At 40.5% G+C, this 57,671-nt stretch carries 47 protein-coding genes (2 of these 47 cut by a window edge); 25 read left to right on the top strand and 22 right to left on the bottom strand.

All coding sequences use genetic code 11. From position 1 onward, the window contains the following. The 7 genes from K8F54_RS08965 to fdhF form a co-directional block, all read left to right on the top strand. Positions 1 to 235: the 3' portion of a molybdenum cofactor biosynthesis protein MoaE gene (locus K8F54_RS08965; protein ID WP_290789762.1), read on the top strand. 209 nt of this gene lie to the left of the window's left edge; only the last 235 of its 444 coding nucleotides appear in the window; its start codon lies off the left edge, out of view; it ends in the stop codon at positions 233 to 235. A gap of 45 nt (positions 236 to 280) precedes the next feature. Then, positions 281 to 1,195 carry a bifunctional molybdenum cofactor biosynthesis protein MoaC/MoaB gene (gene moaCB / locus K8F54_RS08960; RefSeq protein WP_290789759.1) on the top strand — a complete coding sequence of 305 codons (915 nt, stop codon included), beginning with the start codon at positions 281 to 283 and terminating at the stop codon, positions 1,193 to 1,195. Further along, positions 1,192 to 2,199, top strand: coding sequence for a GTP 3',8-cyclase MoaA (gene moaA / locus K8F54_RS08955; protein ID WP_290789756.1), 1,008 nt, complete (start codon positions 1,192 to 1,194; stop codon positions 2,197 to 2,199). Before moaCB ends, moaA begins: the two co-directional genes overlap by 4 nt. Positions 2,200 to 2,256: 57 nt before the next feature. After that, positions 2,257 to 3,924, top strand: coding sequence for a formate--tetrahydrofolate ligase (locus tag K8F54_RS08950; RefSeq protein WP_290789753.1), 1,668 nt, complete (start codon positions 2,257 to 2,259; stop codon positions 3,922 to 3,924). A 63-nt stretch (positions 3,925 to 3,987) separates the two neighbouring features. Beyond that, positions 3,988 to 4,824, top strand: coding sequence for a formate dehydrogenase accessory sulfurtransferase FdhD (gene fdhD, locus K8F54_RS08945; protein ID WP_290789750.1), 837 nt, complete (start codon positions 3,988 to 3,990; stop codon positions 4,822 to 4,824). 9 nt (positions 4,825 to 4,833) lie between these two features. Beyond that, positions 4,834 to 6,486 (top strand): NADH-ubiquinone oxidoreductase-F iron-sulfur binding region domain-containing protein, encoded by a 1,653-nt coding sequence (locus K8F54_RS08940; protein WP_290789747.1) that lies wholly within the window; start codon positions 4,834 to 4,836, stop codon positions 6,484 to 6,486. 8 nt (positions 6,487 to 6,494) lie between these two features. Beyond that, complete coding sequence (gene fdhF, locus K8F54_RS08935; RefSeq protein ID WP_290789745.1) at positions 6,495 to 9,224, top strand: formate dehydrogenase subunit alpha; 2,730 nt, start codon at positions 6,495 to 6,497, stop codon at positions 9,222 to 9,224. Between the two features lie 155 nt (positions 9,225 to 9,379). Here fdhF and K8F54_RS08930 read toward each other — a convergent pair whose 3' ends face one another. Together K8F54_RS08930 and K8F54_RS08925 are read right to left on the bottom strand one after the other, a co-directional pair. Beyond that, entirely contained in the window at positions 9,380 to 9,964 is a 585-nt protein-coding gene (locus K8F54_RS08930) for a diheme cytochrome c-553 (RefSeq protein WP_290789742.1), read from the bottom strand. Positions 9,965 to 10,148: 184 nt separating this feature from the next. After that, entirely contained in the window at positions 10,149 to 11,087 is a 939-nt protein-coding gene (locus K8F54_RS08925) for an NAD-dependent epimerase/dehydratase family protein (protein ID WP_290789738.1), read from the bottom strand. 115 nt (positions 11,088 to 11,202) lie between these two features. Here K8F54_RS08925 and K8F54_RS08920 point away from each other — a divergent pair, with 115 nt between their 5' ends. Beyond that, the gene (locus K8F54_RS08920; protein WP_290789735.1) at positions 11,203 to 11,799 is read left to right on the top strand and encodes a hypothetical protein; all 597 of its coding nucleotides are present in this window, start codon (positions 11,203 to 11,205) and stop codon (positions 11,797 to 11,799) included. Between the two features lie 87 nt (positions 11,800 to 11,886). Then, on the top strand, positions 11,887 to 13,953 hold the full coding sequence (locus K8F54_RS08915) for a M13 family metallopeptidase (RefSeq protein WP_290789732.1): 2,067 nt from the start codon (positions 11,887 to 11,889) through the stop codon (positions 13,951 to 13,953). Between the two features lie 49 nt (positions 13,954 to 14,002). On the opposite strand, the gene K8F54_RS08910 is transcribed toward K8F54_RS08915, so the two are convergent. Both K8F54_RS08910 and K8F54_RS08905 read right to left on the bottom strand, forming a co-directional pair. Next, a complete protein-coding gene (locus K8F54_RS08910) occupies positions 14,003 to 14,809 on the bottom strand; it encodes an NAD(P)H-binding protein (RefSeq protein WP_290789730.1) in 807 nt (268 codons plus the stop codon). Next, positions 14,802 to 17,165, bottom strand: coding sequence for a M28 family peptidase (locus K8F54_RS08905; protein ID WP_290789727.1), 2,364 nt, complete (start codon positions 17,163 to 17,165; stop codon positions 14,802 to 14,804). Before K8F54_RS08905 ends, K8F54_RS08910 begins: the two co-directional genes overlap by 8 nt. A 119-nt stretch (positions 17,166 to 17,284) precedes the next feature. On the opposite strand from K8F54_RS08905, the gene K8F54_RS08900 reads away from it, so the two are divergent. Further along, the gene (locus K8F54_RS08900) at positions 17,285 to 17,746 is read left to right on the top strand and encodes a CBS domain-containing protein (protein ID WP_290789724.1); all 462 of its coding nucleotides are present in this window, start codon (positions 17,285 to 17,287) and stop codon (positions 17,744 to 17,746) included. Between the two features lie 8 nt (positions 17,747 to 17,754). Here the strand turns inward: K8F54_RS08900 and K8F54_RS08895 are convergent, their stop codons facing one another. Continuing rightward, positions 17,755 to 18,111: a hypothetical protein gene (locus tag K8F54_RS08895; protein WP_290789722.1), complete on the bottom strand. Its 357-nt coding sequence runs from the start codon at positions 18,109 to 18,111 to the stop codon at positions 17,755 to 17,757. A gap of 8 nt (positions 18,112 to 18,119) precedes the next feature. Beyond that, complete coding sequence (locus tag K8F54_RS08890; protein WP_290789719.1) at positions 18,120 to 19,046, bottom strand: DUF6268 family outer membrane beta-barrel protein; 927 nt, start codon at positions 19,044 to 19,046, stop codon at positions 18,120 to 18,122. Between the two features lie 147 nt (positions 19,047 to 19,193). Between K8F54_RS08890 and ileS the strand changes: the two genes are divergently transcribed. The 3 genes from ileS to K8F54_RS08875 all read left to right on the top strand — a co-directional run bounded on the left by ileS (position 19,194) and on the right by K8F54_RS08875 (position 23,815). Continuing rightward, the gene (gene ileS, locus K8F54_RS08885) at positions 19,194 to 22,595 is read left to right on the top strand and encodes an isoleucine--tRNA ligase (RefSeq protein ID WP_290789716.1); all 3,402 of its coding nucleotides are present in this window, start codon (positions 19,194 to 19,196) and stop codon (positions 22,593 to 22,595) included. A 5-nt stretch (positions 22,596 to 22,600) separates the two neighbouring features. After that, positions 22,601 to 22,984 (top strand): TraR/DksA C4-type zinc finger protein, encoded by a 384-nt coding sequence (locus K8F54_RS08880; protein WP_290789713.1) that lies wholly within the window; start codon positions 22,601 to 22,603, stop codon positions 22,982 to 22,984. Between the two features lie 219 nt (positions 22,985 to 23,203). Continuing rightward, positions 23,204 to 23,815, top strand: a complete 612-nt coding sequence (locus tag K8F54_RS08875) for a lipoprotein signal peptidase (RefSeq protein WP_290789710.1) — start codon at positions 23,204 to 23,206, stop codon at positions 23,813 to 23,815. Here the strand turns inward: K8F54_RS08875 and K8F54_RS08870 are convergent. The 8 genes from K8F54_RS08870 to K8F54_RS08840 form a co-directional block, all read right to left on the bottom strand. Beyond that, complete coding sequence (locus K8F54_RS08870; RefSeq protein WP_290789707.1) at positions 23,812 to 24,960, bottom strand: PAS domain-containing sensor histidine kinase; 1,149 nt, start codon at positions 24,958 to 24,960, stop codon at positions 23,812 to 23,814. The genes K8F54_RS08875 and K8F54_RS08870 overlap by 4 nt on opposite strands. Before the next feature lie 82 nt (positions 24,961 to 25,042). Continuing rightward, complete coding sequence (locus tag K8F54_RS13950; protein ID WP_363299556.1) at positions 25,043 to 25,453, bottom strand: DUF2752 domain-containing protein; 411 nt, start codon at positions 25,451 to 25,453, stop codon at positions 25,043 to 25,045. Further along, complete coding sequence (locus tag K8F54_RS08865) at positions 25,428 to 25,715, bottom strand: CD225/dispanin family protein (protein WP_290789704.1); 288 nt, start codon at positions 25,713 to 25,715, stop codon at positions 25,428 to 25,430. Before K8F54_RS08865 ends, K8F54_RS13950 begins: the two co-directional genes overlap by 26 nt. 39 nt (positions 25,716 to 25,754) lie before the next feature. Further along, complete coding sequence (locus K8F54_RS08860; protein ID WP_290789701.1) at positions 25,755 to 26,315, bottom strand: 5-formyltetrahydrofolate cyclo-ligase; 561 nt, start codon at positions 26,313 to 26,315, stop codon at positions 25,755 to 25,757. Continuing rightward, entirely contained in the window at positions 26,316 to 27,317 is a 1,002-nt protein-coding gene (locus K8F54_RS08855) for a succinylglutamate desuccinylase/aspartoacylase family protein (RefSeq protein ID WP_290789698.1), read from the bottom strand. 3 nt (positions 27,318 to 27,320) lie between these two features. After that, positions 27,321 to 28,193 (bottom strand): 30S ribosomal protein S6--L-glutamate ligase, encoded by an 873-nt coding sequence (gene rimK, locus K8F54_RS08850; RefSeq protein WP_290789695.1) that lies wholly within the window; start codon positions 28,191 to 28,193, stop codon positions 27,321 to 27,323. Beyond that, positions 28,183 to 28,614, bottom strand: a complete 432-nt coding sequence (locus K8F54_RS08845) for a RimK/LysX family protein (RefSeq protein ID WP_290789692.1) — start codon at positions 28,612 to 28,614, stop codon at positions 28,183 to 28,185. Before K8F54_RS08845 ends, rimK begins: the two co-directional genes overlap by 11 nt. Positions 28,615 to 28,693: 79 nt before the next feature. Further along, positions 28,694 to 29,563, bottom strand: coding sequence for a RimK family alpha-L-glutamate ligase (locus tag K8F54_RS08840; RefSeq protein ID WP_290789689.1), 870 nt, complete (start codon positions 29,561 to 29,563; stop codon positions 28,694 to 28,696). 143 nt (positions 29,564 to 29,706) lie between these two features. Between K8F54_RS08840 and uvrC the strand changes: the two genes are divergently transcribed. The 9 genes from uvrC to K8F54_RS08795 all read left to right on the top strand — a co-directional run bounded on the left by uvrC (position 29,707) and on the right by K8F54_RS08795 (position 42,591). Continuing rightward, on the top strand, positions 29,707 to 31,503 hold the full coding sequence (gene uvrC, locus K8F54_RS08835) for an excinuclease ABC subunit UvrC (protein WP_290789686.1): 1,797 nt from the start codon (positions 29,707 to 29,709) through the stop codon (positions 31,501 to 31,503). Then, the gene (locus tag K8F54_RS08830; protein WP_290789683.1) at positions 31,500 to 33,734 is read left to right on the top strand and encodes a patatin-like phospholipase family protein; all 2,235 of its coding nucleotides are present in this window, start codon (positions 31,500 to 31,502) and stop codon (positions 33,732 to 33,734) included. The genes uvrC and K8F54_RS08830 overlap by 4 nt, the downstream gene beginning before the upstream one ends. A gap of 59 nt (positions 33,735 to 33,793) precedes the next feature. Next, positions 33,794 to 34,951 (top strand): homogentisate 1,2-dioxygenase, encoded by a 1,158-nt coding sequence (locus tag K8F54_RS08825; RefSeq protein WP_290789680.1) that lies wholly within the window; start codon positions 33,794 to 33,796, stop codon positions 34,949 to 34,951. Positions 34,952 to 35,039: 88 nt separating this feature from the next. Next, a complete protein-coding gene (hppD, locus tag K8F54_RS08820) occupies positions 35,040 to 36,200 on the top strand; it encodes a 4-hydroxyphenylpyruvate dioxygenase (RefSeq protein ID WP_290789677.1) in 1,161 nt (386 codons plus the stop codon). Between the two features lie 97 nt (positions 36,201 to 36,297). After that, on the top strand, positions 36,298 to 37,068 hold the full coding sequence (locus tag K8F54_RS08815; protein ID WP_290789674.1) for a DUF3108 domain-containing protein: 771 nt from the start codon (positions 36,298 to 36,300) through the stop codon (positions 37,066 to 37,068). 1 nt (position 37,069) lies between these two features. Further along, complete coding sequence (locus tag K8F54_RS08810; RefSeq protein WP_290789671.1) at positions 37,070 to 38,002, top strand: tryptophan 2,3-dioxygenase family protein; 933 nt, start codon at positions 37,070 to 37,072, stop codon at positions 38,000 to 38,002. Between the two features lie 21 nt (positions 38,003 to 38,023). Then, the gene (locus K8F54_RS08805; protein ID WP_290789668.1) at positions 38,024 to 39,244 is read left to right on the top strand and encodes a peptidoglycan DD-metalloendopeptidase family protein; all 1,221 of its coding nucleotides are present in this window, start codon (positions 38,024 to 38,026) and stop codon (positions 39,242 to 39,244) included. A gap of 185 nt (positions 39,245 to 39,429) precedes the next feature. Next, a complete protein-coding gene (locus K8F54_RS08800; RefSeq protein ID WP_290789665.1) occupies positions 39,430 to 42,042 on the top strand; it encodes a TonB-dependent receptor in 2,613 nt (870 codons plus the stop codon). A 105-nt stretch (positions 42,043 to 42,147) separates the two neighbouring features. After that, a complete protein-coding gene (locus K8F54_RS08795; protein ID WP_290789662.1) occupies positions 42,148 to 42,591 on the top strand; it encodes a hypothetical protein in 444 nt (147 codons plus the stop codon). 63 nt (positions 42,592 to 42,654) lie between these two features. Here K8F54_RS08795 and K8F54_RS08790 read toward each other — a convergent pair whose 3' ends face one another. After that, on the bottom strand, positions 42,655 to 43,713 hold the full coding sequence (locus K8F54_RS08790) for an endonuclease/exonuclease/phosphatase family protein (protein WP_290789659.1): 1,059 nt from the start codon (positions 43,711 to 43,713) through the stop codon (positions 42,655 to 42,657). A gap of 335 nt (positions 43,714 to 44,048) precedes the next feature. Here K8F54_RS08790 and K8F54_RS08785 point away from each other — a divergent pair, with 335 nt between their 5' ends. Beyond that, positions 44,049 to 46,916, top strand: a complete 2,868-nt coding sequence (locus tag K8F54_RS08785; protein WP_290789656.1) for a carboxypeptidase-like regulatory domain-containing protein — start codon at positions 44,049 to 44,051, stop codon at positions 46,914 to 46,916. A 15-nt stretch (positions 46,917 to 46,931) separates the two neighbouring features. Beyond that, entirely contained in the window at positions 46,932 to 48,374 is a 1,443-nt protein-coding gene (locus K8F54_RS08780) for a DUF5689 domain-containing protein (protein ID WP_290789654.1), read from the top strand. A gap of 62 nt (positions 48,375 to 48,436) precedes the next feature. On the opposite strand, the gene K8F54_RS08775 is transcribed toward K8F54_RS08780, so the two are convergent. From K8F54_RS08775 to K8F54_RS08760, 4 genes are all read right to left on the bottom strand, one after another. After that, a complete protein-coding gene (locus K8F54_RS08775; RefSeq protein WP_290789651.1) occupies positions 48,437 to 50,326 on the bottom strand; it encodes an OmpA family protein in 1,890 nt (629 codons plus the stop codon). Between the two features lie 24 nt (positions 50,327 to 50,350). Continuing rightward, complete coding sequence (locus K8F54_RS08770) at positions 50,351 to 51,265, bottom strand: type IX secretion system membrane protein PorP/SprF (RefSeq protein WP_290789648.1); 915 nt, start codon at positions 51,263 to 51,265, stop codon at positions 50,351 to 50,353. Positions 51,266 to 51,326: 61 nt separating this feature from the next. Next, positions 51,327 to 53,621 carry a gliding motility-associated C-terminal domain-containing protein gene (locus tag K8F54_RS08765; RefSeq protein ID WP_290789645.1) on the bottom strand — a complete coding sequence of 765 codons (2,295 nt, stop codon included), beginning with the start codon at positions 53,619 to 53,621 and terminating at the stop codon, positions 51,327 to 51,329. 115 nt (positions 53,622 to 53,736) lie between these two features. Further along, positions 53,737 to 54,705, bottom strand: a complete 969-nt coding sequence (locus K8F54_RS08760) for an endonuclease/exonuclease/phosphatase family protein (protein ID WP_290789642.1) — start codon at positions 54,703 to 54,705, stop codon at positions 53,737 to 53,739. A gap of 78 nt (positions 54,706 to 54,783) precedes the next feature. Between K8F54_RS08760 and hflX the strand changes: the two genes are divergently transcribed. Beyond that, entirely contained in the window at positions 54,784 to 55,989 is a 1,206-nt protein-coding gene (hflX, locus tag K8F54_RS08755; protein WP_290789639.1) for a GTPase HflX, read from the top strand. Positions 55,990 to 56,105: 116 nt separating this feature from the next. Here hflX and K8F54_RS08750 read toward each other — a convergent pair whose 3' ends face one another. From K8F54_RS08750 to K8F54_RS08740, 3 genes are all read right to left on the bottom strand, one after another. Next, positions 56,106 to 57,026: a DUF3078 domain-containing protein gene (locus K8F54_RS08750; RefSeq protein WP_290789636.1), complete on the bottom strand. Its 921-nt coding sequence runs from the start codon at positions 57,024 to 57,026 to the stop codon at positions 56,106 to 56,108. 104 nt (positions 57,027 to 57,130) lie between these two features. Beyond that, positions 57,131 to 57,637: a DUF2480 family protein gene (locus K8F54_RS08745; protein ID WP_290789999.1), complete on the bottom strand. Its 507-nt coding sequence runs from the start codon at positions 57,635 to 57,637 to the stop codon at positions 57,131 to 57,133. Continuing rightward, on the bottom strand, positions 57,637 to 57,671 hold the end of the coding sequence (locus K8F54_RS08740; RefSeq protein WP_290789633.1) for an SUF system Fe-S cluster assembly protein. 295 nt of this gene lie beyond the right edge of the window; 35 of the gene's 330 nt are visible here — the last part of the coding sequence; its start codon lies off the right edge, out of view — the gene reads right to left on this strand; the stop codon is at positions 57,637 to 57,639. Before K8F54_RS08740 ends, K8F54_RS08745 begins: the two co-directional genes overlap by 1 nt.

Below are 57,671 nucleotides of genomic sequence, written 5' to 3'. Positions count from 1 at the left end.
TGAGATCCGTGAGGCCGCCTTTGCTAAATTCGATCTTAGCTGTATGCATATTTATCACAGTTTGGGGGGGGTGAAAGCAGGTGAGATATGTATGTTCATTTTTGTATCCGCCACCAGAAGAAAAGAAGTGTTTCAAGCCATCGAATATCTGGTTAATGAAATAAAAGAGAAAGTTCCCATCTTCGGAAAAGAAATTTTTGAAGATACCTCTCATCAATGGAAAGTAAACTCTTGAGATTGATTGGGCAATGGTAAAACGAAATGAAATATTCAATAGAAAATGATAGACATAACACATAAGTCAAATACGCTTAGAGAAGCGACGGCCCAAGCTATTGTCAAAGTTAGCCAGCCCGAAACGATTTCAGCCATTAAGAACAAGACCGTTCCCAAAGGAGATGTCTTTGCCATGAGCAAGGCTGCGGGCTTGCTGGGCGTAAAGAAAACACCCGACTTGCTTCCAGACTGTCATCCGCTGCCTATTGAATATACAGGAATCGATTTTGAAATAAATGATCTGGAGATCACCATATTGTGTACGATCAAGACCATATATAAAACGGGTGTTGAGGTTGAAGCGATGCATGGGGCAAGTGTGGTGGCTTTGAATATGTATGATATGTTGAAGCCTATTGACAAAGGTGTCGAAATTCACCATATCAAATTAATGCACAAAAAAGGAGGAAAATCCGATTTTAAAGACCGTTTCAGAAAAGATATTACTGCGGCAGTTATTGTTTGTTCGGACACTATCGCAGACGGGCAAAAAGAAGATAAGGCCGGATTGGCAATTAAGAAGAAACTGGAGGAATGTGAGGTGGTCGTTTCCGATTATGTGGTGATTCCGGACGAGAAAGAAGTCATTCAACAAAAAGCCCAACAATACAAGGATAGCGGTATAGACCTTATCATCTTTACAGGAGGCACCGGACTTTCTATGAGAGATGTGACTCCGGAGGCATTAATACCGCTGATAGACAGACGGATTTCGGGTATAGAAGAAACTGTGCGTAGTTACGGTCAAAATCGAACTCCATACGCCATGCTTTCGAGAAGTGTAGCGGGCACTTATGGAAATAGCCTGTTACTGGCCTTGCCTGGATCAACCATCGGCGCTAGCGAATCTATGGATGCTATTTTTCCACCCTTATTACATATTTTTAGAATTTTTAAAGGAGCGAGACACGATTCATGAACAGAACAAAAAATATATTGACCGATACTTTTGGAAGAGAACACACCTATTTGCGTATATCTCTTACCGAGCGATGTAACTTGCGTTGTACTTATTGCAGACCTGCTGATGGCATACCTCTCTTACCGAAATCCCACCTCATGAACTTTGAGGAGATCTATACAATTGCCAAGACTTTTGTAAATCACGGAGTGACCAAGATACGTCTTACCGGCGGGGAACCATTGGTGCGAAAAGATGCCCATCTTATTTTAGAAAAATTAGCTACTTTGCCCGTCGAACTGGCTATTACCACGAATGCTGTTACGGTAGATCGATTTGTTGATTCATTCAAGAAATATGGAATCGAAACTATAAATGTAAGTCTTGACTCCCTTGACCCCGAAAAATTTAAACAGATTACACGTCGCGATTATTTCAGGAAAGTTTATGCCAATATCATGCTCTTAATCGATTATGGGTTTAAAGTTAAATTAAACACAGTGTTGATGAAGGGATTTAATGAAGACGAAATAGTTAATTTTATCAAATTCACGAAAGGACACCCTGTTACGGTACGGTTTATTGAATTCATGCCCTTCGATGGCAATAAATGGAATCTGGAAAAAATGGTTTCTTACAAAGACGTGATGACAAGTGTCAACAATGGTTTTTCTGAAAACAGGGTCATACGGCTTCAAGATGCACCTAATGACACTTCAAAGAATTATAAGATCGAAGGGTATCTGGGTTCCTTTGCTATTATAAGCTCGGTTACCAATCCGTTCTGCGATACCTGCAACAGGTTGCGGTTAACAGCCGATGGCCATTTGAAAAATTGTCTATTTTCTGCAGCCGAATCGGATCTGCTTACCACCTTGCGTGATGGTAAATCAATAGAACCGGTTATTCGGAAGGCCGTTCAATTAAAACTCAAAATGAGAGGCGGTATGAATACTTTGGAGAAGCTGAAAAACCCTGAATTACATGAAAAGAATAGAAGTATGATCACGATTGGCGGTTAAGTCTTTTATTATTTAAATTAATATGTTTAATATTAGACGCTGAAAAACCAAGTAAATATGACCGATCAAGACATTGCAAACCAAGTCGAGCTGAAACACATTAGCAAGATTGCTGAAAAATTGGGGTTAAATTCAGAGAATCTGGACTTGTATGGAAAATACAAATTAAAGCTCCCTCATTCGATTATTGATTTAGATAAAGTTCAGAAAGCGAACCTCGTTCTAGTCACTGCTATTTCACCAACACCTGCAGGCGAGGGCAAAACTACCATGTCAATCGGGCTATCTGAAGGGTTGAACCAACTAGGGAAACGTGCTGTAGTTGTGCTTAGAGAACCTTCGCTGGGACCCGTTTTTGGGATTAAAGGGGGGGCCACCGGAGGAGGCTATTCACAAGTGCTTCCAATGGAAGATATTAACCTGCATTTTACCGGAGACTTTTCGGCAATTGAAAAGGCACATAATCTTCTTTCAGCTATTATCGATAATAACATTCAAAGTAAAACAAATTCCTTAGGAATTGATGCCCGAACGGTAAAATGGAAACGTGTGATGGATATGAACGACCGGGCATTACGAAATATTATAGTTGGTCTAGGGGGAACTACGTCTGGTGTACCTAGAGAAACTGGCTTCGACATTACCGCAGCCTCCGAAATCATGGCTATTTTATGCCTATCCGACGATTTAGAAGATCTGAAGCACCGTCTGGGTAGTATTTTTATAGGCTACAATTTTAATAAAGAACCTATATATGCACGCGACCTTAAGGTTGAAGGGGCTATGGCTGCTTTACTTAAAGAAGCCATCAAACCTAATCTGGTTCAAACAATTGAAGGGAATCCGGCAATCATTCACGGTGGCCCCTTTGCGAACATCGCACAAGGAACCAACTCTGTACTTGCTACCCGAATGGGGATGTCTTTATCAGATTATACCGTGACCGAAGCTGGTTTTGGCGCCGACCTAGGAGCAGAAAAATTCCTGAATATTAAATGTCAAAGTGCTAAAATATCACCTAAGGCTGTTGTTATAACCACAACCATTAGGGCTCTTAAATATCACGGAGGAGCCAATTTAAACGACCTAACAACGCCGGATGTGGCGGCATTAAGAAAAGGCCTTCCCAATTTGGAAAAACATCTTGAAAACATTCAGCAATTTAATTTAACGCCCATTATTGCTATAAATCGTTTTTTAACCGATGGTGACGAAGAGATAGCACTTATTGAGGAGTTCGCCAAGCTCAAAAATGTTCGGGTGGCTCTAGCCGAAGTTTGGGCCAAAGGAGGTAAAGGAGCTTTAGAATTGGCGCAACACGTTATTGATGTGGTCGAATCTGCCACTACATCATTTACTCCTACTTACTCCTGGGATATGGATGTTAAATCGAAAATTGAAGCAATTGCTACCAAGATCTACGGTGCTGGCAAAGTAGAGTATTCGGCCTTGGCAAAAAAGAATTTACGCACCATCGCTGAACTGGGACTAGAAAACCTCCCAGTATGTATTGCCAAAACACAAAAATCACTCTCGGACAATCCAAATTTAATAGGTCGTCCTGAGAATTTTACCATAACCATCCGTGAGATAGAAATTGCAGCTGGGGCAGGATTTTTAGTGCCCATTTCGGGAGATATGATGCGCATGCCAGGACTTCCAGCACACCCTGCTTCAGAGCATATAAATATCGATAACGACGGCAATATCTCAGGGTTATTTTAACAAAATCGATGGAAAAATTCCATTAACTTTGTATAAATCCGTATTTACCAATACATTGTATCAATGGCAACGAGAGATTACAAAGGCAAGAAATTTGAAAATTCTGGGGTGAATAAGACCTTAGATGCACTTAATATTGAAGAAGCGTTGCAGATCAATATTAATGATACCCCCTTTATTGTTTCCATGCGGACACCTGGAGATGATAAATACCTAATTCGCGGAATGCTTCATTCTGAAGGAATTATCAAAAACAAAAATTTCGTTCCTGATGTCGTGTTGAAGAGAGAAAATAACAATGGAATTGTAACTGTTGTCAACGTCTATATTCCCGAAGAAGAATTGGGTAAGGGATACGTGAACAGTAGGAGCCTGCTTTCAGTTTCTTCCTGTGGTATCTGTGGAAGGACAGAATTAGGCGACCTTTCATTTATGGGATCTACAATTGATGATCGACAAAAGATGGATATTGGCATGATTGGCATGTTGTTTGAAAAAATGAAAGCCCGGCAACTTGATTTCAAGCAATCGGGAGGAACTCATGCTGCTGCTGCCTTTACGCTCGATAGCGAACTGCTTTGTGCTATGGAGGACATAGGAAGACATAATGCGGTAGACAAGGTTATTGGCTCTTTGATTTTACAGAATAAGCTTAAGGAAGCTATGATCCTGACAGTGAGTGGTCGAATTTCTTATGAGATTGTTATCAAATGTTTTATGGCTAAAATGCCATTTTTAGCAGCCGTTTCGGCTCCATCCTCCTTGGCTGTAGATTATGCCAAGGAATTAGGAATTACATTGTTCGCTTTTTGCCGTAATAACCGGGCTACGTGCTATTCAAACCCGCAAAGAGCAAAATTACCCAAGTCGTCGAAAAAGATCGATAATAAAGCCAGTTAATCAAAGAATATGTCAGATAATCTAAGTGAACTATTAGGTAAAAAAGGAATAGAAGAAAGCCTCTTCGATAAAATGGGTAGGCTAAACGAAACCAGTGGCGTGCCCAGTGAAGACGAATTGGCTGCGCTGGCTGAAGAGTTCCTTGTGGGCAAGGCCAATACGTATGGTACAGCTACATTCTACGATTTTCTGAAGCCGGAAAACAAAGACAAAAAGGTGTATGTGTGTAATGGTTCGGCTTGCCTTTGTGCGGGTACTCAGACTTCCCTTATAGAATCGCTTAAGGATCATTTTGAAGCCCATGAGATTGGGCATATGACCTGCTTGGGAAGATGCCATGAAAACACGGCCTTTCATTATAGGGGAAAGAATTTCTCTGGGAGTGCATTCAAGAACTTAGATACCATCCTTGACACCAATAACGACTTAAACAAAGATTCCTATCGCGTAAAAGCCGGTGGGAAGGCGATATTAACAGTGCCATTTTCGAATGTAAAAGAGTATTACAAACCTTTTAGAGAGGCCCTCAAAAAAGATAGTAAATTGACTCTTGAGGAGATTAAGGTCTCTAACCTGAGGGGACGAGGTGGTGCAGGTTTCCCTATAGGGTTAAAATTAGAGTTTTGTCGCAACGTCGATAACAAAACCAAATTCATCATCTGCAATGCGGACGAGGGAGATCCCGGCGCGTATTCAGATAGATATCTGCTAGAAGAAAGACCACATTCTGTGTTGTTTGGGATGCTAATTGCTGGCTACGTAGCTCATGCTAGTTATGGTATATTGTACATTAGAGCCGAATACCCAGAGGCCGTACAAATTGTGCAAGAGGCTATTAACGAACTCAGAGATCACGGGCTTATTGGAAAAGATATTGACGGCAGTGGTTTCAATTTCGATTTTAAGATTATTCAGGCACAAGGCTCCTATATCTGCGGCGAAGAAACAGCATTGATAAACTCTATTGAAGGACAGCGTCCGGAAGTTCGTGTTCGTCCACCCTATCCTGCGCAAAAAGGCTTGTTTAACAAACCTACAGTAGTTAATAATGTGGAGACCTTGGCGGCATTACATTTCATCATAGAAGAAGGCGGGAATACCTGGAAACAAATCGGGACCGAGCGCTCGTCTGGAACGAAACTGGTGTGTTTAGACAGTTTTTTTAATAATCCGGGATTGTACGAAGTTGAAATGGGAACACCATTGTCTACAGTGGTCAACGATTTGGGTGGAGGCTTCAAGTTAAATGTGAAAGCGCTACACATTGGTGGACCCCTAGGAGGCTTGGTTCCTGTATCAAAGATCGGTGATCTCTCGATTGATTTTGAGTCTTTTTCAACAGAAGGTTTCTTGTTGGGCCATGCATCGGTAGTAAGCGTTCCAGCAGACTTTTCAATGATGAAATATATCGAACACCTATTCGATTTTGCAGCCTACGAAAGTTGTGGAAAATGTTTCCCATGTCGTTTGGGAACCAAAAGAGGGCAGGAGTTGGCTACCAAGGCATTGCAATCTGATTATAAAATAGACCGAAAATTATTCAACGATCTCCTCATTACCTTAGAACAGGGATCATTGTGCGCTCACGGAGGTGGCATACCACTGCCGGTTAGAAACGCGTTACAGTATTTTGAAGAGGAACTAAAAACATATTTCAATTAAATAGTGATATGATGAAGAAGGCATATATAGATAATGAAGTTTTTGAAATTGTTCCGGGAGAAACAATACTTTCCTTTATTAGACGATATAAGGAAAAAAATCTAGTTCCTACACTTTGCGATGCGCCAAATCTGGATCCATTTGGATCTTGTAGGGTTTGCAGTGTAGAAGTTGCATTAGAGGAAAATGGACCTGTAAAAACGATGGCCTCATGTCATGCACCAGTAGCAGAAGGACAGTATATATTTACCAGTAGTAAATCGGTAAAGGCGTTACGAAAAAACATTATTGAACTGGTCTTGACAGACCATCCGCTAGACTGTCTTACCTGTGAGGTGAATGGAAATTGTGAGTTGCAAACCGTGGCCGCTCAGGTAGGAATTCGTGAAGTTCGCTATCCTGCAGGTGACAATCATTTATATAGGCTGAAGGATTTGAGTCATCCGTACATGACCTCAGACCTTTCCAAATGTATAAATTGTTATCGCTGTGTTCGTGCCTGCGATGAAGTGCAAGGAGAGTTTGTATTGAGTATGGCAGGAAGAGGTTTTGATTCGCATATTGTTAAAGGTTTCGATCAAACATTTATGGATTCGGATTGTGTGAGCTGTGGAGCCTGTTCTCAGGCGTGTCCGACTTCGGCAATTTCTGATGTGTTTCAGTCCAAAGCAATACAAGCAACAGCAACCACGCGGACTATTTGCACCTATTGTGGAGTAGGTTGTAACCTTGATGTGGCAACAAACAATGGCGAAATCCTCAGCATTACTGCACCCTATGATGCCGAAGTAAATCAAGGGCACACCTGTCTGAAAGGACGTTATGCGTTTAAGTTTTATGACCATCCGGAACGTCTCAATTCTCCCATGATAAAACGCAATGGCGCCTTCGAAAAGGTAAGTTGGGAAGAAGTATATGACTATATCGCATTAAAATTGACAAATTTTAAAGAGGAATTTGGGCCAGATTCCATTGCAGGAATTTCATCCGCCAGATGTACCAATGAAGAAAATTATTTGATGCAGAAATTCATTAGAACTGTTATTGGCACGAATAATATTGATGGATGTGCTCGAGTTTGTCATTCACCAACAGCATTGGGAATGCAACGCACATTTGGAACCGGAGCTGCGACAAATTCAATAGACGATATAAAAGATACGAATTGTATATTGGTGATTGGAGCCAATCCAACCGATGCTCATCCGGTGACGGGAGCCAAACTTAAGCAGTTCGCAATGAAGTCGGATAATATTTCGATTGTGATCGACCCTCGACGCACCGAGCTGGCAAAATACGCAACATATCATATTCCATTAAGACCGGGTACCAATGTCGCAGTACTGAACATGATGATGTATTATATTATTTCAGAAGGATATATCGACCAGTCTTTTATTGAATCCCGAACTGAGGGTTATGAAGAATTTGAGAAAGAAATTCTCGCCATAGACTTGGATCATTTAGAAGAAGTTTGCGGGGTGGACAGAAATCTAATTAAGGATGCGGCGGTTGCCTATGCAACGGCACCAAATGCAATGTCTTTTCACGGCCTTGGAGTAACCGAACATTCCCAAGGAACGTTCACAGTGATGCAAATTGCAGAGCTAGCCTTGCTTACGGGTAATATTGGACGAAGAGGTGTGGGTGTGAATCCGTTACGTGGACAAAACAATGTGCAAGGAAGCGCAGACATGGGCGTACAACCTCATCAGGGTGCGGGCTATTTAGATGTTACCAACGAGGCTGTTAATAAAAAATACAACGAATTTTACGGTGTAGATGTGCCGAAGCATATCGGTTATAAGATCCCGGAGATGTTCGATGCGGCACTGGAAGGAAAGTTAAAAGCCATTTGGATTATCGGCGAAGATATTGTTCAAACAGATCCGAATACTAAGAAAGTAATCAAGGCTATGGAAGCGACAGATCTGGTCATTGTGCAAGAATTGTTCATGACGGAAACAGCGAAATACGCAGATGTAATACTGCCCGGCGCATCTTTCCTTGAAAAGAGTGGAACCTTTACGAATGGTGAACGCCGTGTTCAAGCTGTTCGACAAGTGGTGGCTCCAGTGAAAGGAGCAAAGCCCGACGGGCAGATTATTGTAGATATAATGAATAAAATGGGTTATAAACAACCCGATTATACTCCGGAAGGCATGCTTGAGGAGATATCTCAAATTGTACCATTTTTTGCGGGAATTCAATGGAATAGACTTGGTAAGAATGGTCTTCAATGGCCGGTTGCCAAGGATGGCACGGATACACAAATTCTTCACCAGAAAGATTTTAAACGAGGCAAAGGCTATTTTGAGTTCAATGCCTGGGAAGAAACCAAGGAATTGACTTCACACTCCAAAGAGTTTCCTTATATATTGACGACCAATAGAGAATTAGAACATTATAATTGCGGGGCTATGACCCGGCGAACGGCCAATGAAGAAATTTTGTCCGATGACTATCTGATGATCAATCCTGATGATGCCAAAGAGCACCTCATCTCTGAAGGGGATTATGTTTGTTTGGAATCGCCACGCGGGAAGGTGGACGTTAAGGCAAGGATTACTGACGAAGTTAAGCAAGGCATCCTGAGTACGACGTTTCATTTTCCTGAAATCATGATCAACAATCTTACGGGAGACATTCATGATTCGGAAGCAATGTGTCCCGAATACAAAGTAGTTGCTGTCCGTATCAGAAAAAGCAAAGGAAAATTTAAAACCCTGACCGAATAATTCAGTTTAGATGGAGAAACCTTGTATTTTTTATAGCCGAAGTTATTCTCTAAAACCAGTTGCTGGAAATTACGTTAGTCATCCCAAAAGATACGATTCTTGTAAAGACCATTTGATCAGACACGATATAGTATGGTCTATTAAATAATATCAACTTACATCTGAGGAGGCTTTGGTGCAGGGACCACATTTTTGACCGGTTTAACAGTCTTTAAATACGCAAAAATAGCTTTGAGATCTTCATCGGGAAAATTCTTATAGGACATCCAAGGCATAGGAGGTAAAAGGTCTCTCCCAGCTTCTTGGCCTTTAAACTTTCCTGTACGCATCGCCGCTATAAATTGTGCTTCGGTCCAGGCACCAATTCCAGTGTCATCCGAAGTGATGTTGGAGGCGAAAGAAGTACCCCAAGGACCAATCGCAGCGGTTAATCCCATGGTGAACAATGCATAGGATTTTAGGGTTTCTTTGTCGTAGGGTAATAAAACTTCGCCGGCAGGATGCCCAGATAAAATCAGATCTGGATCCAAAATAGGACCTTTCTCTGTCATTTTCTTTGGTGAATGACAGTCGTGACAGCCAATGGCATTTACCAAGAGCTCTCCTCTTTTAACAAGATCTACTGGGGGTGCTGAAGTCTTAGCTTCATAAAGTGTTAGGTCGGTTTCTTCTTTTTTTTGATTGTCACAGGATGTTATTAGTAATAACGATACGGCAACGAAGAAAAATATTGTTTTCATATTGTGATTAGTTTTGGTTGTTTGATATATTAAATAGCAGTATAAAAATATAGAATTATCCGTTTTGTTCGCAAGCTGTGTAAGAAAATATTTACTGATAATCAGGATGTTATCAAAAAACTGACAAAAAAGAGCCACTTATTCAAGTGACTCTGTTATTGCGTAAGGCGGTATGTCAATGATTCTATCTTAAATTCTTCAACATATCCTCCGTCATTTGTTCCAAGGAGTATGAATGCTTCCAGCCCCAATCGGTTCGGGCATCGCTATCGTCTATGGTTTGTGGCCAGGAATCGGCTATGGCCTGTCTAAAATCGGGTGCATACGAAATAGTAAATTCGGGGATGTGCTTTTTAATTGTTGCGGCTATTTCTTCAGGATTAAAACTAAAGGCTGCCAAATTATACGCACTTCTTATTTTAACGGAAGCATCAGGAGCTTCCATAATCCCAACGGTGGCTTCGATCGCATCGGGCATATACATCATCGGCAAGGTGGTTTCGGCATTCAAAAAACACACATATTTTTTGTGCTTCAGCGCTTTATAAAAAATGTCGACGGCATAATCTGTCGTTCCGCCGCCCGGAGGGGTTGTATAACTTATAAGTCCGGGATATCGGATGCTTCGCACGTCAACTCCAAATCGCTTGTGATAATATTCGCACCAACGCTCCCCGGTTTGCTTACTAATTCCATATACGGTGGACGGCTCCATCACAGTTCGTTGTGGGGTATCGGTCCTTGGAGTTGTGGGGCCAAATACCGCGATACTTGAAGGCCAAAAGATCTTTTCAATCTTTTTGTCGCGAGCCAGGTTCAAGACGTTAAAAAGTGAATTCATATTTAAATTCCAGGCCTTCATCGGGAACTTTTCGGCAGTTGCAGATAACATGGCAGCCATAAGGTAGACATCGGTAATCTCATGCCGAATCACCACATCCTGTACAGCATCGTAATCCATGGCATCTAAAATTTCGAAAGGACCCTCTTTTAACATGGCCGGATCACCTTCCACTATATCACTTGCAATTACCTTATGTTTGCCGTATCGCTTTCGTAAATAGGCAGTTAACTCGGTTCCAATTTGTCCCGAAGCCCCAATTATCAGAATTCTTTTTTTCATGTTTTTATTTTGCGAATTGGCCATAAATATAGGGATATTCTAAAGCTTTCTTTTCGAAAATTAACGTTCGTATGTAGATAGAACTTTTATATTTGTGAAGTCTTAATAAATTAGCATGAAGTTGTACCCTTTTTTGATGTCGGTTTTGATGATAAGTACCGTTGTGTTAATTGCTTGCGGGAAGGCTTCGGAAGAACAAGTAGGTGTCCAGGCTGAAAATATAAACTGGCAAGGCAGTTTCGGCACAAAAGGAGCAGATATTCCTGCACTTTCCGAAGCAGTGAAAAATCAGATTATTCAATGGTCCGTTTTTGAAGACTTCGAAAAAGAAGCTAGAAGTATTAATGGCAGCACCCTTGACAAGCTCAGAAATACTTCCGAACGCCTTGTACATTATTCCGATTCCCTTTCAAAAAAAATACCGGATACCTTACGAAATAATGCGGTTCGGTCTAGACTGACTGTGGTAAACACTAGGGCTAATATGCTGTTTCAAGAGGTTCGTAAGTCACGAATTGATTCGTTAGAGGTGGAACGTGCTATTGCCGAAATGAATAAGGCGACCCATAACTTATTTGTTCAATTAAATGAAAAGTTCCAAAAAGATGCCATCGATTTGCAACGAAAGGACGATGAAGAAAAGGAACTGGAAAAACAGAAAAAATTCTTGGATTCTGTCTATAAAGAGGAATTAAGGGATAAAAATAACTAGAATCTGTAACATTTTTGATATTTTACAACCCGTTCTAGTGTTATAACAAACTCTGAAATACATCAGAAATTAAATAGAAAACCAACAATGAAAACAAACATGTTAAGAACTGCCTTCGCGATGGCAGTAATTACTGTTGCCGTGAGTTCCTGTGGTGACAAAGACAAAACGGCCAAGGCCGACGATGAGCCAAGAGGGATTATACTGGCTAATATGGATACTACAGTAAGTCCGAAAAACGATTTCTACAATTACGTAAATGGTAATTGGATGAAAGTGACCGAAATTCCGGATGACCAAGTTCGTTGGGGAGGCTTTAATGTACTTAGAAAGAAAACAGATTTCGATGTTCTTGAAATCTTGGACAAAGCAAAGAAAAGCGACAAATATGCTGCCGATACAGATCAGGCCAAGGCCATACTTTTGTTTGATTCCGAATTGGATACCCTAGCTCGGAATGCAGCGGGGATCGAACCGCTAAAACCGGCTTTGGATAAAATTGCTAGTATTGCCTCGATGGAAGATTTTCAAAAGGCAATGACGGTAAATGCGACAGAAATTTCTCAACCTTTCGTGGGTATTGCGGCCTTTTCAAACCCAAACAACAGTGCCATGAATTCGGCCTATATCACACCGGGAGGACTGGGATTGCCCGATAGGGATTATTATACCAATACCGATGCAAAATCGGTTGAGATACGCAGTCAATATGTAGATCATATTGCGAAAATGCTTCAGTTTTTAGGAGATAGTGAAGCAGATGCACGTTCCCAGGCAGAAACGATACTCGCTTTCGAAACCAGATTGGCCACCCCAAGATTGGATAAGGTGGCGAGACGTGACTTCAGAAACTTTAACAATCCGCGTACAATGGATGAGGTGCAAAAAATGGCTCCTGCGATAAAATGGGTTCAAGCGTTTAAAGATCTTGGTGTCACGAAAGAATTGGACACGGTAATGGTGATGCAGCCTGCTTATATGGAAGTGGTTCAAAAAGTATTTTCTGAAGGGGATATCAAAACATGGAAAACCGTAATGCGTTGGCAAACACTTAATGATGCAGCCGATAAACTAACAACCGATATTGAAAAAGAGAACTGGAATTTTTACAGTAAAACCCTAAGAGGGGCCAAAAAACAAAAACCGGCCAACGAGCGCGCCTTGGCGACTGTAAATAATACGGTGGGTGAAGCATTGGGAAAATTGTACGTAGACGAAATGTTTCCTCCTGAAGCTAAAGAAAAGGCAGAAAAAATGATTGCCAATGTAATTGAAGCGTTTAAAGGCCGTATAAAAGCTTTGGATTGGATGGGTGATAGTACGAAGGTGAAAGCCATAGAAAAATTAGACAAGTTTACCGTAAAAATTGGGTATCCCGATAAGTGGAAGGACTATGCTTCTATGGAAGTTAAACCGGGGAACAGTTATTACCAAAATAGATTGGCGGTAAGTGCGTGGAACCTAAAAGATAATTTGGACAGGATCGATGAACCGGTAGATCGTACCGAGTGGGGTATGTCTCCTCAAACCGTGAACGCCTATTTCAATCCGTTTAACAATGAGATTGTATTCCCGGCGGCGATCTTACAACCTCCTTTTTACGATTATTTAGCCGATGACGCCGTAAATTACGGTGGTATTGGAGCCGTTATTGGGCATGAAATCTCTCATGCTTTTGATGATAGTGGTTCGCGCTTCGATGCAGATGGAAACCTTGTAAACTGGTGGTCCGATGCCGACTTGGAAAACTTTACAGGTCGTGTGAATAAATTAGCCGAACAGTATGACCGTATTGAAGTCTTGGACAGTGTATTTATTAACGGAAAATTTACTTCGGGTGAGAATATTGGAGACCTTGGCGGCTTGTTAGGTGCTTATGACGGACTTCAACGCCACTTTGAAGAAAACGGAAGACCCGATAATATTGATGGATTTACAGCGGAGCAGCGTTTCTTTATGAGCTGGGGAACTGTATGGCGTACCAAGCAACGCGATGAAGCCTTAGAGACTCAAATTAAGACCGATCCACACTCTCCTGGGATGTACAGAGCCACACAACCACTTAAAAACATCGATGCCTTTTATGAGGCCTTTGATATTAAAGAGGGAGATGCCATGTATATAAAGCCGGAAGATAGGGTGCGTATCTGGTAATTTCAGTCAAATTGAAAGAATTAGGGTTTGCCGTAGGCGAACCCTTTTTTTATAAGCTGTTTTTAAAGGAATAATTCAATACCGGAGTAAGATTCACCGAATCTACCTGCTTAAATACTATGTTGGAACTTGCTTCTGAAAAAAGAGGAGGGGTTAATTTTAATGCTTTGGCTCGTTTGGTATAATGAACACTTTTTTTGGGATGCTCGGGGGAGGTAGCATTGAATATATGGCCGAAGGCATCCTGTTTTATAATTTCTGAAAGTATACCAATACAATCCTGTCGATGAATTAAATTTACCGGGGCATTGCCATCGTTTAGATTTTCTCTTCCGGCCAAATAGCGAACCGGTTGTCTGCTACCGCCATATAATCCACCAAATCGGACAATGGTTGTTTGTATTGTTTCCGAATTAAAAAACAGCTGTTCTACCTGTACCAACTGCTTTCCGGCCTGAGACCTGGGCTTCGGAATATCTTTTTCGGTAACATTTCCTTGGGCGTCATCGTAGACAGAAGTACTACTCACCAAAATGACCTTTTTTACCCCGGCATTTTTGATTTCAGTTAAGAAATGAGCCATTTTTAGGACGTAATCGGCGCCCGTGTTTCTTCGTAAGCCCGGCGGAATCATAACAATGAGGAAATCCACATTTTTTAAAAATGCCTGAGGTTCTCCACTCACGCCTGCTTCAGAAATTTCGACAGCGTATACATCAAATCCATTCGATTGTAGTGTAGCTGCCTTTTCCTTGCTAGTGACCGATCCCTTTATTTTATATCCCAACATCATTAGATGTTGGGCCAAAGAGAGACCCAGCCATCCTAAACCTGCGATGCCAATTGTTTTACTCATAGGCTGTCGGTGATTCATTTAAAAGACTATCTGTTTCTTTTTTAGGCAGGGCATCCACGGTAAAAGTACGCCTAATTACTATGGCATCGGTAATGATAAAGGGCTTGGGCATCATGGCCTTGGTGCGTTTGTGAATGGTAAATTGCGGGTGGTTGAGAAGATCGAAAGAATACTCAAGTGCGGTAAATTCGACGGGGGTATTTCCATCCACCACGTACTGAACTTCCAAGGGTTCATTGTCCGTCATATAATAGCGCAATAAACCCTTATTATTGCGAATACCGAATGCATTTCCCAAACTGTCTTTAGACACATCTATTCCATTGAAAACCAGTTTTTTAAATAGTTGTGTGGTATCGGCATACAATAAAATTTGATGTGTTTTCCGTTTGGGAAGTAAGGTAAAGGAAACCGCACGTTGGTTGTTGAACAGTGTATCCTGGTTCAATACTATCTCAAAGGATACGAGGTCCTTTTTGGGGGCTTCAGACGCATAGGTATAGCTCGTATTGTATTTACTTCCGGCGGCATTGTCAATGTATTTCGAAGCTACTTCTGGGGTTTCGCCCAAATATCCACGAGTCCAATCATCCAAAATTTCATCGTAGGTTACCCAATGGGAATTTCCGGAATCGACGTTTTGATAGTATACCAGACTGTTCGGTTTTTGTCTTGTTTCAGAAAAACCACTGGTGGTGTGTGCTCCTATAAAAAAGCCAATTGCTATAACCAAACACAGTATAGAAAGCACTCTTTTTTGTTCGTAAAAACGAAAAATCGGCACCAATAATCCAAAGGTCAATACGGTAAAAACACAACTAATTACCAGCATTTCCAGACCGAGTCCCACGGGGAAAAACTGAATAAGCGGGGCAAAAAGAAAAATGGTAGGAGCTCCCAAAAATGAAAGCAGTAATAAATGGGGTTGTTTGTATTTAAGCAACAACCAGAAAGAAGCCAAACCAAAATAGACCGGAATTATAAAATAGGCGGCTCCTTTTAAATACAAGAACACAACCGCATTGATTACCAACCAAAATGCGAGCGGTGCCACATATATTCCGGCGGGTAATTGCTGCTTTTCAAATTTTCGGTAGATCGCAAATAGAATAGCCAGAGAAAGAAATACAAAAAAGGCAATATAACTATGTCCATTGTACGTAAATCCCTGTTGAATTTCATTGTATTGCGGATAGAGGGTTGTGATAAGTTCCCATCCAAAATACCCCAGAATTCCACATGCGACTAGCGAAGCGAATAATGCAAGAAATCCTTTTCCAATGGATACTCCGCTAAGACGACCGCTTGAAAGTCCGTAGAATACCAGTACTATAAAAATTACTGCGGCCAGAAGTAGCATCCATAGGATCCACGAAAAGGGATAGCTGATCAATTTCACTAAAGGAACGTTTACATAGACATAATCTTCATCTGCTTTGAGGCTGGAAAGATCGGCCTCGGCGAAATAATGCAGTAAGGGAAGCAAATAACTTCCTTGGTGTTGTAGTGAATTTCGGTTCAGGTTTTCAAAAGTATCATTCGCAGTATGGTAGTCGAAATGATCATCTATAAAGGCAAAGAAGAAGCTGTCAATATCTCCATCTTCCCGAAACACTGTGGAGTCGGTATCATTGGGCAGCATTTTATAAATGCTGTACATAAGGGAGGAAGCTACGGGATATTTTGGGTTGGCTTCCGAAAAGGCCTTAACCAAATTGGCATTTCCTTGGTTCGTTTCCAAGATCATATTACTGGGGCCGCCGCTACCACGTGCTTCAAAATTCAGTACAAGCCCAACGTCTTTTGCCCAGGGATGCTCATTTACAAAGAGTTTGGCGCCGTCAAGGCCTAGCTCCTCACTATCAGAAAAGAGAATTATAATATCATTTTTAGGCGTCTTCCCGGAAGCTAAATAAGCGCGGATACTTTCTAATATTGTAACCACTCCACTTCCCGCATCACTGGCTCCTAAGGAAGGAACTTTTGCACTGTCATAGTGAGAAAGTAACAACAGCGCTTTCCCCGGATGGCTTCCTTTAATTCGCGCCATGACGTTCTTCGGTTGAACAAGGCTTTTCCCATCTTCTTGTAACACATATCCTTGTTGTTCCTCTACTTGAAGGCCTAATGCTTCTAATTGTAAGCCCAAATACAAACGCACCCGTTCGTGTTCTTCAGATCCTAAAAAGTGAGGAGCCTTGCTCAATTCTTTTAATGGAATCAGCGCTCTTTCCGTAGAAAATTCGGTTTCAGAAATCGAGGCCGGTGTTCCATCACTCGGCATTAGACTATAAAAACTATAATAGACAAACCCTACCAATAACAGCAAGGAGATAACAGCACTAAATTTTTTCATGATATAATTTTACCATTTAAAAGTACGATTTTCAGCTAAGATTTGTTCGATCTTAAACAATTTCAATAAGACTTATTTGAAAAAAGAGTATATTAGTAAGGACGCAAAAAGCTATAAACATGGGAATTAAAAGTTTTATGGGCAAACGTGCCAAGCCTACCAAGGGGAGTAACGAACATATTACCGTTTCGGATTATATGACGAGAAACCTTACCACCTTCAGACCAAATCAATCGGTTATGGAGGTGATGAATATTTTAATAAAAAGGAAGATATCGGGAGGGCCTGTAGTCAATGACAAGCATGAATTGGTTGGTATAATTTCGGAAGGAGACTGTATGAAACAAATTAGTGAAAGCAGATATTACAACCATCCTATGGAAGACATAAAGGTAGAAGAGCACATGATTAAAAATGTGGATACGATAGATGGTAATATGAATGTTTTTGATGCAGCCAATAAATTTCTGGAATCGAAGCACCGTCGTTTTCCAATCGTGGAAAATGGTAAATTGGTAGGACAAATTAGTCAGCGAGACGTATTAAAAGCGGCATTAAAACTCAAAGGCCAGACCTGGTAGAATATTCCTTAAAATACACCTTCTTTTTTAACCAATAGATAAAAGTCATTGTCTAAAGGAAGATACCCTTGATCGTATAAATAATAATACACAGAACCTGTTTTGGTAGTATAGATACTCGTAAAATAGTCAAAATTAAAACCTGCCCGTAGCAATCGCTCCTTGGTAACCTTTGTTTTGTCTTTTGTATTTAATGTTTCAAGAATGCGATAGTTTTTACGAAGTCGATTATTAATGTTCCGAACCAGATTTTTTTGATCTTTGTTCAATGCATTATTATGTGCATTGCGACACGCATCGCTGCAGAACTTCTTGTCTGACCGACCGATAATCTTGTTTCCACATTCCGGACAACTCTTTTCCATGAGGTGTTTTAATCTATAATCGTTTCAATTTCTTCTTTTTCTTTCTTTAAATGAAACCGATAGACTGCTTCAAATTTTAAAAAAATACCGCCGTTAAGTTCTGGGTTTAGCTGCGTGCGGTCGTCTCCAAAGCTAAAGGCCGAAAGCCCCAGATCGATGGTTTCTCCATCGGCATACACCTCATAATTGTTGCTGGAATACCCTAATTTGGCGCGCAACAATACACTTTTCTGAAGCACATTAAATTGTACATACCCGGCAAACTCCAATGAGCTTAGGTCCACATAGGCACTCGATTCACTGGCATTTCCATATAGTCGAAAACTTCGGCCAATTCCAAAGTAATCAATTCCTATGGTGGTAGCTCCAAAACAGTAATTTACATCGGCAACAATAGGCAAGGACATATCCATTTCGAACCGATTATTAGGACTCAAATAATACCATCCAACAATAGGGGTAGTAAACAGACCAAAGGCTTCGGAAGTAGCATACAATCCAAATCTATATTTCAAATAATCTGTTTTTTGATATTTCAGCAGGGCAATTCCACCGAAATAAAAGTCATCTCCTTTTATTTTTTCATAGTCGGAAGCGACCTTAGGTAACATAATAACAGTGCTACTCCATTTTTCAGACAAAGTAGAGGCCAGACCCAACTTTAAAGTAGTACTGTATAAACTTGTGAAATCGGCACCGGGGAGTAATTCTAAATTATTTCGACTAAAATTAAGACCTGTAATTAGTGCATGATTTTCATGAATTACGACCGGATAGGTGAGGTCTACTTCAAAAGATTTGACATAAGTACTTCCTTCGGCATCGGCAAAGTCGTTATTAAAGGTCTGTCCGTATCCAATTTTTAGGACATCAACATATTCCTGAGCCCCCAATACCAGTGGGAAAAACAGTAAAATGAGTAAAAATCGCTTCAATTGACTTGCTTGTTTTTATAAAGATATACTTTTTTACAAAAACAGCTCATGCACAATTGGGTTTAGAGTAGCCTATTTCTTTAAAATTTCTTAATTTCGCAACCTGTTTACTGCATGTAGCGGCATGGTATTGAATCTTACATAATTATGAGCTCAAAATTTAAAGAATACAAGGGTTTAGACCTTCCCAAATTAGGCGAAGAGGTACTCGATTTTTGGAAAAGTGAAAACATTTTCGAAAAGAGTATTGCCATTCGCGAGGGAGCACAACCGTTTGTATTTTTTGAAGGTCCTCCATCGGCCAATGGACTGCCCGGGATTCACCATGTAATGGCTCGAGCCATCAAGGATATATTTTGTCGGTATAAAACGCAGAAGGGGTTTAAGGTAGATCGTAAGGCGGGCTGGGATACGCATGGCTTACCTATAGAATTAGGTGTTGAAAAGGAATTAGGCATCACCAAAGAAGATATTGGCGTAAAAATATCGGTGGAAGACTATAATGCAGCCTGCAGAAAAGCCGTGATGCGCTATACCGATGTATGGAATAAGGTTACCGAAAGTTACGGGTATTGGGTAGATATGGACGACCCGTATATCACCTACGAACCCAAGTATATGGAATCGGTTTGGTGGTTGTTGAAGCAGATCTACGAAAAAGGATTGCTGTATAAAGGCTACACCATTCAGCCCTATTCACCTAAAGCAGGAACAGGTTTAAGCTCGCATGAATTAAACCAACCGGGCACCTATCAGGACGTGACCGATACAACGGTAGTGGCTCAGTTTAAGGCAAAGAGCGATACCTTACCAGCATTCCTTCAAGGATTTGGCGATGTGCATTTCTTGGCCTGGACGACGACCCCATGGACCTTGCCAAGTAATACCGCTTTGACCGTTGGACCTAAGATCGATTACGTATTGGTGAAGACCTTTAATCAATACACATTCGAACCCATCAATGTAATTTTGGCAAAGAATTTAGTAGCCAAACAATTTACAGGAAAGTTTGTTGCTGCTGAAAGTGAATCCGATCTAGAAAATTTTAAGGAAGAGGATAAACACATTCCGTATGTTATTCTGAAAGAATTTAAGGGCAAGGATCTAGCTGAAATAAGATACGAGCAATTATTACCCTATGCCCTACCTTTTGATTCGCCCGAAAATGCCTTCCGTGTGATCACCGGGGATTTTGTAACCACCGAAGACGGTACCGGAATCGTTCATACCGCACCTACCTTTGGGGCAGACGATGCCAAAGTGGCCAAAGAAGCTTCCCCCGAAGTGCCTCCTTTATTGGTAAAGGACGAAAACGGTAATTTGGTTCCTCTAGTCGATCTTCAAGGAAGGTTTCGTCCCGAAATGGACGAATTTGGCGGCAAGTATGTGAAGAACGAATACTACAATGAAGGTGAAGCACCCGAAAAAAGTGTCGATGTGGAATTAGCCATCAAACTAAAGATAGAAAACAAAGCCTTTAAGGTCGAAAAATATACCCACAGTTACCCCAACTGCTGGCGTACAGACAAACCTATTTTATACTACCCTTTGGATTCCTGGTTTATCAAGGTGACCGATTTCCGGGATCGCATGTTCGAGTTGAATGAAACCATTAATTGGAAACCAAAAGCCACCGGGGAAGGTCGTTTCGGAAATTGGTTAGCCAATGCAAACGACTGGAATTTGTCGCGTTCGCGCTATTGGGGGATTCCGTTGCCACTGTGGCGTACCGAAGATGGGAAAGAGGAAATCGTGATAGGAAGTGTAGCGGAATTAAAAAATGAAATGGCCAAGGCCGTTGCAGCAGGATGTATGTCCAAGGCCATTTTTGAAGATTTTGTTGCAGGCGACTTTTCAAAAGAGAACTATGCAAAAGTAGATCTTCACAAAAATATTGTAGATGAGATTATTCTTGTTTCCGAAAGCGGAAAACCGATGAAGCGGGAGGCAGATCTTATTGATGTGTGGTTTGACAGTGGTAGTATGCCGTATGCACAATGGCACTACCCGTTCGAGAATAAGGAAAAAGTTGAAAACACATGGCGCAAAGCCGATTTTATTGCGGAAGGGGTTGATCAAACCCGAGGTTGGTTCTATACCTTGCACGCCATTGCCACCATGATCTTTGACGATGTTGCCTATAAAAATGTAGTTTCTAACGGACTCGTACTCGACAAGAACGGACAGAAAATGTCCAAACGGCTTGGAAATGCAGTTGATCCGTTCGAAACCTTGGCTAACTATGGGCCGGATGCCACACGTTGGTATATGATTAGCAATGCAAATCCTTGGGATAACTTGAAGTTTGACAGTGATGGCATAGCGGAAGTGCGTAATAAATTCTTCGGAACGCTTTACAATACGTATAGTTTCTTCAGTTTGTATGCCAACTTGGATAATTTCAGTTATACGGAAGCGGACATTCCTTTGGAAAAAAGACCGGAGATCGATCGTTGGATTCTTTCCGAATTAAACACCCTTGTGCAAAAAGTAGATGATGCCTTTGCCGATTACGAACCCACTAAGGCGGCGAGAGCCATTTCTGAATTTGTTCAAGAAAACTTGAGTAACTGGTTTGTACGACTTAGCCGAAGACGTTTCTGGAAGGGCAGTTATGGAGAGGATAAGATATCGGCCTATCAGACCTTGTACACCTGTTTGCTTACTGTGGCGAAATTAGGAGCGCCTATTGCACCCTTTTTTATGGACCGATTGTACAAGGATTTGACCGAAGGTAGTACGCAAAAAGGAGAAGCTTCGGTACATTTGAGTAACTTTCCGGAGCGTATTGCGTCTTATATAGACAAGCAGCTGGAACACAAGATGCAGCGGGCACAGACAATATCGTCATTGGTATTGTCGTTACGTCAACGAGAAAAGATTAAGGTAAGACAACCGCTTCAGAAGATAATGATCCCTGTTTTGGACGAAGCCACACGTATGGAGATTGAAGCAGTTTCCGATTTGATCAAATCGGAAGTCAATGTAAAGGAAATCGAGCTGATCGATGAAGGTTCCGGTATTTTGGTGAAGCAGATAAAACCCGATTTTAAAAAACTGGGGCCTCGCTTTGGAAAGGATATGAAAACAGTGGCTCAGGCCATTACAAATTTTGGTCAGGACGAGATTTCCATTTTAGAAAAAGAAGGTGAAATTAGTGTACTTATTAACGAAAAAAATACTAAATTGAACCTTGATGATGTGGTGATAAGCTCTCAGGATATTGAAGGCTGGTTGGTCGCCAATGCCAATGGAATAACGGTGGCTTTGGATGTAACCATCACTACAAATTTAAAGAATGAAGGAATTGCGCGAGAGTTGGTGAATCGCATTCAGAATATAAGAAAAGATTCCGGCTTTGAAGTAACCGATCGTGTGGAGGTGACCATCCAAAAAGAGGGACAACTTCAAAAGGCGGTACAAGAAAATTTAGAATATATTAAACAAGAAACGTTAACGGAGGTGTTACAGTTTGAAGATGAGATTGCAAATGGTACAGAGATTGCTTTCGACGATATTGAAACACGATTACGTATTAAAAAACATTAGAAATTATGGCACAAGATGAAAAAGTAAGGTATAGTGATGCTGAGCTACAAGAATTTAAGAAACTAATTCAGAATAAAATTATAAAGGCGACGGAACAATTAGAATTGATTCAGAGCTCGTATAAGAATGACAGCAATAACGGAACAGATGATACATCGCCTACTTTCAAGGCATTTGATGAAGGTAGTGAGGTGATGAGCAAGGAGGCGAATTCGCAGTTGGCAATCCGTCAAGAAAAATTTATTCGCGATTTGAAGAACGCCTTGGTTCGGATAGAGAATAAAACCTACGGGATTTGTCGCGTCACAGGAAAGTTGATCAATCCGGAACGCCTAAAGTTGGTGCCACATGCTACCTTGAGTATCGAAGCCAAAAATATGCAGAAATAAGGCTGTGCCGGTTAACGTTTATGGCGGAACCCCATTTTTAAATGGGGTTTTTTTACGAATGATAATTATTGCACTGACTTCTCGGTTTGGCGCATGATTAAGATTGGGGTGAAAACAAGGGTTCGTATAATTAGCCTGCTTCAAACCAAATAATATTGTTATTTTTGCCCTCGATTAAACCCGTGTTGGGAATATTCGACTTACTTTTTAATACTATTCATGTCTCTTAAAAAAGCCGCTGTCATTATTTTTCTGATCTTATTGATAGATCAGATTACAAAGGTCTATATCAAAACCCACTTTGTCTTGGGTGAAGAAATACCTGTATTCGACTGGTTTCGGATTTTGTTTGTGGAGAACGAAGGAATGGCATGGGGGGCAAAGATCCCCGGAGCCTATGGAAAACTTTTTCTCACTCTCTTTAGATTGGTTGCCATTGTTGGAATCGGCTATTGGTTGTGGGATGCAGTTCGCAAAAAATCATCCCGTATTCTAATTGTATCCATCGCGCTTATTTTTGCAGGAGCGTTTGGGAATATTATCGATTCGGTTTTTTACGGAATTATATTTGGAGATAGTCACCACCAGATTGCGGCATTTTTGCCGGCCGAAGGAGGCTATGGCACTCTGTTTCACGGGAAGGTAGTGGATATGTTGTATTTTCCGCTTTGGGAAGGGTATCTTCCCGAATGGATTCCATTTAAAGGAGGTGATTACTTTCGGTTTTTTGAACCGGTATTCAATATAGCCGATACCGCGATTAGCACAGGCGTTGGATTGTTGTTGGTTTTTAATAAGCGGGCCTTTCCGAAGAAAGAAAAGGAGGATTAAAATTTAATCGTGAATGTGGTGCCAACGTTCACATGACTTTCCACATGGATAGTTCCTTGCAATGCCTCCACCTGATTTTTGGTAATAAACAGACCCACTCCATTGGAATCTTCATGCGAATGGAAGGTCGCATAAATATTAAAAACCCTACTGCCATACTTTTGCAGATCTATACCGGATCCATTGTCTTTAATCATTAGGAACGAATCATCTCCTACTTTATAGGTACAAATATCAATAATTGGCCTCCTGTTGGGGTGTTTGAATTTAATGGCGTTGGTAATTAGATTTAAAAAAATGCTTTCCAGATAGGCAGGAATATACTCGATGGAAGGAACTTCCGAAAAGTCGGAAAAAATCTCGGCTTCCGAATTAAAAATGGTGTCTTGTAGGGCGTGCATTACCGAGAGAAGACTCTCCCGAAAGGAAACATTTTTCTTAGTGTCTCTGGCTTTGGCCTGTATGGCCACAATTTCATTTAAATGATTGATGGTGGTATTTATGTGTTCGGAAATCTGACTCAATCCATTCTTTAATTCGGCTTCTTCATCTTTAGATTCTGCCGAATTGAGCAGTTCTATGGTCAATTGTAAATTACTGGCATGCGAACGCAAATTGTGTGACACCGTATTTGCAAAATTAAAAAGCCTTGTGTTTTGGGATTCTATAATACCTAATGAATTTTCGAGCGTAAGTTCCTTTTGTTTAAGATCGGTTATGTCTTGAAAAACACCTCGAATTCCAATAACCTGATTGCTGTCGTTGTAAATTGGTTTACCGGTAGCCTTTACCCAAAATTCCTTTTGGTCGTAGGTAAGCATTTTCATAACCCCCGAATACGGTTTTCCCATGGTACCTTCAAAAAAAGCCTTAGAAATGATATCTCTAAACTCGGGAGCAAAAAAATCCAAAGCTGTTCTAAGCGAGGGTCTAAAATCCTGTGGCACATTTAGAATGCGTCTCGCTTCAGGATCGAGAGAGGAAGTTTTGTCAATAAAGTTAATGCTCCACCCGCCAGTAGCCGTAAGTTGTGCAATTTCTTGGTAATAGAAATTATTGTTTTGCACACTTTCGATGTTCGCGGGGGGATGATTCTTTTTTTCTTCTAAGAGAATTTTACTTCGCTTTTGCGCTAAAAAATTCATTCAACATCAACTTTTAAAGGCGAAATATAAAGAATAAATTTCAATTGTAGGATAATTCTTTCAAAAAGAAAATAAAGAAGCTTTATTTTACAAAAGGATAAATGGGGAGATTCCGAAATATCCAATAGGCAATTGCAATTCCAAAGTAACTGAAAATAAACAAATTACTGTAGAAAAGGCGAACTCTGTGAACTGTTTCAAAAAGGTAGTTCCACAGTTTAAGCCCCAAACTATATATAAGAAGGGGCAATGAGAGGATTAACAAAGGGTTTAGGAAAAAGGCAGTTTGTATATTTCCATGTGCCAATTGATGAAGTGCCCTTTGCGAACCACATCCCGGGCAATTATAGCCTGTTACAAACTTAAAAGGACAAGGCAAGAAAAAGGAATGCTGGCTCGGATTAAACAGAAAAAGAACGAGAAAAGCACCCCCTAACAAGGCAAGTAAGAGGGTGATTTTAAGGATTTTAGTATGTACTTGCAAATATGGCACCCGCGTATATGACAAAAATTATTACGTAAAAAATGATAATAGCAAGCGGGCCAATAATGGCACCCCAAATGGCCCATTTTTTAGCATCGCTAGCCGCCTTACGAGCTCCTACATGATCTCCCTGAGCCCATAAGGTATTCACTTTGTTCGCTTTTAATATAGAGACTATTCCGAAGGGTATGCAGCATAAAACCGTACATAAGATTGCCCACACTAAATTATTGTCTGGTGGTACTGAAGCAGCATTGTGAGATGATTCCATAAAAGTTTTGTTTTTGTTGATTAAATATACTGCGTTTTCTTAAAAAGCATATACTTTTTTTGGGGTGACACAATAATGCAATGGAATATCTGTGTTTTCAACATCTATCATAACTTCAGGGTCAAAAAAAGAAAGCCCAACGAAGATGGTTTCTACAGTACATTGGGCTAAAAAACGATCGTAAAACCCTTTGCCATAACCTATTCTATTCCCCTTTTGATCGAAAACCAGTAACGGGACAAATACTACATCAAGTTGTACTGGCTTTATCTCAATACCTGAGGCAGGTTCGGGAATTCCAAATTTAGAAATTTGTATGAACGTATTCTCCTGAAGTAATATGTGCTGTAACCTATCTTGTTTGAAATCGGTCTTAGAAACGACTATGCTTTTATCTTTTCCTTGAAGAATATGTAGTATATACTCGGTATTCACTTCTTTTTTTTCGGCAATCGATAAAAACAGGTGATAAAAAGTTTTATTCCAAATAGGAAGTTCCAATGTGTTATTGGCTATTTGAAGGCTGCCTTCTTCAACGAAATCATTAGACAATTGCGCACGTATTGCTTTGTATTTTTTTCGAAGGAGTTCCTTTTCCATTTAATCTTTTATTTCTTCGGAAGTCGCAAGAGAAGAATCTACGGTAGAAATATGAAAAATGGCATCTCCCTGGTGTACAATTGGTGCGTGGTTTACATTTATAATATAGCCTTCATTGGGTGCTTTCACCTTGAAGCGCATGGTGCCATAGGGGTCGGTAATAGTGGCAAGAAATTCATCTTTTAGCACAAATTTATTACAATCGATTTTCACGTGTAACAAACCACTTTTTTGAGCTCTAATCCATTTGCTTTTTTCAACCAAAATGGTTTCTGAAATAATTTCAGGCGCCCTAAACTTTTCTGAAAGCATTTCTAAGTGTTTCAGAAGACGCATCACACCATCAACCCCGGTTTTCACAATGTGTTTATCACTGGACAAGGATTTGCCCCCTTCAAAAAGGAGAATGGGAATATCCATTTTGGCACAGGTAGTGCGGTACGACCTTTCTATATTAGATGAATAGACCGTAAAAGGGGCATTAAAAATTTTAGCAAAATTCAGTAGTTCAGCATCATTCGGACGAATACGGACTTGCGCAGCATTAAATCTACTGGCACCTCCGGTATGAAAATCTAGACAGTAATCTATATGGGGCAATATCTTTTTAGTTAGGTGGTAGGCCACTCTACTAGCAAGGGATCCGGTCTTAGTGCCCGGAAAAACCCGATTGAGATCTCTTCCATCAGGAAAGGCCCTATCGGCATTTAAAAAACCAAAGATGTTTAAAATAGGAATACAAATAATAGTTCCTTTCTTTGGCTTGTTGATTTTTTTTGCAATGATTTGTCTAACAATCTCAACCCCATTAATCTCATCACCGTGTATTCCGGCCGTCATTAGAATAGTGGGTCCCGGGATGAGCGCACGCTCAATAATAATAGGAATCTCTACTTTGGTGGAGGTATATAATTTTGCAATACTAAAATCAATGGTTCTACTCTCCCCTAATTTAATAGTATGACCTAATATAATAAGTTTGTTATTTTGCGCTTTGCCCATGTACTATACGTGTCTTTCTATATATTTAATGATGGTAGTCGCAATGTCCTTACCGGTAGCCTTTTCGATGCCTTCCAAACCTGGCGAAGAATTCACCTCCAAAATCAAAGGCCCCCTGTCGCTCTGTAACATATCAACACCTGCAATACCCAATCCCATCGCTTTTGCTGCCTTCAAGGCAGCGATTTCCTCTTCATCGCTCAATTCAATAACACTAGCATTACCACCTCGATGGAGATTGGAACGAAATTCCCCTTCCTTCCCTTGACGTTTCATGGCGCCAACTACATGCCCATCGACTATAAAAGCTCTAATATCTGCACCTCCGGCTTCCTTGATAAATTCCTGAACAATCACTCTGGCTTGTAGGTTGTTAAAGGCTTCAATAACCGATTCGGCTGCTTTTTTAGTTTCCGCCAAGATCACACCAATTCCCTGTGTACCTTCTAATAATTTGATTATTACGGGAGCTCCTCCGGCTTGTTCAACTATTTCTTTTACATTTTTAGAATAATTGGTAAAGACGGTCTTAGGCAACCCCAATCCTGCACGGGACAAGATTTGTAAACTTCGCAGTTTATCTCTGGAACGCACCAGGGCCTGTGATTCGGTGGTAGTAAAAACACGCATCATTTCAAATTGACGTACTACAGCTGTTCCGTAAAATGTAACGGAAGCACCAATACGTGGAATAACGGCATCGGTATGATCTAATTTTTTCCCGTTGTAAATAATAAATGGGTTTTTCTTTTCAATTACAATATCGCACTTGGTGTGATTGATTACTTCTATAGCATGCTTCCTCTTTTTGGCAGCTTCAATTAGCCGCTGCGTGGAATATAGATTGGCGTTTGCGGATAGTATCTTAATGTTCATTTTTAAGTTTTAGTTTGTACGAAAGGTTTGTATTATTAATATCTACCACAAATCGTTTTGTTAAAAATTTTCGCCCTATAAGCACGGGATAGCGCATTTCTTCTCGATCACTCAGTGTTAAAAAGATAGGATAGGTTTTTCCAAATAGTATTATTTCGGTTAAAATTCGGTATCGTGCCTGTATTTGACCATTGCTGCTTTTAACCACTTTTACATCGTAGCGGTCAAAAACAAATTCCTTCTCGTGATAGGCCGGATGTTCTTCATCTAGAAAGACACATTTCAAATAGTTGTCAACGACCACCACATTTTTGCAATGGATACTAGAGGTATAAGCACCGGTATCTATTTTTACCTCGACGTCATATAAATTTAGCAGGGGGAAATCTGCCTTATCAACTCTTCCTATTTTTCTTTTCAATGCAATCAGTTTTATTGGTGCAAGATACTAAAATGCCAGTCTGTTTTGAAGAAGTTGGAATACTTACGCACAAGTTAACTTACTTATTACGCTCTATATATCCGATGATGCTTTTTGAGATATTTTTCCCGGTTGCGGTTTCAATGCCCTCCAAACCCGGAGTTGAATTTACTTCAAGAACCAAGGGACCTCTGCTAGATTGTAGAATATCTACACCACACACCCCTAAGCGAAGTGCTTTTGCGGCTCGAAGCGCGAGGCTTTCTTCTTTATAACTTAATGTAATCACTTCGGAAGTCCCTCCGCGATGTAAATTCGATCTAAAATCCCCCTCCTTACACTGTCGTTTCATCGCTGCTACTACAACGCCATCGACTACAATGGCCCTTATGTCTGCTCCTTTAGATTCTGAAATAAATTCCTGAAGCAAAAACTTAACACCAGCCGTTTGTAGGGTTTCAACAGTTGCCAAAGCGGTTTGATAGGTTTGCGCCAGAATAACACCATGTCCGTGTGTACCTTCCAATAATTTTATAATTAGCGGGTTTCCATCAAAACTTCTAAGTTGTTCTTCATAATTAATAGCATGCGCCAACATAGTTTTGGGAACGGCAACACCTGCCTGTGTCAAAATTTGAAAACTTGTCCACTTATCTCGCGATTTTATTATGGCATCGGCCGTGACGGCCGTGAATACCCCCATGGACTCGAAATGTCGCACCAAGGCTGCCCCGAAATAGGTGTTGGAAGCTCCAATCCGTGGTATAACCGCATGTAGGTCGTCTACCATATCACCTTGATAGTTTAAAATTGCCGTACCATTTTCAACTAAAAGCTCACAATGATCGGGATCTAAGACTTCCATGGTATGATTTCTTGCCTCCCCGGCTCGTAAAAGGCTTTTGGTAGAGTAGAGACCACCACCACGCGATAATATGGCAATATTCATAAAGTGAATTTAACCCTTGCAATGTAATAAAAAATTAAAACGACAAATAGGCAAGAAGTTTAGAATGTTCATTTAGCCCATTTTTAACACTAATTGAAACTTCAAAGCGCTTCAAAAAACAAAATTGCAAGTATCTTTGAGGTATGGCCGAAGCATCTGTGATATTGCAAATTTCTACGCTCCCGGAATCTCCCGGGGTCTATCAATATTACGACAAGGACGAAAAATTGCTCTATGTGGGGAAAGCAAAAAACCTTAAAAAGAGGGTGAGCTCCTATTTTACAAAACAGCACGACAATGGCCGTACGCGTTTGTTGGTTAAAAAGATCAGAAATATTAAACACATTGTGGTTGCCACCGAAACGGATGCCCTATTACTGGAAAACAATCTTATAAAGAAATACCAGCCGCGATACAATGTCATGCTCAAAGATGACAAGACCTATCCCTGGATCTGCATTAAGAAAGAACGTTTTCCGAGGGTTTTTTCAACACGCCGTTTGATCAAGGACGGCTCTGAATATTACGGGCCGTATACCAATATGAAAACAGTTCACACCTTGTTGGAGTTAATAAAAGGTTTGTATCCACTGCGTACGTGCAATTACGACCTGTCGGAAGAAAAGATTCGTGCCGGAAAGTACAAGGTCTGTTTGGAATATCATCTTGGGAATTGCTTAGGACCCTGTGAGGGTTTTATTTCTGAAGCCTCGTATCAAGAGAATATAGAGGCCATCCGAAACATCGTGAAGGGTAACTTTAAAGATTCGCTTTCCCGATTTAAAAAGCAAATGAAGACCTATGCGACCAACCTCAATTTCGAGGAAGCACAGCGCGTAAAAGAGAAAATAGATGTACTCGAAAACTATCAGGTGAAATCGACCGTTGTCAACCCCAAGATCACCAACGTCGATGTCTTTTCTATTGTTTCGGATGAAAGCTATGCCTATATCAACTTCTTACAAATTTCGTTTGGAGCCATTATACGGTCCCATACCCTGGAAATTAAAAAGAAACTGGACGAAACCGATGAACGGCTGTTAGAATTGGCGATTATAGAATTACGACAACGATTTCATTCCCAATCCAAAGAGATCTATGTACCTTTTAAGGTAACGACCGAGACCGGGGTAAGGGTCCATATTCCCAAAGTAGGAGACAAAAAGCACATCCTTGATCTTTCCCTACGCAATGCCAAGTATTATCGTATGGAACGATTTAAGCAGGCCAAGATTGTAGACCCCGACAGGCATGAAAAGCGTATCATGGCACAGATGAAAAAGGACTTACGGCTTTCGGTCGAGCCAAGGCATATAGAATGTTTTGACAACAGTAATATCCAAGGGTCGCATCCGGTGGCTGCCTGTGTGGTTTTTAAAAATGGCAAGCCCAGCAAAAAAGAGTACCGAAAATTCAATATTAAAACAGTCGAAGGCCCCGATGATTATGCTTCCATGGAAGAAGTAGTTTATAGGCGGTATAAACGAATGTTAGAAGAGGAGCAACCTTTGCCGCAATTAATCATCATAGATGGAGGGAAGGGTCAATTAACTTCCGCATTGAGAAGTTTAGAAAAACTCGAATTAAGAGGAAAGATTGCGATTGTAGGGATTGCGAAGCGATTGGAGGAATTATTTTACCCCGATGATCCAATTCCCCTATATTTAGATAAGAAATCGGAAACCTTAAAAATTATTCAACAATTGCGAAATGAGGCCCACCGCTTCGGAATTAGCTTCCACCGAGATAAGAGAAGTAAAGATGCTTTGAATACTGCACTGGAGACTATTCCGGGTATTGGCGAAAAAACAGTTGTCGTATTGTTTAAACATTTTAAGAGTACCAGACGGATAGCAAAGGCGAGCTTTGAAGAACTCGCCAATGTGGTTGGAGCCGATAAAGCAAATAAAATTATAACCTACTTTCAAACAAATACATGAAGAAAATAGCTTTTATAGCAATGGTATTGTGTGCCGCCTTACTGCATGCTCAGGAACCTGAAACCAAAGATGTTAAAGTTGGTTTGGTGCTTAGCGGTGGTGGCGCCAAAGGACTTGCACATATTGGCGCTTTAAAGGTAATTGAAGAATCCGGAGTTCGTATCGATTACATTGGAGGAACAAGTATGGGAGCCATAATTGGGTCGCTATATGCTTCGGGATATACAGCAAAACAACTGGACTCCATTTTCAAAGAAATCAATTTTGACGATCTCATTCAGGATGAAATTCCCCGTAGGGCAAAAACGTTTTATGAAAAGGCTGAATCGGAAAAATATGCGCTAACCCTTCCGTTTGACAAATTTCAAATTTCGTTTCCTTCAGCACTTTCAAAAGGACAGAATGTATATAATTTTCTATCCAAACTTACAGCGCATGTTAACGACATTGAAGATTTTAATAAACTCCCCATCCCTTTCTTTTGTATTGCCACCAATGTAGAAACCGGGAAGGAAGTGATCTTGAATAAAGGCTACCTCCCAAGAGCCATTACAGCCAGTGGAGCACTTCCTTCCTTGTTCAGCCCTGTAGTCATCAACGATACGGTGATGGTGGACGGTGGAGTGGTCAATAATTATCCGGTGGATGAGGTACGAGCCATGGGAGCCGATATTGTAATTGGGGTTGATGTACAGGATTCGCTTCGAGGGAGAGACCGATTAAACTCGGCCTTCGATGTATTGGTGCAAATAAATAATTATCGAACCATTAATGATATGGTGGAGAAGCGAAAGAAGACCGATATATACATTAAACCCAATATGAGCGACTTTACGGTGGTCTCTTTTAGTGACGGACAGAAAATCGTCAATGCCGGGGAGGAAGAGGCAGGCCTATTTGCGAAGCGACTTAAAGATATAGCCGCAACGCAACAATACAAACCGAGGCCAAAAGTAAATTTTGTTAAGAACGATTCCCTATTCATTAAAGAGGTCCAGATTACTGGAAATAAAAAATACACCCGAGCCTATTTGTTGGGGAAATTGAAACTGATAACCCCGGCAAAAACCTCCTACCAACGCTTTAATGAAGGGATCAATAACCTTTCGGCTACAGGAAATTTTCAGGATATTAATCACCGCTTTTTGGAAGACGAGAACGGACAAACAACGGTACTGCTAGATGTTAGGGAAAGCAAGTCGAATACGCTATTGCGATTAGGGGCTCATTACGATGATTTGTTTCGCACGGCGGCCATGATTAACGTGACCCAAAAACGAATTTTTACAAATAACGATATTGCCTCTTTCGATTTTATAGTAGGGGATAATTTTCGGTATAATATTGATTACTATATAGACAAAGGTTTCTATTGGAGCATTGGGTTAAATTCCAGTTACCATTTTTTTGATGAAGACATTCCTATCGATTTTATTGTAAACGAATCCTTGGCCGAAGTGGATACACAACTGAACAGAATTTCTTTGAAGTATGGCGATGTTACCAACCGAGTGTATGTGGAGACCTTGTTCAGAAGAACGTTTTTGTTAGGAATAGGGGCAGAACACAAGTGGCTTCGCTATTTGTCTGAAACCATAGGAATAGACGAAAACAATAACCCCAGAACCATTTTTGAAAACACCAATTACTTTAGTTCCTATGGCTATTTAAAATACGATACCTACGACAATAGCTTTTTTCCAAATAAGGGGATTTTCTTTAAAGGAGATTTTCATTTGTACCTTTTTGCCCACGGACTCAATAAGAATTTCGATGAATTCTCTATTTCAAAGGCAAAGATTGGCTATGCCTTTTCATTTTCAGATAAATTTTCAACAGAGCTTACCACCGAAGGAGGTTTTAAAATTGGAGGTGCCTCAACACGTTCTCTCGACTTTTTTATAGGAGGATATGGGTACAAACCCTTGAACAACATTGTTCCTTTTTATGGTTACGAACCCTTGAGCGTACGAGGCGACACCTATTTAAAATCGGCCTTGACCTTGGATTACGAGGTGTTCAAGAAAAACCATATTAATCTTTCAGTAAATATTGCCAATGTAGGAGATGGTTTGTTTACTAGTGGCGAGTGGATCGATGGGATAGATTACAGCTCCTATGCATTGGGGTATGGGCTAGAGACATTCTTGGGTCCTGTAGAAGTAAAATACTCCTATTCCCCCGAACGGGATGAGGGAGAATGGTATGTGAGCGTGGGGTTCAGGTTTTAATAATTTCTTAAAGAACTCCCCGTATTTTTTCCGATATTTGTATAGTAAAATTACCTCATATGCCATTTTATCACCAACTCGGGAAAATTCCTCCCAAACGACATATCCAATTTCGTAAACCCGATGGATCTTTGTACGCCGAACAGCTTTTTGGAACCGTTGGATTTGACGGAATGTACTGCAATATCTATCACGAACACAGACCTACGCAAGTTAAGGAGATCAAAAAACAATATAGTATTGCGCCAAAAATTGCTAAGAGCAACAATTTGCGCTCGTACCGGTTAAAAGGGTTTCAAGTGGCACCCGAAAACGATTATCTGGAAAGTCGTAAGGTGGTACTCACCAATAGCGACTGCAATATCATATTGGCGGCACCCAAAGATTCCCTGCGAGATTATTTCTATAAGAATACAGATGCAGATGAATTACTTTTTGTTCATAAAGGAAGTGGGACCCTTCGCACCTTCTTGGGGAACCTCGATTTTAAATACGGGGATTATTTACTAATTCCCAGAGGGATCATTTATCAAATTGATTTTGATACTACAGATAATAGATTATTTATTGTAGAGTCGTATCGTCCTATTTATACGCCAAAAAGATATAGAAACTGGTTTGGACAATTGTTAGAACATTCTCCATTTTGCGAACGAGACATTCGTAAACCATCAAAACTGGAAACCTTCGACCAAAAAGGAGACTTCTTGATGAAAGTTAAAAAACAGGACGAGATCATTGAAATGGTCTATGCAACACATCCCTTCGATGTTGTTGGTTACGATGGCTATAATTATCCCTATGCTTTCTCCATACATGATTTCGAACCCATAACCGGGCGCATTCATCAACCACCACCGGTGCATCAAACCTTCGAGTCGGATGCCTTTGTAGTGTGTAGTTTTGTTCCTAGACTGTACGATTACCACCCCGAAAGTATCCCGGCACCTTACAACCACAGCAATATTGACAGCGATGAGGTGTTATATTATGTAGATGGAGATTTTATGAGTAGGAACGATGTGGATGCAGGCCATATTTCACTACATCCCGCCGGAATACCTCATGGTCCACATCCGGGCGCTGCCGAACGCAGTATTGGAAAGGCAAAGACAGACGAGTTGGCTGTAATGGTCGATACGTTTAAACCCTTAAAAGTAACAGAAGAAGCATTAAAAATAGCCGATGACACCTATTACCAGTCGTGGTTAGAGTAATATAGATTTGGAGCAATTCCCGCTTTCCGCTGTATCTCCCAATAAATTGGGAGGATGCCGCTGCAATCGGGGCTAAAATGATTTAGAAATGAGCAAAGAGGTAAAATCAGTAAACTACGGATTAGAAAAAATATTTGAAGGGGCAAAAGATTTTCTGCCCTTATTGGGGACCGACTATGTCGAATTCTACGTTGGAAACGCCAAGCAATCGGCACACTTTTATAAAACGGCCTTCGGGTTTCAATCACATGCGTATAAAGGGCTAGAAACCGGGTCGAGAGATGAGGTAAGCTACGTCTTGAAGCAGGACAAAATAAGGATTGTGCTCACGACACCATTGACAAGTACATCACCCATCAACGATCATATAGTCAAACATGGCGATGGGGTAAAGGTTATTGCTTTGTGGGTAGACGATGCTAGAAGTGCTTATGAAGAAACTACGAAACGTGGGGCAAAATCGTATATGGAGCCTACAGTCGAAAAAGACGAACATGGAGAAGTAGTACGTGCGGGGATTTATACCTATGGAGAAACCGTTCATATGTTTGTCGAACGGAAGAACTATAAAGGGGCTTTCCTACCCGGATTTAGGGCGTGGAAATCAGATTATAACCCTACACCAACAGGCTTGAAATTTATAGACCACATGGTTGGAAATGTTGGTTGGGGGCAAATGAACACCTGGGTAAAATGGTATGAGGATGTAATGGGATTTGTGAACTTCCTATCCTTTGACGATAAGCAAATTCATACGGAGTATTCTGCACTGATGAGTAAGGTAATGAGTAATGGCAATGGCCGCATCAAATTTCCTATCAATGAACCTGCCAAAGGAATTAAAAAATCTCAAATAGAGGAGTATTTAGATTTTTATGAAGGAGCTGGAGTACAACACCTTGCATTGGCCACAGACGACGTGATCAAGACAGTGGCACAGTTAAAAGCGAGAGGAGTAGAGTTTTTGCCACCACCACCACAGGAGTATTACGATGATATCCCTAGGCGATTAGGCGCACATATGGACATGATGAAAGAAGACATAAAAGAATTGCAGAAACTGTCTATCTTAGTTGATGCAGATGAGGAGGGCTATTTGCTGCAAATTTTCACAAAACCATTAGAAGACAGGCCTACTTTATTTTTTGAAATCATTCAACGCATGGGAGCCAAAGGCTTTGGTGCCGGAAATTTTAAAGCATTGTTTGAGTCAATTGAGCGGGAGCAAGCTGCACGCGGGACCCTGTGACAAATGTAACAATCTCAAAACTCCATCGTCTAGTCAGATGGAGTTTTTGTTTTGGAATGGAAGTTGTAATACCCTTTCAAAACCAATACCCAAATCTATGAAAAGATTACTATTAGTGTTCTTATTATGCAGCAGCTTCACCGTTTCGGCTCAGGAAAAGGCGTATGGTGATGGAGAATGGTTTAAGTTCAGGGTACATTATGGGTTTGTTACAGCAGGCTACGCGACACTCGAGGTAAATAACGCTATGTTGAACGGCAAGGAGGTGCATCATATTAAAGGCGAAGGAAAAACCATCGGAGTTTCAAGATGGTTCTTTAAAGTAGAAGATTACTATCAATCGTATGTAGACAAACAAAAAGACATTCCGTATCGCTTTATCCGAAAAATTGACGAAGGAGGGCATACCAAAGATATTCAGATTGACTTTAACCATACTACCAATAAGGCACTGGTCTATAATAAAAAGCACAATGAAAAGGATCTGGTTTCTTTTCCAAAAGATGCACAAGACATGGTATCTTCATTCTACTATTTACGCAACAATTTAGATGTAAAAAATATAGAAGAAGGGGAAACCATTGATATGGATATGTTTTTTGATAAGGAAAACTATAAATTTAGACTCAAATTTTTAGGCAGGGAAACCCTCAATACAAGTTTTGGAAAAGTTCCCTGTTTGATTTTTCGCCCCTATGTACAGGCTGGAAGAGTCTTTAAAGAAAAAGAAAGCCTTACGGTATGGGTAAGTGACGACGATAACAAAATACCCATACTTATAAAGGCAGATTTAGCAGTTGGCTCCCTAAAGGCAACCCTAATTCAATTTAAAGGGTTGAAACATTCTTTTAAAATTATTGCAGATTAATATGGAAATAACACCCAACACCAAAAAACTTTTAGAGCAATTAGAAAAAAAGTATGCTGCCATAGGGCAGGATATGGAGACTCACCTTGAGGGGTTACTGTACGGCGAACCAATGACCTATTGGGACTACATTCAGACAGATGCCCTACTAAACTTACAGGTACAACGTACCACCTTACCCGATGAGATGGTCTTTATTATGTACCATCAGGTGAACGAACTATTGTTTAAGATGATCCTCTGGGAAATTAGTCAGGTTTCGCATACGGCAGATATTACTGTCGAATTTTTTTCAACCAAATTAATGCGAATTAGCCGCTATTTCGATATGCTCACCTCTTCGTTTACCATTATGGGTGATGGAATGGAAGTAGCACAATATATGAAATTTAGAACCACATTAACGCCGGCAAGTGGTTTCCAAAGTGCGCAATATCGAAAAATTGAATTTGCGTCTACAGACCTTATAAATTTAATCGATGCCCGATTTAGAGATACCATAGATCGAAATACACCATACGAACACGCCTTGGAGCATTTGTATTGGCAAGCTGCAGGGAAGGATTATGAAACGGGTAAAAAATCATACTTACTTACTGCATTTGAAGAAAAATATAAAAATGAATTTATAGCCTTCACAGAAGAATATAATACTATAAATTTGTACGCCAAATTTAAGCAATTGCCCGAATCGATTAAGCAAGACCCTAAGCTTCGTGATGCCATGCGTCATTATGATTTTACGGTAAACATAACCTGGGTGATGGCACATTACAATGCAGCCAACAAGTACTTAAAAATTAATGACGAGGCAGTGGAGGCAACCGGTGGTAGCGAATGGACCAAATATATGCACCCGAAATACCAAAGAAGAATATTTTTCCCCGAAGTATGGACTGCACAAGAATTGAAAGACTGGGGAACCAATGTTTAGAGAATAAATAATTAAGTAAAATTGAAGAAACTAAAGTACCTACTCCCCCTATTTTTAGCCTGTGTTGCATGCGATACTCAAAAAGACGATGTTATTGAAGAAATCGTCGAAGAAATCCCCCTCTTGGTAGAATATGGTTATACGTTAAACGATTTTAACGTAATCCGAGATACCATCCGAACCGGAGATACATTTGGAGCTATTCTTGACGCAAATGGAGTTCCACAAGACAAAATATTTGAAGTGGCCAATAAGTTTAAGGACAGCTTTGATGTTCGAAAAATTGTGGTTGGTAAGCCCTATGTTTTACTGAATTCCAAGGATACCACCAATACCACTCAGGTGTTTATCTATGAAAAGAATAAGGTAGATTTTGCCGTAGTTGATTTTAGAGATAGCCTAAATTGTTATAACGACAAAAAACCTGTCCGTTTTATTGAACGGGAGGCTTCTGGAATTATAACCAGTTCACTTTCACAAACAATGGCAGAAGAGAATTTAAGTCCGTATATGACAGACCGCCTAGCGAATATATATGCCTGGACAGTAAATTTTTTCCACCTGCAACCGGGGGATCGCTTTAAAGTGATCTATACCGAGAAATATATCAACGATACGATACCTGCTGGGATTGAAGAGATAAAAGCAACTTTTTTTGAACATAAGGGAAAAGCACTGTACGCCTTCAATTATAAAAATGATAGTGCAAATGTTGTGTCTGATTTTTACGACGAAAAGGCCGATAATTTGCGTAGAGCCTTCCTAAAGTCTCCTATACAATTTAATTTCAGAATCTCATCCCGCTATAATTTGAACAGGCGCATTAAATATTATGGCTACAAATTGAGACCTCATCGAGGCACCGATTTTGCGGCTCCATTGGGAACCCCTATTTTGGCAACAGCAGATGGTACGGTAACCAAATCGGAACGCAGGGGAGGTAACGGGAACTACGTAAAAATTAAACATAATGGCAGTTATGAAACCCAATATTTGCACATGAAAAGTCGCAAAGTGAATGTGGGACAATACGTACAACAAGGAGATGTTATTGGCTGGATTGGGATGACAGGAAATACGGGTGGCCCACATGTTTGCTATCGTTTTTGGAAGAACGGGAAGGAAGTTGACCCGTTCAAAGAAGATCTTCCGTTTTCCAAACCACTACCTGTTGAGTATCACGAAGATTTTTATGCGTTTATGCCCCCATTAAAGGACCAATTGGATTGTATTGCATTTTAATGAATAAAATGTTAAAATGTTGATAAGATTGTTTATTAATTAAACGGCTGTTTCCTAATACCTTACATAATTCACAGTAATTTTAGCCACTAAGAGGAGTTATTATTTTCTTAACCTCAGGTGTGCTGTAAAAGTATTTTTTAAATTACTTTTGCGCCAAATTTATTTAACTAAAACTAACACATATGAAAAAACTTTTACTTTTCATTTTACTATTGGGCAGTTTTACTGCTTTTTCTCAAGGAACTGTAACAGGAACCTTAATGGACAGCGATTCGGGAGACACACTTCCTAGCGCTAACGTCATAGAAACAGGAACCATGAATGGTACTGTTGCCGATATGGACGGAAATTTTACATTGAATGTAGCTAAAAACCAGGGAACTGTTACAGTTTCTTATGTTGGGTATACATCTAAAAAAGTAAGTTACACCTTAGTTAACGGGACAGCAAATTTAGGATCTATCAGCTTAGATTTAGATTCGGATGCCCTTAGCGAAGTGGTTATTATTGGTAGCGGTGTTATTGACCTCGCGGGAGGAAGAAAAACGCCAGTTGCTGTAACAACTATTTCTGCGGAAGAAATTCAAAGAAGAGGTGTGGGTAACGTAGAAGTTTCTGAAATCATTAAAAACTCTCCGTCTATTCATGTTTCCGGAGAAAGTGGATTTGGGGATTCTCAAATGTATTTACGAGGTTTTGAACAAAATAACATCGGAATTTTGTTAAACGGACAACCCGTAAACGGAATGGAAGATGGGTTGGTATATTGGTCCAACTGGGCAGGTGTTGCAGATGTGGCAAGCGCTGTTCAGGTTCAGAGAGGACTTGGAGCTTCTAAACTGGCAATTTCGTCAGTTGGGGGTACTGTAAATATTGTAATGAAGGCGGCCGATAGACAAGCTGGTGGATTTGCACGTTTCTTAGGTGGTAACGATAGTTACGCCAAAGGAACCGTAGCCTATAACACTGGACTAAACGATAGTGGATGGGCATTTTCAGTGATGGTAGATTACTGGCAAGCACATAGAAAATGGTCTAAAGGAACCTATGGTGAAGGACAAACCTATTATTTTGCTGCCGGATATAAGCCTAATGATACACACGCATTCAATTTCATAGTTACTGGAGCGCCACAATTGCATGGTCAAAAATGGTCGCAATCAAAAGAACGTATCGCTGCAGACCCAAAATTTAATGAGCATTGGGGATATACTTCTGATGGCATTGTTTCTGAAAGACAAAACTACTACCACAAACCGGTAATTAACTTAAACTGGGATTGGACTATGAGTGATAAGACTGACCTATCTACAGTGGCGTATGCTTCTTGGGGTCGTGGTGGAGGAACCGGCAATTTAGGTTCTAGTTCGGCTAGAAAAAGAACCGAAGATCCCGATGGTGATGGGCCCCTAATTGGTCAAATAGATTGGGATGCTATTGCTGAAAACAATGCCATGGTTGGTGTTGGTGGAGATTTTGGTGGTGAATTTGGCTCAGGATATGCTCGAAGAGCATCGGTAAACAATCACAATTGGTTTGGTCTTGTAACCAATTTAGGACATGAGTTTTCCGATAATTTCTCTGTGAATGTTGGAGCCGATCTTCGTTTTTATAGAGGAGATCACTTTAGACAAGTTACAGACTTATTCGGCTTATCCGGCTGGGATGACAACGGAACTGATGAGGCTGGATTGTTAATCACAGCAGAATACGACCCAAAACCATGGGCGGCACTTTTCAATTTTGCGGACGAAGGAGAAAGAGTTGGTTACGATTATTCGGAAAACATTAACTATCAAGGAGTTTTTGGACAAATGGAATATGCAACAGACGTATTTTCAGCCTTTGTTCAGGGAGCATTCTCTAATCAGTCCTATCAAAGAGACGGCCGATTTATAGAAGATACTGACGGATTAGGAAAATCTGACAAACTAAGCAAGACAGGATACAATGTAAAAGGGGGTGTTTCCTATACCATTGCTGAAGACCACAAGATCTTTGCCAATGCAGGTTTCTATTCAAGACAACCTTATTTAGATAATATTTTCGTAAATATCAGAAATTCAAACGAAATAGTTCAAAATCCCGAAGTAGACAATGAGGAGATCACTTCATTTGAGGCAGGGTATCATTATAAGTCTGGTAGATTGAAAGCTAACTTCAATGCCTACGTGACCGATTGGGATAATAGAACTATAGCTGATTCTGGAGTTGATGACATGGGTACTATAGACGAAGAAGACGATATCGAAATAAATATTATCCAAAGAGGAATTAGACAATTCCACACAGGTGCCGAGCTGGATATTTATTTTAGAGCAGCAGATTGGTTGACCTTAACCGGGTATATGTCTGGTGGACGCTGGATTTACAAAGGAGAATCAAATGTATTCATCTATGATGATGCTGACGGATCACTTCTTTCAGAAACTGAAGGTGTTGACCGTGATGGTGTAAAAGTATCTACTGCGCCACAACTTACGTTGGGACTTGGAGGTATTGTAAAAATTGTAAAAGGACTTAGTGTTGATGCAAGTATTAAGCACCAAGAACGTCATTATGAATTTACAGACGTAAATACAACTGCTAGTGGTTATATGCCAACTAGATTGAGCCCTTATGCTATTACAGATGCCGGTATTACATACAATTTCAACCTTGGAAGTAACGATCTTACTTTTAGAGGAAATGTATTTAATGTATTTGATTTTGTTAGACTAGCAAATAGCGATGCGTTTGGATATTATACAACCAACGGTAGAACCTTTAACGGATCGATTAAATATTCTTTTTAATCATTAGTTAATCTTTAACCTCACACATTTAAGAGGCTGCTAGTATTAGCAGCCTCTTTTTTATGCTAATTATTCCTACCTTTGGGGAACTTAAAACCAACGACTATGTATACAACAATTCAATTTATTCACTCTTGGTGGGCCTACCTGGTATTATTCGTGGTCGTAATTGCTACGATCAATGCAGTAGCCGGACTCGTTACCGGAAAAGAATACGGTCCTAAAGATTTTAGACTGGCACTTTTTGCGCTTATTGTAACACATCTACAGTTTTTAATAGGACTAATTTTATTTTTTGTTTCTCCCTTCGGACTTGAAAATATATCCAATGTGGGTATGGGAGAGATCATGAAAAATTCTGAATTTCGATTATATGCTGTTGAACACCCGCTGATCATGTTATTTGTGGTGGTACTAATCACCGTTGGTTATTCAAAGCATAAAAAGAAACTGGTGTCTAAACCCAAATTTAAAAGCCTTACCATCTTTTATACTCTGGCATTAATTTTAATGCTGTCTAGAATCCCTTGGCAACAGTGGTTTGATTAAAATGAATTTATAAATGAGGCTGTCTATAGTGTATTAAAACTCTAAAGACAGCCCCTTTATATTTTATGGACTGTTCGCATTTTTAATTAAATATATGTAAACCGGGAAATGATCACTAAAACCACCTGTAAATCCACCATCGGTAAAGCTTCGGAAGGGATAGCCGGCGTAAGGTCCTGTTGAGGCAATTAGATAGGCTTGGTTGTATATTCCCGCCTTATAAAACTGATAGGTTGTATAGTCTTTTTTCAGAAATGCTTCCGAAACAATGATCTGGTCAAATAAATTCCAATTGTCACGCCAGGCCAACGTGCCCAAACCCAATTTATACATTTCTTCCATAGGATTGTACAATCCCTTTAATGGTACCTTGTTTTGTTTTCTTTCGGTTTTTAAAACTTTTTTTACACTTGGACTTATGGGATCATCATTTAAATCTCCCATGGTAATTATTTTTGCATAAGGGTTATCACTAAAAAGGGAATCGATGATCCGCCTGTTCAAGGTGGCGGCTTTGATTCGCTTGGGCCTGCTTCTTGCCTCTCCTCCTGAGCGGGAAGGCCAATGATTTACAATTATATGTATTTGCTCCCCATCTAGCATACCGCTTACCACTAGCTGGTCTCTGGTATATATACGTTTTGAAGTATCGTTATCATCGTATATAAGTAATGGAATAACCTTATAGTGCGTAGGTGTAAAGTTCTTTTTCTGATACAATAAGGCTACGTCGATGCCCCGCCTATCGGGAGAATCAAAATGCACTATGCCGTAATTGTAATTTATCAGGGGTTCCTGATTCAGCAGCTCTTCAAGCACCGTTCGATTTTCTATTTCACAAACCCCAAAAATGACCGGGGCAGTCCCCGTTACGTCCCGACCTATTTCAGCTATTACGCGAGCCATGTTCTTTAATTTTGCATGGTAGTTCTCCGCGGTCCAGTGATCTTTTCCTGTGGGCGTTCGGTCATTGTCAAATGTGATGGGATCATCTAGATGGTCAAATAGATTTTCTAGATTATAAAATGCAATCGTGTGTATTTTATATACCTCCTTCTGCTGTCCATAGCAAATGGTGTTTTCAATACTAAGGAAAGCAAGAAAATAGAGGAGCACTCTCATATTGAAATGTTAATAGTTATTTCTTTCAAAAGTAACAGAGTTTACATCCTGAATAAGGCTATTAAATTGAGATGTTCACGTAATTCAAGAATTACTAGCCCTCTTTTTTGGCTGGGAACTCCAATATATTTAGAACCCTAAATCAGAACAAAAAAATCACAGACATCAGTAAAATGAATAGGTTGAGCGCTTTCGAAGAACTTGAAACTTTATAGCATATAAATTTTTCGGAATAAATACAAACCCTACTAGCATATTCTGTAGTGGGATTATTCAGCCAAAACACCTAATTTTCGGTTCTCTCCGGTTTTATTCAATTTTAGTTCACACCACAAATGAAACCGATTCTTTCAGTTTTATGCCTCGTCCTATATTTCTCGGGAATAGGATTTGCTCAAGAAGGCGTTGTAAAAGGCCGGGTGGTAGATATGAATTCGGGAGTGGGCATTTCCAATGTCGAAATTGCAATCGAGGCAAGTAATTTTTCCATATATACCGATAGTAAAGGATACTTTTTATTTTCAAGAGCCGATTTGCCACAGGGCGAGCAGGTGCTTCTCGTAAAGGCCTTAGGTTATCAAAAACAGCGCGTTCAAATAACGATCCAAAATGGTAAACCAATCAATCTAGATCCGTTGATACTCGAGTTAGACGTATCCCAAATCGAATCGGAGATAGGATTGATTAGTCTGAGTGATGCCGAGTTGAATGAAGAAGAAGGTATTTCGGTGGCTACCTCCGGAATATTACAAGCTACAAAGGATGTATTTCTAAATGCGGCCGCCTACGATTTTAGCGGGGCTTTTTTTCGTCCAAGAGGATTGGATAACCAATACGAGAAAGTTCTAATCAATGGTATTGAAATGAATAAACTGTATACTGGTCGGCCACAATGGGCCAATTGGGGCGGGTTGAATGATGTTCAGCGTATTCAAGACCATTCCTTTGGCTTGGCGTCCAACGCCTATACATTTGGAGGCCTTAGAGGGACAACCAATATAATAATGCGCGCATCTCAATATAAGCAAGGCGGGCGGGTATCTGCCGCGAGCGCTAACAGAAGTTATCTGGGACGCGTAATGGGATCCTATCATAGTGGATTATCGCTGAAAGGCTGGTCGTATTCGGTTTTGGCATCCAGAAGATTTGGCAACGAGGGGTATCAAGAAGGGACTTTGTACGATGCAAATTCATACTTTGCTTCCGTAGAAAAAAAACTCAATGAGAAGCACAGCCTAAACATTACCGGGTTTTATACACCAAACCGTAGAGGACGTGCTACAGCCATGACCAAGGAAGTAAAAGACATAAAAGGCATTAGATACAATCCAAATTGGGGGTATTACGAAGGGGAGAAACGAAATAGTCGTATTCGTTCGGTAAATGAACCCGTTGTCATGCTCAATCATTTCTGGAAAATCAAGCAAAATACCACCTTAAACACTAACCTGGGGTATCAATTTGGAAAGGCAGCTAGCAGCCGTTTGGATTATGGTGGAACACGACTGCTTTCAGTTGGGGAGCAGGAAATATATGTTGGCGGCGCCCGAAATCCCTATGGAGATTATTACCAGAGATTGCCCAGTTATTTTCTTCGCAACGAGCATTCGTCTGCCTACGATTATCAACTCGCCTATCTAGCGGAACAGGAATTTATAAATAACGGTCAGTTGAATTGGAACGCGCTGTACCAAGCCAATGAGCGTTTAAAAGCCCAGGGGGGGAATTCAATTTATATAATACAGGAAGATCGAACCGATGATACCCAAATTAGTCTCAATACTATTTTTAACAGCCGTATATCGGAAAAGGGATTTCTCAATGCAGGAATAGAATTCCGAAGCCTACATAGCGATTACTTTGCTGAAGTCAAAGACTTATTGGGAGGTACAGGTTTTCTGGATGTTGATTATTTTGCTGAAGGCGATTCAAACGAAGTGATTGTTGACGTAGCCCAAAGCGATTTGCAAAACAGGAATAGGATCGTAATGGAGGGCGACCGTTATAAGTACAATTACCGCTTAAATGCGAGCCTCCTCTCCGCTTTTACTCAAAGCTCCTTTACCCTTCGGAAAATAGATTTCTTTATAGGTGCAACTGCTTCGCAGACCCAATATCAAAGAATAGGGCGGTTTGAAAATGGTTATTTCCCGGAAGCGTGGTCGTTGGGTCCTGGTGAAAAATTGAGCTTTACCGATTTCGGTTTCAAAGGAGGATTGACCTATAAACTTACAGGACGCCATTTGTTGGATATAAATGCAGGATTTGTTACAAAAGCCCCTTCCCTGAGAAATGCCTTCAGCAATCCCAGACAGAACAATGATGTGGTACTTGGTTTGGAAAGTGAAAAAAGTAAGCTGGTAGCAGCGAGTTATATATTTCGTTCGCCCCTGTTAAGCGGACGACTGACGGGCTATTATACAGGGATTTCGGATCAAACAGATATAGGGTTCTTTTTTACTGAATCGGCCAGAGGGAAGGACGGTGGCAGTGCTTTTTTGCAGGAAATAATTACAGGTATGAGCAGCCGAAGGATGGGGGGTGAGTTGGGAGTTGAAGCACAGCTAACTCCTACATTCAAGCTAAAGGCGGCTGCTTCGGTGGGACAACATCTCTATACCAATAACCCACGGTATTATCTCACTTCCGAAGATTTTTTAGGAGCTGAAAATATTGCAGGAATCGAAAATAACAGGTTAACCCTAGGCAAGGGAACGACCAACTTAAAGTATTACCATGTTCCCAGTGGGCCCGAACGAGCCTATCAAATTGGGTTCGAATATCGCTCACCGGAGTTTTGGTGGGTAGGCGTTACCGGAAATTATTTTTCAAATTCATATATAGATATAAGTGCCTTGAGACGATCCGATGGTTTTTCAACCGATTCTTTTGGGCAAGCCTTTAATGATTACGATGAGCGTATTGCCCGAAACTTGCTACAGCAAGAACAGTTAGATGCCTTTGTACTACTAAATGTGGTAGGTGGAAAATCGTGGAAGGTAAAGCAATATTATATTGGTTTCTTTGCGGCCATTCAGAATGCATTGAATCAAGAATACATCACCGGGGGATTCGAAAATTCAAGATACGCAGATTATAGAAGGGTTCTGGAGGATAGAAATAGAGATCGCCCGCTTTTTGGGAATCGTTATTTCTTCGGAAATGGTACCACCTACTATGTAAATCTTTATATCCGATTCTAATTAAAAACTTTGATCATGAAGACAATACATTTTTCTGAAATTTTTATCACGGTACTGGTCGTATTCTCAATATTTTCATGTGTCGCCGATGATGCCTATGATATTCCGTCACAAGACGAAATGGGAATTGATATTAACCCCGCACATATTATTTCTATACAAACACTTAGGACGCTGCTGCTTCAGGAAATAAATACTAACGGAGTTGAAATCCTCTCTTTTGAAGATACCCCTGATAACGATCTATATATTGAAGGGTTTGTTATTTCCAATGACGAAGCAGGGAACTTTTTTGAAGAATTGATTCTGCAAAACGATTCGATACAACCAAACGCTGGTGTGAAGTTGTTGGCCGATGTCAATCCGTTGTTTACCACCTATGAGGTTGGGCGAAGAGTATTCGTTAAACTGAATGGATTGTCTGTGGGCTACGATAGCGGGGTGTTAGCCTTGGGGTTTCGCAACCGAAACAATGTTTCGAAAATTGCCGAATCGCAATTATTTCACTTTCTGAAAAGAGATTCAGTAGTGGCGTCTATTATCCCCTTAGAGTTGGAAATACACGAATTAAACGCAGCGCATACCAATTTATACATTCGCCTGGCCGATGTACAATTTCACAGAAGCGAGGTGCTAGGAGAACACCCTAAAACATTTGCAGCCGAACCCCTTGATGTATTTGATGGAGAACGCGTTTTGGAAAGTTGTACCGAAAGCGCCTCCGTAATTTTTAGCACCTCCACTTTTGCCGATTTCAAATCGCTCCTGCTTCCGTCTGGTCGAGGCACTTTGGATGGAATTTTAACCTATAATTTCTTTGGTGACGAATTGAATGTTGTGGTCAATGATCCAACCGGGATTGTTTTTGAGTCGAATGACCGCTGTGATCCACAAGAGATCAGCTGCGGAATTGTAAATGCTACAGGGAATACCGTTCTTTTTAGTGAATTCTTTGAAGCACAAACTATCGGTGAAGCCATTAATGGAAATGGTTGGACCAATTATATAGAAGCAGGTACTGAAACCTGGGAAGCTTTTTTTGACGATGGCACCAATGCATCGTTGGGAATTTCTGCGCGAATGGGATCCTTTGGATCAGGCGATGACAGCTCTATAGGTTGGCTAATCACCCCACAATTAAATTTTGATATACAGGAGGGAGAAACTCTGACCTTCAAAACTTCGAATAGCTTTAGCGATGCTAGTATTTTGGAGGTAGTATTTTCAAACGATTGGGATGGGAATCCGGAGCACATTGCCCTTTCAAGTTGGAGCCAGCTGTCGGATGCCTATGTGGTCCACGATGATGATTTTTTTGGCGATTGGTTTCCTTCGGGGTTTGTTGATCTCTCATGTCTTTCCGGGACCGGATATATCGCTTGGAGATATACAGGTAGTGGCGACGCAGCGAATGATGGCACTTATGAGTTGGATGAGATAGAAATTCGTTCAGATTAATAAAAAAGAAAAACCCCTCACTAGAATGTGAAGGGTTTTTTATTGGTAGTAGTTAAAATGACCTATCGTTCAATAATAATGAATTCGGATCGTCTGTTCTTTTGGTGCTGTGCTTCGGTACATGCATTACCACAGTCTACAGCCGGCTTACTTTCACCAAATCCTTTACCGCTAATACGGCTGGCATCTATTCCTTTAGAGATCACATATTGCACGGTAGATTGTGCGCGCCGTTCCGAAAGATCCAAATTGTATTGGTCACTGGAGCGATTGTCCGTATGACTTTCCACATTGATCTTCATATTCGGGTATTTCTGCATAATGGCCACCAATTTGTCCAATTCGAAAGCCGCTTGTGGCTTAATATTGTGTTTATTCAAATCGAATAAGATTGGATTAAGCACCACTCTATCATCGGAAATGATTTCTTCTATTGGGCGCATTTCTAACAAGCTGGATACTTTCGTATCATTGGCAGATGCGACAGTGACTGCATTGCTTTCGTACCCTGGGGCCACACCTTGAATCACGTGTTCCTTATCGCATTCAGCCATAAAATCGGCTTTTCCGTCAGCTCCCGTAGTTTTGGTGCTTAACTTATTCTCAAAGGTATCGTAAAGATCCACCCGTGCTCCGCTAATTGGTTTATCGGTATACTCATCCATCACCTGAATCGTAATGGCCACGTCACAGAATTCCAATTCTTTTATGGCATAGATATCGTCACTTCCCTTTCCTCCGGAACGGTTGGAAGAAACAAATCCGGTCATGGTAGTCGGATTAAATTTGAAGGCGAAATCATCTTCAGGACTGTTTACTCCTTTGCCTAGATTTCTAGGTTTTTCAAACCCGTTGCCGGCTGCTTCGGCGGCAAAAACATCCAGACCTCCAATTCCCATATGTCCGTCGCTCGAAAAGTAGAGGGTTCCGTTGCTATCCACAAAGGGGAAAACTTCTCTTCCTTCCGTATTAATACTATCATCCAGTCTTACAGGGGTCCCAAGACTTCCGTCTTTATTTACGGCAACTTTGTAGATATCGCTCATCCCTTTTCCACCGGGCATATCACTTACAAAATACAGGGTATTTCCATCCGGACTTAGTGCTGGATGTCCAGTAGAGTATTCATTACTGTTAAACGCCACAGACTGAACATCCCTCCAGTTACCGTCAATATTTTCGGCATAGTAGAGGTTGATTTGGTTTACTCCTTCACTACTTTTATCGTAATCCCCTCTGAAATAATCGTTACGATCAAAATACATCCGTTTGCCATCTGCTGAAATCGCCACATTACCTTCATGGTATTTGGTATTTACTTCCCCGGGAAGGAGATCGGCATTCTTAATGGTACCACCTACATCGCTTGCTTTGTAAATGTCCAAATACGGTTCTTCATTCCAACCGTATTTCTTCCGACTTGTATTTCTGGCCGAAGAAAAGTAAAAGTCCTTACCTATCATCGTACCACCAAATTCGGAATACTCGGTATTGATCTCCTCCATATTCTTCGCTTCGTATTTGGCTCTTTCCTCCATGATAGTAGGAACATAGTTGGGATTCTTCATAAACGCTATGGCGCGAGAATCGCCGGGGTTCATCTCGGCAAACTGCTTCATATAGGTGTTATAGTCACTAAACTTCCCATTAGCCTTAAGCGATTGCGAATAATTGTACACCGTTTCCGGGTTTACTTTTCGCCCTTTTATCACACGCTTATAAAAAGTTTCGGCCTGTTTGGTATCATTTATATAGTAGTAACTATTGGCCAGCCGTTCGAAGACATACCGACTTCCTTTACCCTTTTTCAATAGTTTTTGATAGGCATCGGCAGCATCGGTATATAACAGCCTATCGTAAAGCTGATCCGCCTTTTTGGTATCTTTATTTTGAGCGGTAGCAATTGCCGTGCTTACCACTACTAGTAGAAGAAATGTATATATTTTTTTCATTTTTAATGAAATTAGATTAGGTGGTTAGAAGTATCTGGGCGAACGCAATGCACGCTTCGCAAAGCCAAGATCGAAGGTTAAAATAACTTCGTGTGAGGCATCGCTCACTACGTTGATGTCTGAAACAACTCGGTCATAGGCATACCCAATACGAATGTTAGGCGTTACCTGAAACCCTACAAGTCCGCTAAAGGAATCATCCAAACGATAGGATGCGCCAATTTCAAATTTTTCATAAAATAGTGCATTCAAGTTTCCGTCGATGGAGAGCGGAGCGTCGAAGGCCGACTTCACCATTACCGACGGCTTTAATTTCATATTTTCTGAAACATCAAAGACATAACCAGCTGTCGCAAAATAGTGATTGGTCTCACTTCCATATTTTATCCCGTTTTCATCCAGATGCACCGAATTTAAAAAGTTAGGCACCGAAAGTCCGATATAAAACTTATCTCCATAAAAGAAGGCCCCGGCTCCCACATTGGGATAGGTATTATTAATATCCTGTGAAAAGAAGGGATCGTTGGGGTCTTGTAACTCCAAATCGATAAGTCCAACATCGTGGAAGGTAGCTCCTGCTTTTAAACCAAATGCTAATTTTAAGCTCTCACTTACCTGTAAGGTATAAGAGAAATCGGCATATACATTGGTTTCACTAACGGGACCAAGTTCATCTTTAATAGCGGAAAGTCCCAAGCCTATTTTGTCGCTTATAGGAGAATGCGCCGAAAAGGTGATTGTCTCGGGAGCTCCGTCGAAGCCGGACCATTGTTTACGATATAATGCGGTAATTGAAAGCACTTCTTTATTACCCGCATACGCCGGGTTCACCACATTCATATTGTACATATATTGTGTATACTGTGGGTCCTGTTGTGCCGAGGCGAAATCGACACACAATAGGCTAACCACAAGTACGATTAGTGATAATTTTTTCATTATGATTGGTTGTTTATATTAGTCTGTTTTTTGTAAATCCATGAATTTCATTGGATCTCGATTAATTTGCGTCTCTATTCAAATAGATCCATCCGGTTTTAACCGAACCAAATTCGGTATCCGAATTTTCAAATTTCATCACATAGAAATAGGTTCCTGTGGGCAATTCGGCGGCATCGTTATCCTGCCCGCACCAGCCATTCACATAGTTGTTCTGCGAGAACACCGAAGTACCATATCTATTGAATACTTCTATGGAGAACGAACCACTTCGGTCTGCGACAAATTCGAGATCTAAACAATCGTTCATACCATCAGCGTTCGGCGAAAGCCCTTCCGAAATAACACATTGTCCTACATCGTATAAACGCACATCGATCGAATCTTCTCCGGTACAGTCACCTACAGAGATGATCACTGTAAATGTTTGTGTCCCTATGGTACCCGGGTCAAATGTAATATCGATGCTGGTTCCGGTTTCATTTGGAAGTACCTCTCCGTTTAGAAGCCACTGATAGACAACATCCGTTTCGTCGGTTGCCGCTACAATGGTTTGTAGTTCGTTAGCACAGGTTCTAAAATCATCACCCAATACAACAACAAGATCATCTCTTCCGGAAACCACTACAGAATCTTCAGCAACACAAACTCCAATAGTCACTACCACACTGTAGGTGCCTCCTTCTGTAACAACCAGTGTTGGATTTGTTTCTGAAGGCAATACTGTTCCGTTTAAGCTCCATTGATAAGTAGCCGAAGCCGGGTCGTAATTTGAAGGACTTGCATCCAGAATTAATATTTCATCGAAGCAGGTCTCGATATCATCTCCCAACGAAATAAGGATGTCATTTCCCGGAAGCACATCGATACTATCATTGGCTTCACAGAAACCAACCGTAACTACCACGCTGTAGGTGCCGGGCGTTGAAACGATAAGTGTTGGATTTGTTTCAGAAGGAAGTACTGTTCCGTTTAAACTCCACTTGTAGGTGGCCAAGGCCGGGTCATAATTTGAAGGAGAAGCATCCAGTAGGATAATCTCATCGAAACAAGTTTCAATATTGTTTCCTAATTCTATGGCCGGAGTGTTCTCCAATTCAATTTGAACACTTTGATTTACAACACAATCTTCAATATCGACTTCAACACTATAAACGTCAGATTGTGATACAATTATGGAAGGCGTTGTTTCACCGGTACTCCATAAGTACGTAGCATTGGTTGGATCTGCGCCCTCAATGACTGCAGTTATTTCATAGGTTGCTACATCACATAATTGTTGGTCTCCGCCAAGATCAACTGAATAAGTGGCTACGGCGGTAACAATTACCTCATCCTCTAAAACAACGGTATCCCCATTACAAGCGTTGGTATAGGTTACGCGCGCTGTATACGCCTCACTTCCATCAGGGCATACATTTACAGTAGGCGTTGTTCCTATGACGGTTCCACTAGCATCCAACCATTCAAAAACATAGGTCTCATTACCCGCTGGAGTGAAACGCCAGGCTTCATTGTTGGTAGTCCAAGGTGAATCTGAAGTATTTCTTCCAGGTGGTACATAAGCGATATTACCATCATCATTCTGAATTCCAATTACTGCATTCCCGTCATTCCAAGATGGGCAAGATGGCTTATCTTGTATATATACCTCGATCACATTCGAAAATTCATAAAAAACAACCATCTGTGTTGCCAACAGGGCATTGCAAGTACCAGAGAACATAGGTACTTCGAAATAGGCCACTACTAGTACACGATTTGGATAGGTTCCAAGGACTTCGTAACCAATTTCTTCGGAATTCGAAGCCGAAGGATCTATATCATGACCAGGTGTAAAAACGTTGGCCTCGGCCAGCGTTGGGTTTGAATTGTTGGGTAGGTTTTCGCTAAAGGACCACCCATTCGTGGTATCTCCAGGATCAACATCGAAACGTATTACACCGTTGGAACCCACTTGAAATTCTTGCTCTAAATTTTCAAAATAACAAAAATCAAAAGGCAGGGTGTCAACTCCAGACCAAGCATCATCGATATTCGGATTTAGCGGATTTGCCAAACCACTAAATGGAAATGGAGGGTTATATGGAATCGATTCGACCACATAGATGGAACTGGCAGTTTCGAAAGTCGTTAAGAAATCGGCGGTTATATCGGTACATCCGTTATTTCCATCACAATCTATGGTGACATCCGGACCAGCATCTACGAAAAGAGAACCGGGTCCTTGTGCGTGTGCCGAAAATGAGGCTGTGGCTAAAAAAATGATAGCGAACAGCATTCCTTTCTTACTTCTAAAAAATAACCGTGAGACACGTATTTTAGGAAGAAAATTAGGTGGGAATATATTGTTCATAATAATAAAATTGGTGGTTATATATTACTAAATTATATAAAAAACTAAGGTATCAAATAATTGAAAGATTTATTAGTTATAACGCAAGAAATTTCCGATTAAAACCCTGTTAAATTTAATTCGCTGTTCGATGTATTGTAAAAGTTCCAAAGACGGGGAAATGATCGCTAAAACCGCCCAGATACTTTCGGCCCATATAGGTCCTAAAAGGAATTCCTTTATTCCGTCCACGATATGCAACAAGTGCCTTAGGATTAAAAATGTGTGCGTCTTCAAACCGCAAGGAATTTCCGTATTGTTGTAAAAAGGAATGCGACAATAAGATTTGATCGAAGAGGTTCCAGGAGCCTCTGTAATTTGTACTTCCCGCATACTTGGTTAATAAAAGTTCCATGGGATTATACAATGTAGCCGCCGTCAATTCCTTGATGCTTTCACTCTGTGGATCATCGTTGAAATCGCCCATTACCAAAATTTTTGCTAACGGATCGATTGCCATAATCTCATCAACAATTTCTTTGTTTCTACGAGCTGCAGCAATTCGTTTATAGGCTGTTTCTTCGGCACCTGCCCTTCGGGAGGGCCAATGATTTACCAGCAGGTGCACGAGTTCTCCCTCCAATTGCCCCTTTACATAAAGAATGTCTCGGGTGTAATCCCGTATGCCAAATTCATTGTTTAGAAACAGCGTAAAAACTTCCTGATGAAGTACATTAAAATACTCTTTTCGATACAGTAAAGCGGTGTCTATGCCGCGTTCATCAGGTGAATCGAAATGCACAATATCATAGGCTTTATTTTTTAAGAATTTTGAATTTACGAGTGCTTCGAGCACATTCCGGTTCTCCACTTCGGCAACACCAATAATTACAGGAGGATGACCAATTTCCGTAAAACCAATATTAGATATGACCTTAGCAAGCTTTTTTATTTTTTTCTGAAAACGCTTTTCATTCCATTGTTTGTCTGAAGTAGGTGTAAAGTCATCGTCCAATGTTTCGGTATTATCGATGGTATCGAACAAATTTTCAAGATTATAAAAAGCAATGTTGTACGTATTTGTATTTTCTGAAGCCTGTTGCATCCCAACTATGTTAATTGGATGTAAAATACAAAAATCCCTTTCAATGTGTTTCGTACATTTGTGAAAGAATTAAAGGCTATGCTTGAGAAAACAGATCTTGAATACGAAAAAACCATTCTTATTGGATTGATCACCCAGCAGCAGAACGAAGAAAAGGCAAAAGAATATCTGGATGAGTTGGAGTTTTTGGCGTATACAGCCGGAGGTGAAGTACTTAAACGGTTTGTTCAGAAAATGGATCCACCCAATCCAAAAACATTTATTGGTACAGGGAAAATGGAGGAAGTGCGTGTCTTTGTTGAAGAAAACGAAATTGGCGTAGCTATTTTCGATGATGAACTTTCTCCTGCACAGCAAAAGAATATAGAAAAAATTCTTCGCTGTAAAATAATAGATCGCACGAATTTAATTTTAGACATTTTTGCCCAACGTGCCACCACAAGTTATGCGCGGACTCAGGTGGAATTGGCGCAATACGAATATTTATTGCCTCGACTGGCGGGAATGTGGACCCACCTTGAGAGACAACGTGGAGGTATTGGAATGCGAGGACCCGGAGAAACCGAAATTGAAACCGACAGACGAATCGTTCGAGATCGGATTGCCTTGTTAAAAAAGAAAATTACCACGATCGATAAGCAAATGGCGGTGCAGCGTGGAAATAGAGGCTCTTTGGTTCGGGTGGCCCTAGTTGGATATACCAATGTGGGAAAATCTACACTCATGAATGTGATAAGCAAGAGTGAGGTCTTTGCCGAAAATAAATTGTTTGCAACACTCGATACTACGGTGCGCAAAGTGGTAATTGGGAATTTGCCGTTTTTATTGACCGATACCGTTGGATTTATCCGAAAGTTGCCCACGCAATTGGTGGAAAGTTTTAAAAGTACGCTGGATGAGGTTCGGGAAGCCGATCTTTTACTTCATGTGGTGGATATTTCACATCCTTCATTTGAAGATCATATTGCTTCGGTGAATACTATTTTAGACGAAATAGATAGTGCCGATAAGCCAATGGTGATGGTCTTTAATAAAATTGACGCCTATGAGGCTGAATCAATTGAGGCTGACGATCTTACAACTGAAAGAACGAAGGCGCATTATACCTTGGAAGAATGGAAACGCACCTGGATGCATTCGGCCGATGGTGATGCAATTTTTATTTCGGCATTAGAAAAGGAGAATTTGGAGGAATTCAGGAAGTTGGTGTATGAAAAAGTTAAGGAGATTCATATAAGTAGGTTTCCGTACAATCACTTTCTGTACGACGAATATACAGAATAAAAAGCCGTCCCTAGGGACGGCTTTTCTGTAGCAAAGACCTTTCGAAAACTAACTAACCAAAGATATAAAACATCGATAGGTCCCTTTACAGCTACTTCGTAATACTTTTTTTATTTTTAGAAACCATAGGTCACTCCAATTCCCAATGCTTCTCTTATTTGAAATCCTTGTACTGCATTATCATCATAGATTGCTTGGAGGGTGGCATTGGCTGTAATAAACTTATTTACAGACATGATTAAATTAAGCGTGTAGTCGATATCTACATTTTGCGGGTCTTCCAAGTAATTTGAATACAAATTTAGTACATTTTCCATCGTCACATTCTTCATTAAGCTTATTTTAGCATATGCCGAAATAGAGGCTCCAAATTCAAAACGAGTGCTCTCGTTTGCTTCTACTCCAAAATAGCCGCCTGCGTCATTAAAAGCATCAATCACAGCTTGATTTGTCCCAACATCTGTGAAGTCACTACTCACAATAATTAGTTTTGCCGTTGCCGGTGAAATATTTACTTTGAGGTTGTCACTTTTTTTCCAAAGTAATCCGGGACCTGTCTGAATATATCCGGGAGAAAGCAACTTAGTCGCTTCCGTACGAACTTCATTACCATTGGTATCTTCACTGTACACATATCCTGAAGTTAGCTGTGTTTTGAAATTAAGAAAATACGAGTAATACCAATTACTTTCTTTTATCTGTTTACCAACAAGGGAGTTAAACTCCAAACGATCGTTGGTTTTACGTGTGAACTCTTGATCTTTTTGCTTTGTAATGCCGTAGTCGGCTACAATGCGATTGTCCCAAACTAACTTTCCTTGACGATAATTAAAGTCATAAGCAAGTCCTAAGTTAGCAGCATAATTGGAGGTACCACCTCCTGTCCACTCTTCGTTAAAGGCAGCTTGGCTAAAAAGAAGGGAAAGATTTCCAACCTTTGACCAGCCATCTTTTGGGGCTTCTTTTTCTTCCGTTTCTTGAGCAAAAATGCCTAATGGAACAATAATAAATAAGACTAAGAAAAATAGGTGCTTCATTGGTTTGATTTTTTAAAAAGGCAAATTTAAAGCTTCTTTTTAGATTCTGAAAATTTTAGACAAAAAGGTGCTTGCGTAGGGGTATTTTCTTTTCAAATAATGACTTATTTCTTCTTATACAATGGAACTGAAGAACAGGCCTCCCCATACAATATACTTTTTGCAATCGGTTGAAGCCGTTGCGCCAATAGCACATAGGCTGTGGATGGGATGGTTTTATGGGAGCAGCCTTTGATTATAACAGGTTTATCCCTGTACAATTCCAGAGGGAGCTCATGAATGATTTCAGAAAACAATACGGTCTCAAGTTCTTCCAGTGAACCTACAGTAACCTTTTTGGCATAGGGGGTGAGATGAACCGTGAGCAGTAGATAAGCCCATCCCGGAATAATAGCTTCAGTGCTGCAATGTAGGGCTACAAATGTATCGGTATATTGCGACCAATCATGGGCACTCACAAATGCTCTAAAGTCCTTTTCCTTTAATACGACCCCTTCATATAACCATTTCGAAATATCAAAAGATATCCGTTCGCCTTTTGGATAAAAATCCTCGAGATCGAAGGTTATAAGTTTACTGTTGGCAACTCTATTTACAATCTCTTTTTCCATCACAGCATGCCCAATTCCAATTTGGCTTCTTCGC

The sequence above is a fragment of the Altibacter sp. genome (assembly GCF_019913785.1).
In the GTDB taxonomy this organism is placed as follows: domain Bacteria; phylum Bacteroidota; class Bacteroidia; order Flavobacteriales; family Flavobacteriaceae; genus Altibacter.
The sequence above is the reverse complement of the archived record's forward strand: the minus strand, read 5'-3'. Positions and strand labels throughout refer to the sequence as shown.

Coding starts and splice junctions, on each gene's coding strand:
- moaCB (WP_290789759.1), top strand. CDS start 281: ATGATAGACATAACACATAAGTCAAATACGCTTAGAGAAGCGACGGCC.
- moaA (WP_290789756.1), top strand. CDS start 1,192: ATGAACAGAACAAAAAATATATTGACCGATACTTTTGGAAGAGAACAC.
- K8F54_RS08950 (WP_290789753.1), top strand. CDS start 2,257: ATGACCGATCAAGACATTGCAAACCAAGTCGAGCTGAAACACATTAGC.
- fdhD (WP_290789750.1), top strand. CDS start 3,988: ATGGCAACGAGAGATTACAAAGGCAAGAAATTTGAAAATTCTGGGGTG.
- K8F54_RS08940 (WP_290789747.1), top strand. CDS start 4,834: ATGTCAGATAATCTAAGTGAACTATTAGGTAAAAAAGGAATAGAAGAA.
- fdhF (WP_290789745.1), top strand. CDS start 6,495: ATGATGAAGAAGGCATATATAGATAATGAAGTTTTTGAAATTGTTCCG.
- K8F54_RS08930 (WP_290789742.1), bottom strand. CDS start 9,964: ATGAAAACAATATTTTTCTTCGTTGCCGTATCGTTATTACTAATAACA.
- K8F54_RS08925 (WP_290789738.1), bottom strand. CDS start 11,087: ATGAAAAAAAGAATTCTGATAATTGGGGCTTCGGGACAAATTGGAACC.
- K8F54_RS08920 (WP_290789735.1), top strand. CDS start 11,203: ATGAAGTTGTACCCTTTTTTGATGTCGGTTTTGATGATAAGTACCGTT.
- K8F54_RS08915 (WP_290789732.1), top strand. CDS start 11,887: ATGAAAACAAACATGTTAAGAACTGCCTTCGCGATGGCAGTAATTACT.
- K8F54_RS08910 (WP_290789730.1), bottom strand. CDS start 14,809: ATGAGTAAAACAATTGGCATCGCAGGTTTAGGATGGCTGGGTCTCTCT.
- K8F54_RS08905 (WP_290789727.1), bottom strand. CDS start 17,165: ATGAAAAAATTTAGTGCTGTTATCTCCTTGCTGTTATTGGTAGGGTTT.
- K8F54_RS08900 (WP_290789724.1), top strand. CDS start 17,285: ATGGGAATTAAAAGTTTTATGGGCAAACGTGCCAAGCCTACCAAGGGG.
- K8F54_RS08895 (WP_290789722.1), bottom strand. CDS start 18,111: ATGGAAAAGAGTTGTCCGGAATGTGGAAACAAGATTATCGGTCGGTCA.
- ileS (WP_290789716.1), top strand. CDS start 19,194: ATGAGCTCAAAATTTAAAGAATACAAGGGTTTAGACCTTCCCAAATTA.
- K8F54_RS08880 (WP_290789713.1), top strand. CDS start 22,601: ATGGCACAAGATGAAAAAGTAAGGTATAGTGATGCTGAGCTACAAGAA.
- K8F54_RS08875 (WP_290789710.1), top strand. CDS start 23,204: ATGTCTCTTAAAAAAGCCGCTGTCATTATTTTTCTGATCTTATTGATA.
- K8F54_RS08870 (WP_290789707.1), bottom strand. CDS start 24,960: ATGAATTTTTTAGCGCAAAAGCGAAGTAAAATTCTCTTAGAAGAAAAA.
- K8F54_RS08865 (WP_290789704.1), bottom strand. CDS start 25,715: ATGGAATCATCTCACAATGCTGCTTCAGTACCACCAGACAATAATTTA.
- K8F54_RS08860 (WP_290789701.1), bottom strand. CDS start 26,315: ATGGAAAAGGAACTCCTTCGAAAAAAATACAAAGCAATACGTGCGCAA.
- K8F54_RS08855 (WP_290789698.1), bottom strand. CDS start 27,317: ATGGGCAAAGCGCAAAATAACAAACTTATTATATTAGGTCATACTATT.
- rimK (WP_290789695.1), bottom strand. CDS start 28,193: ATGAACATTAAGATACTATCCGCAAACGCCAATCTATATTCCACGCAG.
- K8F54_RS08840 (WP_290789689.1), bottom strand. CDS start 29,563: ATGAATATTGCCATATTATCGCGTGGTGGTGGTCTCTACTCTACCAAA.
- uvrC (WP_290789686.1), top strand. CDS start 29,707: ATGGCCGAAGCATCTGTGATATTGCAAATTTCTACGCTCCCGGAATCT.
- K8F54_RS08830 (WP_290789683.1), top strand. CDS start 31,500: ATGAAGAAAATAGCTTTTATAGCAATGGTATTGTGTGCCGCCTTACTG.
- K8F54_RS08825 (WP_290789680.1), top strand. CDS start 33,794: ATGCCATTTTATCACCAACTCGGGAAAATTCCTCCCAAACGACATATC.
- hppD (WP_290789677.1), top strand. CDS start 35,040: ATGAGCAAAGAGGTAAAATCAGTAAACTACGGATTAGAAAAAATATTT.
- K8F54_RS08815 (WP_290789674.1), top strand. CDS start 36,298: ATGAAAAGATTACTATTAGTGTTCTTATTATGCAGCAGCTTCACCGTT.
- K8F54_RS08810 (WP_290789671.1), top strand. CDS start 37,070: ATGGAAATAACACCCAACACCAAAAAACTTTTAGAGCAATTAGAAAAA.
- K8F54_RS08800 (WP_290789665.1), top strand. CDS start 39,430: ATGAAAAAACTTTTACTTTTCATTTTACTATTGGGCAGTTTTACTGCT.
- K8F54_RS08795 (WP_290789662.1), top strand. CDS start 42,148: ATGTATACAACAATTCAATTTATTCACTCTTGGTGGGCCTACCTGGTA.
- K8F54_RS08790 (WP_290789659.1), bottom strand. CDS start 43,713: ATGAGAGTGCTCCTCTATTTTCTTGCTTTCCTTAGTATTGAAAACACC.
- K8F54_RS08785 (WP_290789656.1), top strand. CDS start 44,049: ATGAAACCGATTCTTTCAGTTTTATGCCTCGTCCTATATTTCTCGGGA.
- K8F54_RS08780 (WP_290789654.1), top strand. CDS start 46,932: ATGAAGACAATACATTTTTCTGAAATTTTTATCACGGTACTGGTCGTA.
- K8F54_RS08775 (WP_290789651.1), bottom strand. CDS start 50,326: ATGAAAAAAATATATACATTTCTTCTACTAGTAGTGGTAAGCACGGCA.
- K8F54_RS08770 (WP_290789648.1), bottom strand. CDS start 51,265: ATGAAAAAATTATCACTAATCGTACTTGTGGTTAGCCTATTGTGTGTC.
- K8F54_RS08765 (WP_290789645.1), bottom strand. CDS start 53,621: ATGAACAATATATTCCCACCTAATTTTCTTCCTAAAATACGTGTCTCA.
- K8F54_RS08760 (WP_290789642.1), bottom strand. CDS start 54,705: ATGCAACAGGCTTCAGAAAATACAAATACGTACAACATTGCTTTTTAT.
- hflX (WP_290789639.1), top strand. CDS start 54,784: ATGCTTGAGAAAACAGATCTTGAATACGAAAAAACCATTCTTATTGGA.
- K8F54_RS08750 (WP_290789636.1), bottom strand. CDS start 57,026: ATGAAGCACCTATTTTTCTTAGTCTTATTTATTATTGTTCCATTAGGC.
- K8F54_RS08745 (WP_290789999.1), bottom strand. CDS start 57,637: ATGGAAAAAGAGATTGTAAATAGAGTTGCCAACAGTAAACTTATAACC.